General features: G+C 59.9%; 52 protein-coding genes and 1 pseudogene (1 of these 53 cut by a window edge). 31 read left to right on the top strand and 22 right to left on the bottom strand.

Annotated features, from left to right (window positions below):
* Positions 1–24 precede the first annotated feature (24 nt).
* A complete protein-coding gene (gene ytfE / locus JUI81_RS23020) occupies positions 25–699 on the top strand; it encodes an iron-sulfur cluster repair protein YtfE (RefSeq protein ID WP_204125101.1) in 675 nt (224 codons plus the stop codon).
* Between the two features lie 75 nt (positions 700–774).
* Here the strand turns inward: ytfE and JUI81_RS23025 are convergent, their stop codons facing one another.
* Both JUI81_RS23025 and JUI81_RS23030 read right to left on the bottom strand, forming a co-directional pair.
* On the bottom strand, positions 775–1,212 hold the full coding sequence (locus JUI81_RS23025) for a membrane protein (RefSeq protein ID WP_028940884.1): 438 nt from the start codon (positions 1,210–1,212) through the stop codon (positions 775–777).
* A 28-nt stretch (positions 1,213–1,240) separates the two neighbouring features.
* Positions 1,241–2,431, bottom strand: a complete 1,191-nt coding sequence (locus tag JUI81_RS23030) for an NnrS family protein (protein WP_204125102.1) — start codon at positions 2,429–2,431, stop codon at positions 1,241–1,243.
* A gap of 596 nt (positions 2,432–3,027) precedes the next feature.
* On the opposite strand from JUI81_RS23030, the gene JUI81_RS23035 reads away from it, so the two are divergent.
* Both JUI81_RS23035 and JUI81_RS23040 read left to right on the top strand, forming a co-directional pair.
* Positions 3,028–3,711 (top strand): Crp/Fnr family transcriptional regulator, encoded by a 684-nt coding sequence (locus JUI81_RS23035; protein ID WP_018927791.1) that lies wholly within the window; start codon positions 3,028–3,030, stop codon positions 3,709–3,711.
* Positions 3,708–3,908 carry a protein DnrP gene (locus JUI81_RS23040; protein WP_204125103.1) on the top strand — a complete coding sequence of 67 codons (201 nt, stop codon included), beginning with the start codon at positions 3,708–3,710 and terminating at the stop codon, positions 3,906–3,908. Before JUI81_RS23035 ends, JUI81_RS23040 begins: the two co-directional genes overlap by 4 nt.
* Before the next feature lie 23 nt (positions 3,909–3,931).
* Here JUI81_RS23040 and JUI81_RS23045 read toward each other — a convergent pair whose 3' ends face one another.
* The 6 genes from JUI81_RS23045 to JUI81_RS23070 all read right to left on the bottom strand — a co-directional run bounded on the left by JUI81_RS23045 (position 3,932) and on the right by JUI81_RS23070 (position 9,479).
* Complete coding sequence (locus JUI81_RS23045) at positions 3,932–5,773, bottom strand: nitric oxide reductase activation protein NorD (RefSeq protein WP_204125104.1); 1,842 nt, start codon at positions 5,771–5,773, stop codon at positions 3,932–3,934.
* Positions 5,774–5,834: 61 nt separating this feature from the next.
* On the bottom strand, positions 5,835–7,253 hold the full coding sequence (locus tag JUI81_RS23050; protein ID WP_204125105.1) for a cbb3-type cytochrome c oxidase subunit I: 1,419 nt from the start codon (positions 7,251–7,253) through the stop codon (positions 5,835–5,837).
* A gap of 3 nt (positions 7,254–7,256) precedes the next feature.
* Positions 7,257–7,697 (bottom strand): cytochrome c, encoded by a 441-nt coding sequence (locus JUI81_RS23055; RefSeq protein ID WP_018927787.1) that lies wholly within the window; start codon positions 7,695–7,697, stop codon positions 7,257–7,259.
* A gap of 159 nt (positions 7,698–7,856) precedes the next feature.
* Positions 7,857–8,114: a cytochrome C oxidase subunit IV family protein gene (locus JUI81_RS23060; protein ID WP_028940889.1), complete on the bottom strand. Its 258-nt coding sequence runs from the start codon at positions 8,112–8,114 to the stop codon at positions 7,857–7,859.
* Between the two features lie 11 nt (positions 8,115–8,125).
* Positions 8,126–8,713 (bottom strand): cytochrome c oxidase subunit 3, encoded by a 588-nt coding sequence (locus JUI81_RS23065; RefSeq protein ID WP_204125106.1) that lies wholly within the window; start codon positions 8,711–8,713, stop codon positions 8,126–8,128.
* Positions 8,697–9,479, bottom strand: a complete 783-nt coding sequence (locus JUI81_RS23070) for a CbbQ/NirQ/NorQ/GpvN family protein (RefSeq protein WP_371929206.1) — start codon at positions 9,477–9,479, stop codon at positions 8,697–8,699. Before JUI81_RS23070 ends, JUI81_RS23065 begins: the two co-directional genes overlap by 17 nt.
* A gap of 208 nt (positions 9,480–9,687) precedes the next feature.
* On the opposite strand from JUI81_RS23070, the gene JUI81_RS23075 reads away from it, so the two are divergent.
* The 11 genes from JUI81_RS23075 to JUI81_RS23125 all read left to right on the top strand — a co-directional run bounded on the left by JUI81_RS23075 (position 9,688) and on the right by JUI81_RS23125 (position 18,734).
* Entirely contained in the window at positions 9,688–11,376 is a 1,689-nt protein-coding gene (locus JUI81_RS23075) for a nitrite reductase (protein ID WP_204125107.1), read from the top strand.
* A gap of 24 nt (positions 11,377–11,400) precedes the next feature.
* Complete coding sequence (locus JUI81_RS23080; RefSeq protein ID WP_019649087.1) at positions 11,401–11,715, top strand: c-type cytochrome; 315 nt, start codon at positions 11,401–11,403, stop codon at positions 11,713–11,715.
* 15 nt (positions 11,716–11,730) lie between these two features.
* Positions 11,731–12,057, top strand: coding sequence for a cytochrome c (locus tag JUI81_RS23085; protein WP_018927781.1), 327 nt, complete (start codon positions 11,731–11,733; stop codon positions 12,055–12,057).
* A complete protein-coding gene (locus tag JUI81_RS23090) occupies positions 12,054–13,232 on the top strand; it encodes a cytochrome D1 domain-containing protein (protein ID WP_204125108.1) in 1,179 nt (392 codons plus the stop codon). Before JUI81_RS23085 ends, JUI81_RS23090 begins: the two co-directional genes overlap by 4 nt.
* A gap of 1 nt (position 13,233) precedes the next feature.
* The gene (locus JUI81_RS23095; RefSeq protein WP_028940894.1) at positions 13,234–13,692 is read left to right on the top strand and encodes an Lrp/AsnC family transcriptional regulator; all 459 of its coding nucleotides are present in this window, start codon (positions 13,234–13,236) and stop codon (positions 13,690–13,692) included.
* Complete coding sequence (locus JUI81_RS23100) at positions 13,689–14,204, top strand: AsnC family protein (protein ID WP_204125109.1); 516 nt, start codon at positions 13,689–13,691, stop codon at positions 14,202–14,204. Before JUI81_RS23095 ends, JUI81_RS23100 begins: the two co-directional genes overlap by 4 nt.
* The gene (locus JUI81_RS23105; RefSeq protein WP_019649090.1) at positions 14,197–14,640 is read left to right on the top strand and encodes an Lrp/AsnC family transcriptional regulator; all 444 of its coding nucleotides are present in this window, start codon (positions 14,197–14,199) and stop codon (positions 14,638–14,640) included. Before JUI81_RS23100 ends, JUI81_RS23105 begins: the two co-directional genes overlap by 8 nt.
* Positions 14,615–15,118, top strand: coding sequence for a nitrite reductase (locus JUI81_RS23110; RefSeq protein ID WP_204125110.1), 504 nt, complete (start codon positions 14,615–14,617; stop codon positions 15,116–15,118). The genes JUI81_RS23105 and JUI81_RS23110 overlap by 26 nt, the downstream gene beginning before the upstream one ends.
* A gap of 40 nt (positions 15,119–15,158) precedes the next feature.
* A complete protein-coding gene (gene nirJ, locus JUI81_RS23115; RefSeq protein ID WP_204125111.1) occupies positions 15,159–16,337 on the top strand; it encodes a heme d1 biosynthesis radical SAM protein NirJ in 1,179 nt (392 codons plus the stop codon).
* 70 nt (positions 16,338–16,407) lie between these two features.
* Positions 16,408–17,244 (top strand): uroporphyrinogen-III C-methyltransferase, encoded by an 837-nt coding sequence (gene cobA / locus JUI81_RS23120; RefSeq protein ID WP_028940896.1) that lies wholly within the window; start codon positions 16,408–16,410, stop codon positions 17,242–17,244.
* Positions 17,241–18,734, top strand: coding sequence for a nitrite reductase (locus JUI81_RS23125; protein ID WP_204125112.1), 1,494 nt, complete (start codon positions 17,241–17,243; stop codon positions 18,732–18,734). Before cobA ends, JUI81_RS23125 begins: the two co-directional genes overlap by 4 nt.
* 18 nt (positions 18,735–18,752) lie before the next feature.
* Here JUI81_RS23125 and JUI81_RS23130 read toward each other — a convergent pair whose 3' ends face one another.
* From JUI81_RS23130 to JUI81_RS23170, 9 genes are all read right to left on the bottom strand, one after another.
* Positions 18,753–19,496 (bottom strand): SDR family NAD(P)-dependent oxidoreductase, encoded by a 744-nt coding sequence (locus JUI81_RS23130; RefSeq protein ID WP_204125113.1) that lies wholly within the window; start codon positions 19,494–19,496, stop codon positions 18,753–18,755.
* A gap of 39 nt (positions 19,497–19,535) precedes the next feature.
* Positions 19,536–20,924: an oxygen-independent coproporphyrinogen III oxidase gene (gene hemN / locus JUI81_RS23135; RefSeq protein WP_204125114.1), complete on the bottom strand. Its 1,389-nt coding sequence runs from the start codon at positions 20,922–20,924 to the stop codon at positions 19,536–19,538.
* Positions 20,908–22,293 (bottom strand): coproporphyrinogen III oxidase, encoded by a 1,386-nt coding sequence (locus JUI81_RS23140; RefSeq protein WP_204125115.1) that lies wholly within the window; start codon positions 22,291–22,293, stop codon positions 20,908–20,910. Before JUI81_RS23140 ends, hemN begins: the two co-directional genes overlap by 17 nt.
* 119 nt (positions 22,294–22,412) lie before the next feature.
* Positions 22,413–22,856, bottom strand: a complete 444-nt coding sequence (locus tag JUI81_RS23145; protein ID WP_204125139.1) for a CopD family copper resistance protein — start codon at positions 22,854–22,856, stop codon at positions 22,413–22,415.
* A 54-nt stretch (positions 22,857–22,910) separates the two neighbouring features.
* On the bottom strand, positions 22,911–23,357 hold the full coding sequence (gene moaE / locus JUI81_RS23150) for a molybdopterin synthase catalytic subunit MoaE (RefSeq protein WP_204125116.1): 447 nt from the start codon (positions 23,355–23,357) through the stop codon (positions 22,911–22,913).
* A 4-nt stretch (positions 23,358–23,361) separates the two neighbouring features.
* On the bottom strand, positions 23,362–23,607 hold the full coding sequence (locus tag JUI81_RS23155) for a MoaD/ThiS family protein (RefSeq protein ID WP_028940903.1): 246 nt from the start codon (positions 23,605–23,607) through the stop codon (positions 23,362–23,364).
* Positions 23,604–24,077: a cyclic pyranopterin monophosphate synthase MoaC gene (gene moaC, locus JUI81_RS23160; RefSeq protein ID WP_026286545.1), complete on the bottom strand. Its 474-nt coding sequence runs from the start codon at positions 24,075–24,077 to the stop codon at positions 23,604–23,606. Before moaC ends, JUI81_RS23155 begins: the two co-directional genes overlap by 4 nt.
* A 273-nt stretch (positions 24,078–24,350) precedes the next feature.
* Positions 24,351–27,371: an EAL domain-containing protein gene (locus tag JUI81_RS23165; protein ID WP_204125117.1), complete on the bottom strand. Its 3,021-nt coding sequence runs from the start codon at positions 27,369–27,371 to the stop codon at positions 24,351–24,353.
* A complete protein-coding gene (locus tag JUI81_RS23170; protein ID WP_204125140.1) occupies positions 27,359–28,378 on the bottom strand; it encodes a substrate-binding domain-containing protein in 1,020 nt (339 codons plus the stop codon). The genes JUI81_RS23165 and JUI81_RS23170 overlap by 13 nt, the downstream gene beginning before the upstream one ends.
* A gap of 657 nt (positions 28,379–29,035) precedes the next feature.
* Here JUI81_RS23170 and JUI81_RS23175 point away from each other — a divergent pair.
* The 9 genes and pseudogenes from JUI81_RS23175 to JUI81_RS23210 all read left to right on the top strand — a co-directional run bounded on the left by JUI81_RS23175 (position 29,036) and on the right by JUI81_RS23210 (position 38,232).
* Positions 29,036–31,237 carry a type VI secretion system Vgr family protein gene (locus tag JUI81_RS23175; RefSeq protein ID WP_019578541.1) on the top strand — a complete coding sequence of 734 codons (2,202 nt, stop codon included), beginning with the start codon at positions 29,036–29,038 and terminating at the stop codon, positions 31,235–31,237.
* Between the two features lie 11 nt (positions 31,238–31,248).
* Complete coding sequence (locus JUI81_RS23180) at positions 31,249–31,695, top strand: DUF6484 domain-containing protein (RefSeq protein ID WP_204125118.1); 447 nt, start codon at positions 31,249–31,251, stop codon at positions 31,693–31,695.
* Positions 31,696–31,710: 15 nt separating this feature from the next.
* Positions 31,711–32,823: a DUF2169 domain-containing protein gene (locus JUI81_RS23185; protein ID WP_204125119.1), complete on the top strand. Its 1,113-nt coding sequence runs from the start codon at positions 31,711–31,713 to the stop codon at positions 32,821–32,823.
* Positions 32,820–33,860, top strand: a complete 1,041-nt coding sequence (locus JUI81_RS23190; RefSeq protein ID WP_204125141.1) for a hypothetical protein — start codon at positions 32,820–32,822, stop codon at positions 33,858–33,860. Before JUI81_RS23185 ends, JUI81_RS23190 begins: the two co-directional genes overlap by 4 nt.
* The gene (locus tag JUI81_RS23195) at positions 33,860–35,035 is read left to right on the top strand and encodes a PAAR-like domain-containing protein (RefSeq protein WP_019578537.1); all 1,176 of its coding nucleotides are present in this window, start codon (positions 33,860–33,862) and stop codon (positions 35,033–35,035) included. Before JUI81_RS23190 ends, JUI81_RS23195 begins: the two co-directional genes overlap by 1 nt.
* A gap of 29 nt (positions 35,036–35,064) precedes the next feature.
* Positions 35,065–35,973, top strand: coding sequence for a hypothetical protein (locus tag JUI81_RS23200; RefSeq protein WP_204125120.1), 909 nt, complete (start codon positions 35,065–35,067; stop codon positions 35,971–35,973).
* A gap of 22 nt (positions 35,974–35,995) precedes the next feature.
* Complete coding sequence (locus tag JUI81_RS23205) at positions 35,996–37,258, top strand: TIGR02270 family protein (RefSeq protein WP_204125121.1); 1,263 nt, start codon at positions 35,996–35,998, stop codon at positions 37,256–37,258.
* A 61-nt stretch (positions 37,259–37,319) separates the two neighbouring features.
* A pseudogene (locus JUI81_RS31875) lies at positions 37,320–37,570 on the top strand (LysE family translocator); the annotation flags it as partial.
* A 161-nt stretch (positions 37,571–37,731) separates the two neighbouring features.
* Complete coding sequence (locus JUI81_RS23210) at positions 37,732–38,232, top strand: helix-turn-helix transcriptional regulator (protein ID WP_018927751.1); 501 nt, start codon at positions 37,732–37,734, stop codon at positions 38,230–38,232.
* Positions 38,233–38,289: 57 nt separating this feature from the next.
* On the opposite strand, the gene JUI81_RS23215 is transcribed toward JUI81_RS23210, so the two are convergent.
* A complete protein-coding gene (locus JUI81_RS23215; RefSeq protein ID WP_204125142.1) occupies positions 38,290–43,344 on the bottom strand; it encodes an ATP-binding sensor histidine kinase in 5,055 nt (1,684 codons plus the stop codon).
* A gap of 353 nt (positions 43,345–43,697) precedes the next feature.
* On the opposite strand from JUI81_RS23215, the gene JUI81_RS23220 reads away from it, so the two are divergent.
* Together JUI81_RS23220 and JUI81_RS23225 are read left to right on the top strand one after the other, a co-directional pair.
* Complete coding sequence (locus JUI81_RS23220; RefSeq protein ID WP_018927749.1) at positions 43,698–44,690, top strand: response regulator; 993 nt, start codon at positions 43,698–43,700, stop codon at positions 44,688–44,690.
* 41 nt (positions 44,691–44,731) lie between these two features.
* On the top strand, positions 44,732–45,097 hold the full coding sequence (locus JUI81_RS23225; protein WP_019578533.1) for a response regulator transcription factor: 366 nt from the start codon (positions 44,732–44,734) through the stop codon (positions 45,095–45,097).
* 4 nt (positions 45,098–45,101) lie between these two features.
* Here JUI81_RS23225 and JUI81_RS23230 read toward each other — a convergent pair whose 3' ends face one another.
* Positions 45,102–46,034, bottom strand: a complete 933-nt coding sequence (locus JUI81_RS23230; RefSeq protein ID WP_204125122.1) for an AraC family transcriptional regulator — start codon at positions 46,032–46,034, stop codon at positions 45,102–45,104.
* A gap of 584 nt (positions 46,035–46,618) precedes the next feature.
* Between JUI81_RS23230 and JUI81_RS23235 the strand changes: the two genes are divergently transcribed.
* From JUI81_RS23235 to JUI81_RS23250, 4 genes are all read left to right on the top strand, one after another.
* Positions 46,619–47,968 (top strand): MFS transporter, encoded by a 1,350-nt coding sequence (locus tag JUI81_RS23235; protein ID WP_204125123.1) that lies wholly within the window; start codon positions 46,619–46,621, stop codon positions 47,966–47,968.
* A gap of 98 nt (positions 47,969–48,066) precedes the next feature.
* Positions 48,067–48,759 carry a fumarylacetoacetate hydrolase family protein gene (locus JUI81_RS23240; protein ID WP_204125124.1) on the top strand — a complete coding sequence of 231 codons (693 nt, stop codon included), beginning with the start codon at positions 48,067–48,069 and terminating at the stop codon, positions 48,757–48,759.
* A gap of 43 nt (positions 48,760–48,802) precedes the next feature.
* The gene (locus tag JUI81_RS23245; protein WP_138867308.1) at positions 48,803–49,561 is read left to right on the top strand and encodes an SDR family oxidoreductase; all 759 of its coding nucleotides are present in this window, start codon (positions 48,803–48,805) and stop codon (positions 49,559–49,561) included.
* Between the two features lie 33 nt (positions 49,562–49,594).
* On the top strand, positions 49,595–50,551 hold the full coding sequence (locus JUI81_RS23250) for a 2-hydroxyacid dehydrogenase (RefSeq protein ID WP_204125125.1): 957 nt from the start codon (positions 49,595–49,597) through the stop codon (positions 50,549–50,551).
* A gap of 98 nt (positions 50,552–50,649) precedes the next feature.
* On the opposite strand, the gene JUI81_RS23255 is transcribed toward JUI81_RS23250, so the two are convergent.
* Both JUI81_RS23255 and JUI81_RS23260 read right to left on the bottom strand, forming a co-directional pair.
* Positions 50,650–53,799 carry an efflux RND transporter permease subunit gene (locus tag JUI81_RS23255; RefSeq protein ID WP_204125126.1) on the bottom strand — a complete coding sequence of 1,050 codons (3,150 nt, stop codon included), beginning with the start codon at positions 53,797–53,799 and terminating at the stop codon, positions 50,650–50,652.
* Complete coding sequence (locus JUI81_RS23260) at positions 53,796–54,905, bottom strand: efflux RND transporter periplasmic adaptor subunit (protein ID WP_204125127.1); 1,110 nt, start codon at positions 54,903–54,905, stop codon at positions 53,796–53,798. The genes JUI81_RS23255 and JUI81_RS23260 overlap by 4 nt, the downstream gene beginning before the upstream one ends.
* 219 nt (positions 54,906–55,124) lie before the next feature.
* On the opposite strand from JUI81_RS23260, the gene JUI81_RS23265 reads away from it, so the two are divergent.
* Together JUI81_RS23265 and JUI81_RS23270 are read left to right on the top strand one after the other, a co-directional pair.
* Positions 55,125–56,585, top strand: a complete 1,461-nt coding sequence (locus JUI81_RS23265) for an efflux transporter outer membrane subunit (RefSeq protein WP_019578526.1) — start codon at positions 55,125–55,127, stop codon at positions 56,583–56,585.
* A 138-nt stretch (positions 56,586–56,723) separates the two neighbouring features.
* Entirely contained in the window at positions 56,724–57,509 is a 786-nt protein-coding gene (locus tag JUI81_RS23270; protein ID WP_018927739.1) for an SDR family oxidoreductase, read from the top strand.
* Positions 57,510–57,620: 111 nt separating this feature from the next.
* On the opposite strand, the gene JUI81_RS23275 is transcribed toward JUI81_RS23270, so the two are convergent.
* On the bottom strand, positions 57,621–57,671 hold the end of the coding sequence (locus JUI81_RS23275; RefSeq protein ID WP_204125128.1) for an OmpP1/FadL family transporter. It continues 1,221 nt past the right edge of the window; only the last 51 of its 1,272 coding nucleotides appear in the window; its start codon lies beyond the right edge, outside the window; the stop codon is at positions 57,621–57,623.

Here is a 57,671-nt window from a genome sequence, read left to right on the forward strand (position 1 = left end):
TTGAAACCCAAACAAGGAACCCTGATGAGCCAGCCCCTATTGGAACAAAGCCTCGGCCAACTGGCCTGCGACATTCCCGGTGCCACCCGGATCTTTCACACCTTCAAACTGGACTTCTGTTGCGGCGGGCATAAAAGCCTGCGTGAAGCGGCCCTTGGCAAAAACCTCGATCCGGTCCTCATTGCCGACGCCCTGCAGATTCTGCAAGACGCCGGCGAAACCCAGCACGACTGGCGCAACGAACCGTCGGAACTGCTGATCGCCCACCTTCTGACGCGCTACCACGCCCGCCACCGCGAGCAACTGCCGGAGCTGATCCGACTGGCTCGCCGCGTCGAGCAGGTCCATGGCGCGCGCAGCAGTTGCCCCAACGGCCTGGCCGATCTGCTGACAGACATGCAGCAGGAACTCGAAGGCCACATGCTCAAGGAAGAACAAGTGCTGTTCCCGATGCTGCAACAAGGCGTTGGCCCTCAGGCCGCACCGCCGATCCAGGTGCTGCGTTTCGAACACGATCAACATGGCGAGGCGCTGGAGAAGATGCTCGCCCTGACCAATCACATCATCCCGCCCGCCGATGCCTGTAACACCTGGCGTGCGCTCTACCGTGGGCTGCTGGAGTTCAAAGACGACCTGATTCAACACATCCACCTGGAAAACAACGTGCTGTTCATTAATGCCCTGAACCCCCGCCATTGATCGATTACCGGCCACCCCCAACCCGCGCCATCCAACCGGATGACGCGGGTTTTGTTTATGAGGGACGTATTGCGATCAGCCGTGCCAATAGAACATGGCCTTGGCCAGGATCACGATCAACACCATGTGCCCGAGAATGCTGCGGCGAATCCAGCTTGCGCGGGTCGCGGTCAGGCGCCCGTGGGTCAGCCAATAGGCCAGCAGCAAGTAATGACCAATGATGCTCAAGGCCAACAGGATTTTCAGGCTCAGCAACGTACCAAAACTGCTGGCCAGCGGCTGACTCAATGCGCCCCGGTACTGCCACGCCAAACCGATGCCGGCGCCATACAACAGCAACACCACACCATGCAGAACCTTACGCGAACGCAGGGCAATCGCCTGATCCGCCGTCACTTGCGCAATCTCCGTCAACGGCTGGCGGGCGCGATGCCAGATGACCACCTCGAAAAACAGCGTGCCAATGAAGGCGATTGCCGCCAGCAGGTGTGCGACCAGAAAAAACGGATACATTAGCGGCAGCCTCTGTCAGTGTGCGTCCTCATCCCGGATGACCGTCAACCCGGGCCCGCAGCAGCATCGGCCCATAGCGCCAGGCATACAGCGCAAACGCCAGCGCCCAGCACAGACCGGCCAGCCACAATGCGGCCAACGGCAAGAACAGGATCAACACCACCCGGCTCAGACACGCCAGGTTGAGCAAAATGAACGCCAGGGTCATACCCGAGGGCGGTTCCAGGGGGCGACCGGTGTGGCCGAGGCTGACCCGCGCGATCATCGCCAGCACCAGGCCAGCCATGGCCCCTATGGTCAGGCAATGCACCGCCAGACTCGGGTTAACCGGCACACCGAAATGCCACAGCGCCATCACGAGACACGCCACCGCCAGCCAGCCATAGGCCAGATGCAGCGACCACAACAACGGCACGCGCCAGAGTGCCCGGTCATGCCAGCGCACCAGGCGCACCAGATGCCCTGCCGCCAGCACCGCGAACAGCAGGCCCACCCAGACATTGGGGGCGAGCGCAGGTCCTGCGGCATACAACAACGCCACCAGCGGCGAACCGACCAACAGCAGGCGATCCAGCCAGGGCCAGGCGGCAACGCCTTCAACCCGACCAAGGCCGCGCTGGGTGAAGAACGGAATGACCCGCCCGCCGATCAACCCCATCATCGCCGCCACCAGCCAGAGGCCGCTCAGTACGCCCTGGCGCTGCCAGCCTTCATGCCCCTCGACCAGGCCGTACAGAGACAACCCGTCAGCCAAGGCCAATAACATCAAGACCACCACAATCGGGTAGTTACGTTTCTGCCGCACTTTCCACAAGGTGAAGCCCATGAGTACCGCCACCGCCAACGGGAACGCCAGTTCCAGCACGGCGAGCAACGGCCATGGCGCATTGGCCAGCCAGGCCACCCGCGCCAACAACCACAGCAACGCCAGCGCGGCCAACGGTTTGCCGCTGAGGCCGGGGCGACCGGTCCAGGTCTGCACCGCCGTCAACAGAAAGCCCGCGATAATCGCCAACCCGAACCCGAACAGCAATTCATGCCGATGCCAGCCCAGCCAACCGCCCGCCGGCTGCCAGTTGGAAATCGAACCACTGAAGGCCGCCAGCCAGAGTGGAATGACCAGCACTGCCAAAAGGCAACCGGCGAGGAAAAATGGCCGAAAGGCCAGCCGAAACAGCGGCGTGATTGCCATCGCTTTACGGCGGTCAAGCACTTGCATAAAACCACTCCTCTACCTTGTTGCTGACCTGACACCAACCCGCAGGCGCCGAGGTAAATCCAGGGGCAATCATCGGGTATTACCGATCCATTGCCGTTGTCGCAGATCAAGTGTGCAAGGGGCGTGCCTCGATACTCATTCGAACCCCGGTGGCGAGGGGGCTTGCCCCCGTTGGAGTGCGAAGCGCTCCTGAAACCAGCATCCGCGACGCGTCATATAGAACCCATCAGCCAGTTTTACGACTGCTGCGCAGCCGAACGGGGGCGAGCCCCCTCGCCACGGGGTGATCGGCTCAGGGTAGAAATGACCCTTTAATGGTTATTTACACCCCAGGCAGCATAGTCTTTTTTACCCTCACACCTGAGAACCCCACTAAACAAAGGCCTCCGGGCCTGGCCCGCGTCTTGCTCAGCATGGGCAACCTTACAGAAACCCTGGATCCCTCTCGATTACCCGGAGTCGTCATGAAAAAAGTCATCCAGCCACTGGCCTGGTTCGTGGTGTTGACCTCAATCCTGGCCGTAGCCAGCGGCGTTTCCCTGGGCCTCGTCTGACTTGATCGCCAGCCCCCTTCTCAATCTTCAGGATGAATTCTCATGGTGCTTCACCGCGTCCATCACCAGATTCTGCGCAGTCATCATCTGTTCGAGCCGTTGAACGAAGAACAGCTGGACGAATTGATGAGTACCAGCCAATTGCTGAGCATCGACAAAGGCGAGCCGTTGTTCCGTCAGGGCGAGCCGGCCGATGCGTTCTACTTCGTGATTGCCGGCGCGGTAAAAATCTACCGGCTGACACCGGATGGGCAGGAGAAAGTGTTCGAGGTCATCAGCGAGCGGCAAACCTTCGCCGAGGCGATGATGCTGATGGACACCCCAAACTATGTGGCCTCGGCCGAAGCGATCTGCCCCACCCAGCTCTATCGTTTATCCAACAGCACCTACATGCGCCTGCTGCAGAGCAATAGTCGGTTGACCTTCGCACTACTGGGCAAGCTCTGCGTTCGCTTACATCAACGGGTCAACGAAATCGAAACCCTGTCGCTGAAAAACGCCACCCACCGGGTCGTGCGTTATCTGCTGACGCAACTGGTGCGCCAGCAAACCGTTGACTGCCAATTCGAACTGCCGATGGCCAAGCAACTGATTGCCGGGCATCTGTCGATCCAGCCAGAAACCTTTTCGCGAATCATCCGCCGCTTGATCGATGAAAACATCATCACTCAGGACGGCCGTCAGATCGCCATTCTTGATCGTCTGCGCCTGGAACAGTTCGAGTGAGTGCCATGCCCGTCTGCCTGTATTGCCAACATGCCAACCTTTCACAAGAAACCGAGTGCCACCAATGCGGCATGCCCCTGCCAGCACTGGCCGAATACGCCGGGGAACGTCGGCAGCGCCGATTCATGTGGTTCTGCGTTGGCCTGACGGTCTTTTGCGTGGTGATGTTTTTCTGGCTGCCGCGCAGCATCAGCTGATGCTGCGTTGATCAAACCGGGGTTCAAGGCTGGGTCAGCTGGCGGTACAACTGCGGCAAGCGCAGGGGCAGTTGTTCGGGCTGGCGGATCAAGGTGTAGCCATTGGCGCCGAACATGTACGGCAGGTAATCCCCGGCCTCGCGATCGATCGTGATACAGAACGGCGTCAGCCCCTGACGCCGTGCCTCCAGCACCGCTTCGCGGGTGTCCTCGACACCGTAGCGCCCCTCATACAGATCCAGATCATTCGGTTTGCCATCCGTCAGCAGCAACAACAGTTTGCTGCGCCGCTTGCTCGTGCCCAACAGTTGCGTGGCCTGGCGAATGGCGGCGCCCATGCGTGTGTAATAACCCGGTTTGAGCCCTTGAATGCGACCTCGGGTGGTGTCGTCATACCGCTGGGTGAACGACTTGAGTTCCTGCATGCGCACTTGCTGACGACGCAACGAGGAAAACCCGTACAGGGCGAAATCATCACCCAGCACCGACAAGGTTTCGCCGAACAGCAGCAGGCTGTCGCGGATGACGTCGATAGCACGATGCTCATCGTTCAGATGGGCGTCGGTGGACATCGATACGTCGGCCAGCAACAGGCACGCCAGGTCGCGGCGAGTCTGCCGCTGCTCCATGAACAAACCGCGTTCGGCGCACTGGCCATGCTCGCGCTCAACGTGAAAATCCAGCCAGGCCTGCATGTCCAGCTCTGCCCCCTGAGGTTGTTGGCGTAACCATTGACGATCATTGCGCAGGTGCTCGAACTGACGCCGCAAACGGTGCGCCGAGGCCTTCAGGCGTAGCGGCAGCGGCTGCGCCTCACAGTCGCGGGGCACCAGCATTTGCAGGTTGACGAAGCTGTCCTGCATCCGTTGTTTGCGATAGTCCCACTCCGGCAACTTGATGCCCTCACCCAAGGGAATGTCGTCGATATCGGCCGGCGGTAAATCCAGGTGCAGTTTGAGACCGCCACCCTTGCGTAGACGGGTGCGCGACAGGGTCAATTCATCCAGGTCATCGGCGACTCGAGCGGCGTCCGGGTCTTCGCTGTCGTCCGACCAGCGATCCAGGTCCACGTGCTCGGTCCAGCTGAACAGGTTTTCCAGGCGCACCACCAACAGCCCGCCATCGCGGGTGCTTTCGTCGATCCGCGTCGCGCGTTTACGCCCGCCTTTCTGTTCGCCGGGTGGCGTGGTCAGCGACTCTTCGGACTCATCGCCCAGATCGGCAGCCTGGGGGCTGGCGAGGTTTTGTGGCGGGTACAACCACAGCGGCAGCGGCCACGCCGCCCGTTCGCTACGGGGAAAATGCTCGACACTGCCGGGCTCGCGCAACGCCTGGCATAACGCCCGTTCCAGTGCCGCTTCGCTGGTGTTCAACGAGGCCGGATCGGGGCGCAATTGCAGATGGGCATCGACCAGTCGTTGGTAACGAGCACGCAGCGCGGGATAGCGTCGCAGCAGCTGTTGCGTCCAGCGTTGATTGTCCCGGCCCCAGTGGCGCATCGGCCCGGCCTGTGCCGCCAGCAACGCGAGCCAGCGATAGAGTTCCTCGTTCAACGCCACTTCAGGAAACACCGCCAGGCTCGACGGCAGCCGCAAATTGCTCGCGTCGCACCACGCCAACGGCACTTGTTTGCAGGTGCCGGCGATCTGCTGCAACACGTTGCGGCGCAGCAGCAGGTCGCGGTCGCTGGCGGCTTCCACACCGACGCCATTGGCACCGCCCATGGCGCGGAACAACAGCGCCAGCGGGCGTTGCTGGCTGGCCAGTTCAACCCGTGCTTCGGGGAAATCAGGGCTGGCGCGCCGGGTGATGAAACGATGCCAGACACTGCCAACCCACTCTTCCAGTTCGACGGTAAACGCCATGATGCTTGCCCTTGCTGGAAACCAAAAAAACGGCCCGCTGTATCAGCCGGGCCGACCTTTTCTAGCTATTGCACTCGTTCATGAAGGCTGCGCGGCCACGTTGCTTGAAGCTGAACAGGTAACAGAGCAGCCCGGCGAAGAAGCCGATACCGGCACCCAGACGCGCCCAGAACAGCACTTGCAGATGTTCGACCGTGGCCATGAATGGCAATGCGATCCCATCGGCCTGCCAGCGTTGCAGGTAAACCTGTACGACACCGGCCGCGGTGAGGAACAGCGTGATCATCACCATCGACAGGGTCATTAACCAGAAGCCCCAGACTTCGAGGGTCTGTGAACGCTCGTCACCCGCTTCACCCAGCCCGCGCAGGCGTGGCATGGCGTAGCTGATCAAGGTCATCACGATCATCGCGTAAGCACCGTAGAAAGCCAGGTGACCGTGCGCTGCCGTCAATTGCGAACCGTGGGTGTAGAAGTTGACCGGCGCCAGGGTATGCAGAAAGCCCCAGACACCCGCACCGAAGAACGCCGTGACTGTGGTGCCCTTGGCCCACAGCGTGGCGGCACGGTTCGGGTGTTGCCGACGACGGTTCTTCACCATGCTGAAGGCAAAGATCACCATGGCCAGGAACGGCAGCGGTTCGAATGCGGAGAAGATCGAGCCGACCCACAGCCAGACCTCGGGCGCACCGATCCAGAAGAAGTGGTGACCGGTGCCGATGATCCCGGTAATCAGCGCCATGGCGATGATCACGTAGAGCCATTTCTCCACGACTTCCCGGTCGACACCGGTGATCTTGATCAGCACGAAGGCGAGCATCGAGCCCATGATCAGTTCCCACACGCCTTCCACCCAAAGATGCACCACCCACCACCAGTAGAACTTGTCGCGGGCCAGATTACCGGGGTTGTAGAAGGAGAACAGGAAGAACACCGCAAGGCCGATCAACCCGGTCATCATCACCATGCTGACGGTGGTCTTGCGACCTTTGAGCAAGGTCATGCCGATGTTGTAGAGAAAGCCCAGGCACACCACCACAATGCCCATCTTGGTGATGGTCGGCTGCTCCAGGAACTCCCGGCCCATGGTCGGCAGCAGCTCGTTATGCGTCAATTTGGCCAGGCCCGCATAAGGCACCAGCAGATAGCCGAGAATCGTCAGCACACCAGCAGCGGCGAATACCCAGAACAGAATGATCGCCAGCTTCGGGCTGTGCAGTTCGCGGTCGGCCTCTTCCGGAATCAGGTAATAGGCGGCGCCCATGAAGCCGAACAGCAACCAGACGATCAGCAGATTGGTGTGCACCATCCGCGCCACGTTGAAGGGAATGATCGGGAACAGAAAGTCTCCGATCACGTATTGCACCCCCATGATCAAACCGAACAGCACCTGACCGAGAAACAGCATCAGGGCAAACACGAAGTACGGTTTGGCCACGGCTTGCGAGGCGAATTTCAGATGCGGATTAGCGATGCTCATCTCTTAGCCCTCCTTGTTTGGCGGCCAGCCATTGGTGTTGATGTTCGAGCTCCATTTGAGGAACTCGGCGATGTCATCCACCTCTTGCTCGCTCAACTTGAACTGCGGCATCGCTCGTCGGCCCGGTACGCCCAGCGGCTGCATTTTCATCCAGGCATGTAGAAAAGGTTTAAAGCCCTCCTCCCCGCCGCGCCGCTGGAATACGTTGCCCAGCTCTGGCGCAAAGTAGGCGCCCTCGCCCAGCAACGTGTGGCAGCCGACGCAGTTGTTTTGCTCCCAGACCGTCTTGCCGCGAATCACTGATTCGGTTAACTGCGCTTCGTTGCTGCGCACTGGAAAGGTCTGTTCCGTGTGATAGGTCAAGGCCAGGAATATCAGGAAGAAAAAGACGCTTCCCCCGAAGTAGATATTCCTGGCCATGCCTTTGGTGAAGGTCTCTGACATGGTCGCTTCCTCTTTGCTTGGCGTGCCCATGATAGAAAGCGAGGGGGTAAAACCTGCTTGATGGCGATCAAGAAAGGCAGATGGTTTTGGTCGGGTAATACGCTTAAGTCGTACTCGGTCCATGTAGCAGCAGGCTTCGCCAGCTGCTACATGGATTGGTTAGCCGATCGACAGCAGCGTCAGCCCCACAACGGCCGCCAACACCAGCGCCCAGCTCACCATCAACCGGCGCCACAATCGCGGCGCATGGCGCATCTCCATGAAGCCATCGGTGATCAGCCAGGCCTTGCCAACCGCCACCAGCAAAATGGCAATGGACAACAGCCACGTCGCGCCGACTTGTGACAACACAACGGTGCACACGCTTAATGTGGCCAACGCTGCCCAGCAGACGAGCAACAACCTGGAAGCCGACATCAGAACCTCCGTCAATTCAGCACGTACACCAGCGGAAACAGCACGACCCAGATCAGATCGACCATGTGCCAATACAGCACGCCCGATTCAAACCCGCTGCGGTTGGCGGCGTTGTACAGGCCTCGACGGCAGCGCTCGGCCAGCCATCCGAGAATGACCATGCCGAGCAATACATGGAGAAAATGAAAACCGGTGAGGATCCAGTAGAGGGTGAAAAACGTGTTGTGCTCCATGCCCAGCCCCGAGGCCAGCAAGTGCCGGTATTCGGTAAGTTTCAACACCACGTAGACGCTGCCGGCAAGCAACGCGGCCAGCAGAAGTACGGCGCCGTGGCGGGACCGGGAACGCCTGACTTGCTCCTGAGCCAGCGCGGCGAACAGCCCGGCGGTGAGCAGGCTCAGGGTCATCGCCAGGCCGGTAGAGGTGTTGAGCAATTGACGGCTTTCACCAAACAACTGCGGCTTGAGTGCCTGGGTCACGGCGAACGCCAGAATCAGGATGGCGAACACCGACAACTCGGCCAAAATGAAAAACCACATCGCCAGATCGCCCGGCAGGTGGCCACGCGCAACGCCGCTGGACTCAGCCGAAGTGGACATCAACCACGCCCATCAGCGCCGCAACCGTCAGCGGATCATCGCTCAGCGGCTCGGCCAGGCAAGCCATGCACGCTTCACGCGGGCTCATGCCGGAGCGGATCATTCGCGCGGTAAAAATCAACAGCCGCGTCGAGGCGACTTCCTCAAGATCATGTTGATCCAGCCTTCGCAGGGCCTGCCCCAGCCTGACCACTTGCGCCGCCAACGCGCTGTCCACCTGAGCCTCCCTGGCGACGATGCGCTCTTCATCCGCCACCGGTGGATAGCCGAAACGCATCGCCACGAAACGTTGTCGGGTGCTGGGTTTCATGCCTTTGAGCAGGTTCTGGTAGCCGGGGTTGTACGACACGACCAGCATGAATGAGGACGGCGCCTGCAACACTTCGCCGATGCGTTCCAGGAACAACTCGCGACGATCATCGGCCAGTGGGTGCAGTACGACCACAGTGTCCTGCCGCGCCTCGACCACTTCGTCCAGATAACAAATGCCGCCTTCACGCACCGCGCGGGTCAGCGGCCCGTCCTGCCACCAGGTGCCTTGGGCGCCAATCAGATGACGGCCAATCAGGTCGGCGGCACTCAGGTCGTCATGGCAAGCCACGGTGTACAGCGGCAGCTTCAGCCGATGGGCCATGTGCTGGACGAAACGGGTCTTGCCACACCCCGTCGGGCCTTTGATCAGCACCGGCATGCCGTGTCGCCAGGCCTGCTCGAACAGCGCCTCCTCATTATTGAGCGGTTGATAGAAGGGTTCGCAAGACTGGATTCGGTCCATGGGCTGTCTGTTCCAAAAGCGGATTCAAGCCACACGCTACGGGCGCCTGCGACAACCTGGCAAGTGACATGGCCGGCAAACTTGATCGCGGTCAAGCAAGCATTGGCCTGCTCGGGCATAGCCTTGCACGGCACTAAGAACCTGCGTTCTGCGCTGCCGTTCCAGCACATCGCAAAGGTCTTGCCTGAGGAGAAATGGAATGCTGATCAGCAATAGAAAAACGTTTGCTCTGACTGTCGCCACACTGTGTTCGGCGCTGGCCCTTGCGGTGACTCATGCGGCCCGGGCCGACGAGCCCGCTGCTGCTGCCAGCCCGCTGATGGTCAAAACCGCCGGAGCGCCCGACATGAGTCAGGCCGAGTTCGACGCGTCCAAGGAAATCTACTTCCAGCGCTGCGCCGGCTGCCACGGCGTGCTGCGCAAAGGCGCCACGGGTAAACCACTGACGCCGGACATCACCCAGTCTCGCGGCCAACCGTATCTGGAGGCGTTGATTACCTTCGGTTCACCAGCGGGCATGCCGAACTGGGGAACATCGAATGCACTGACCAAGGATCAGATCACGGCCATGGCCAAGTTCATTCAGCACACACCGCCCACACCACCGGAATGGGGCATGGCCGAGACGCTGAAAACCTGGAAAGTGCTGGTCAAGCCCGAGGATCGTCCGAAGAAGCAACTGAGCAAACTCAATCTGCCGAACCTGTTTTCGGTGACGTTGCGCGATGACGGCAAGATTGCCCTGATCGACGGTGACAGCAAGAAAATCGTCAAGCTGATTGAGACCGGTTACGCGGTGCACATCTCGCGCATTTCTGCCTCCGGTCGCTACCTGCTGGTGATTGGTCGAGACGCCCGGATCGACATGATCGACCTGTGGCCGGTGGAGCCGACCAAGGTCGCCGAGGTCAAAGTGGGCATCGAGGCGCGCTCGGTGGAGACCTCCAAGTTCAAGGGTTACGAAGACAAATACACGGTCGCCGGCTCCTATTGGCCACCACAATTCACCATCATGGATGGCGAAACCCTGGAGCCCAAACAGATCGTCTCGACCCGCGGCATGACTGTCGACAAGCAGGAATATCACCCGGAACCCCGGGTCGCGGCGATCATCGCCTCCCACGAATGGCCGGAGTTCATCGTCAACGTCAAGGAAACCGGCAAGGTCATGCTGGTCAATTACCAGGACATCAAAAACCTCACCATCACCTACATCGATGCTGCCCCCTTCCTGCATGACGGCGGTTGGGACAGCACCCATCGCTATTTCATGACCGCCGCCAACAACTCCAACAAAGTCGCCGTGATCGACTCCAAGGATCGCAGGTTGGCCGCCCTGGTGGACGTCGGCAAAACCCCTCACCCGGGTCGTGGCGCCAACTTTGATCATCCTGTCTACGGCCCGGTCTGGGCCACCAGCCACCTGGGAGACGACGGTATCTCGCTGATCGGTACCGACCCGGCCAAACACCCGCAATACGCCTGGAAACAGGTCGCCTCGCTCAAGGGCCAGGGCGGCGGTTCGTTGTTCATCAAAACCCACCCCAACTCGCGCCACCTGTATGTCGACACCACCCTCAACCCGGACGCCAAGCTGAGCCAGTCGGTGGCGGTGTTCAACCTCGACAAACTCGACGCCGGCTACACCGTGCTGCCCATCGCCGAGTATGCCGGCATCAAGCAAGGCGCCATGCGGGTCGTGCAACCGGAATACAACAAGGCCGGCGATGAGGTCTGGTTCTCCGTGTGGAGCGGTCAATCAGAGGAGTCGGCACTGGTGGTGATCGACGACAAAACGCTGAAGCTCAAATCGGTGATCAAGGACAAACGCCTGATTACCCCCACCGGGAAATTCAATGTCTACAACACCCAACACGACATTTATTGAGCTCCATCAATGCAAGGAACGACCATGAAAAATACTCTGCTTTCACTGTTCGCCCTGACCGCTGCGCTGAGCGTGCAGCCGGTTGTGGCCCAAGATGCGCAGGAACTGTTCAAGAGCAAACCCTGCGCCGCCTGCCATTCCATCGACACCAAGCTTGTCGGCCCGGCGCTCAAGGATGTCGCGGCCAAGAACGCTGGCGTACCCGAGGCCGTCGACACCCTGGCCAACCACATCAAGAACGGTACGCAAGGCAACTGGGGCCCGATACCAATGCCGGCCAACCCGGTGACGGATGATGAAGCGAAGACACTTGCAACTTGGGTCCTGAGTCTCAAATAGCCAACGGAGGGCGCCATGATGGTTCATCGACACGCAGTGGTTCTGGCGGCCCTCCTCCTTTTTTGCGCGACCTCGGTTGCGGCGCCGAACGCCAAGCGTCAGGCACAACTCGAGCACCTGCTGGCCCAGGATTGCGGCGCCTGCCATGGACTGCACATGACCGGCGGGCTGGGTCCCGACCTGACGCGCGCAACGCTGGCAGGCAAGTCCCGCGACAGCCTGATCGCCACCGTCACCCAAGGTCGCCCCGGCACCGCGATGCCCGGTTGGGCCCCGTTGCTCAGCCCGGACGACATCCGTTGGCTGGTCGATCTTCTTCTCCAGGGATATCCCGCACCATGATCCGTTCAACCCTGCTTTTAGCGGCGACCGGGCTGTTGTTGTCCGCCTGCGCTCAGTCACCTTTGCGTGGTACCGGCGATCTGGGCGTGGTGGTGGAGCGCGCCACCGGCAGCGTGCAAATCATCGAAAGCGCTACCCACACCGCGCTGGCCCGCCTCGAGGGCTTCGGCGATCTGTCCCATGCCTCGGTGGTGTTTTCCCGCGACCAGCGTTATGCCTATGTGTTCGGCCGCGACGGCGGGTTGAGCAAAATTGACCTGCTGACCCAACGCATCGACCATCGCGTCATCCAGGGCGGCAACAGCATCGGCGGCGCCATCAGTCAGGACGGCAAGTTGATCGCAGTCTCCAACTACGTGCCCGGCGGCGTGAAGGTGTTCGATGCCGTCACTCTGCAACAGGTGGCCGATATTCCCGCGACACCGCTCGCCGATGGCAGCAAACGCTCACGGGTGGTCGGCCTGGTCGACGCGCCCGGTCAGCGTTTTGTGTTCAGCCTGTTCGATACCGGCGAGATCTGGAGCGCGGATTTCAGTCAAGGCAACACGCCGCAGATCAGCCGCTTCACCGGCATCGGCCAGCAACCCTATGACGCGCTGATTACCCCCGATGGTCGCTATTACATGGCTGGGCTGTTCGGCGAAGACGGCATGGCGCAACTCGACCTCTGGCACCCCGAGCGCGGGGTGCAGCGAGTGCTCGGTGATTACGGACGCGGCCAGGCGAAGTTGCCCGTCTACAAGATGCCGCATCTAGAGGGTTGGGCCGTTGCCGACAACCAGGCCTTCGTACCCGCCGTCGGCCGTCATCAGGTGCTGGTGATGGATTCCCGCTCGTGGCAGCAGACCGCTGTCATCCCGGTGGCCGGCCAACCGGTGTTCGTCACGTCGCGGCCGGACGGTCGGCAACTGTGGGTCAATTTCGCCTACCCGGACAACGATCGGGTCCAGGTCATCGACACCGAAACCCGTGCCGTAGTCGCCGATCTGCGACCGGGGCCGGCGGTGCTGCACATGGAATTCACCGCGCGCGGCGACCAGTTGTGGCTGTCGTTACGCGATGGCGATCAGGTTCAGGTCTGGGATCCGTACAGCCTGAAGCAGCTGAGCACCCTTCCCGCCACCGCGCCGAGCGGCATCTTCTTTAGCAGTCGCGCGCAGAAAATGGGCTATTGAAATGAACCTCGACCTGCTCAGCCGCCAACTGATCGACCGCTTCCAGCACGGCATGCCGTTGTGCCCGGAACCTTACAAGGAGATGGCCCGGATTCTCGGTTGTCGCGAGGCCCAGGTGATGGCTTGTCTGGACGCCATGGATCAGGCCGGCGCCCTCTCACGGATCGGCCCGGTGTTCGAACACCGCCGCGCCGGGGCCAGCACCCTCGCCGCCTTCGCCGTGCCCGCCGAACGTCTGCAACAGGTCGCCGAGTGCGTCAGCCAGTATCACGAGGTCAATCACAACTACGCACGGGAGCATTTCTACAACCTGTGGTTTGTGCTGACCGGGCCTGATCGCCCCCACATCGAACGTGTTCTCGAAGCACTTGAGAACGAAACCGGCCTTGTTCCGCTGGATCTGCCGATGTTGACCGCTTACCGCATCGACCTCGGTTTTGCCTTGGGAGAAGGCCCATGAAGACGGGATTGAGCCCCGAACAGACACAAGCCTTACGAAGGCACCTGGAAGACGGATTACCGCGTGTTTCGCGCCCCTATCAAACCCTCGCGGAACGGATAAACGCCGACGAAAACCAGTTGCTCGCGCAGATGCACCAGTGGCACGAACAGGGGCTGTTTCGCCGGGTCGGCCTGGTGCTCAACCATCGCGCCCTGGGCTTTACCGCCAACGCCATGCTGGTGCTGGATGTTCCGGACGCGCTGATCGACGAAGTCGGCCAGCGCCTGGGGCGAGCGTCCGGTATCACCCTCTGCTATCAACGGCCACGGCGCCTGCCGCAGTGGCGCTACAACCTGTTCTGCATGGTTCACGGACGCCAACGCGCGCAGGTCGAGGCGCAGATCCAGGCGTTGCTGGAAGAACACTTGCTGAGTGACCTGCCCCATCAACTGCTGTTCAGCACCCATGCCTTCAAACAATGCGGCGGACGCTTTGCCGCCTCCTCAACGGGAACCAAGCCCCATGGATGATCTTGACCGTCGGTTGATCAACCGCTTGCAACTGGGCCTGCCACTGGTGCGTAACCCCTGGCAGGCGCTGGCCAGCGAACTGGACAGCAGCAGTACTGAATTGCTCCACCGCCTCCACGAACTGCTCTGTGAAGGAATACTCACGCGCTTCGGTCCGATGTTCGACATCGAACGCCTCGGTGGCGCCTTCACCCTCGCGGCGCTGGCCGTGCCGGAAGAACGGTTCGAAGAGGTCGCCGAGCAACTGCATGCCCTGCCTGAAGTGGCGCACAACTATCGACGCGAACACGCCTGGAACATGTGGTTCGTGCTCGGCTGCGCGACCGAACAAGACGTCACCGAAACCTTGCAATACATCGAAACCCTGACCGGTTTGCCGCTGCTCAACTTGCCTAAAGAGGAGACTTACCATGTCGGTCTGTACTTCCCGGTCTGAAGACACACTGGCACACCGGCTGATTGAACTGACCCAGGCCGGCCTGCCGCTGCTGGACGACCCGTGGGCCTGGCTCGCCGAACAGCTGGACCTGAGCATCGAATCCACCCTGGATCTGCTCAAGCGCTTGCAGGCCGAGGGCGCGATCCGGCGCATCGCCGCCGTCCCCAACCACTATCGCCTGGGCTATCGCTACAACGGCATGACCGTTTGGGATGTGCGCGACACCGACATGCCGCGCCTCGGCGCGCTGATCGGCGCACAGCCTTTTGTCAGCCACTGTTATCGACGCCCGCGACGAACCGCGTGGCGCTACAACCTGTTCGCCATGGTGCACGGTCGCAGCCGCGAGGAAATCGACAGTTACCGCGAACACCTGCGCTACTTGCTGGGCGACGCCTGTGTCGCCGACGAGATGCTGGTGAGCAGTCGCATCCTGAAAAAAACCGGATTACGGCTACCGCCAGTGCCACGCTGAACACGCGCTGGTTCAAGGAGAGTTGCATAAGGAGAGTTGCATGTTGAGGATCAGCCAATACCTGCGTGCCCTGACCGGCCAGGTGCCCGCCCCCAGAACCAGCCCACCGGGCAGCAACCGGCCGCCGGTGGTGATCTGGAACCTGCTCAGGCGCTGCAACCTGACCTGCAAACACTGCTACGCCACGTCCGCCGACAGCGTCTTTCGCGACGAACTGGATACGCCCGCCGCGCTGACGGTGATCGACGATCTGCACGATGCCGGCGTGAAGGTATTGATTCTTTCCGGCGGTGAACCCCTGCTGCGTGACGATCTGTTTGTCCTCAGCGCCTACGCCCGCGCCAAGGGTTTCTTCGTAGCGTTGTCCACCAATGGCACATTGATCGATGAGCAGAACATCGCGCAGATCCGCGCAGCGAATTTCGACTATGTCGGGATCAGCATCGATGGCCTGGAAGCCACCCATGACGCCTTCCGCCAATTGAAGGGCAGCTTCGCCAGTTCCATGCGGGCGATCCGGCTCTGTCGCGAACAGGGCATTCGGGTCGGCCTGCGCACCACCCTGACCCAGGAAAATCATGCGCAGCTGCCGCAATTACTGGCGCTGATGCGCGAGTACGACGTGCAGAAGTTTTATCTGTCGCACCTCAACTACAGCGGCCGCGGCAAACGCAGCCGCCAGCTCGACGCCCGGCAGCAGATGAGCCGCGAGGCGATGACGCTGATCTTCGAACGGGCCTGGGAAGACATTCAGCACGGTCGTGACAGCGATTTTGTCAGCGGCAACAACGATGCCGACGCGGTTCTCTTGCTGCAATGGGTGGGCCTGCATCTACCCGAACATTACCGGCGCCTGGAACATATGCTCCGCGCCTGGGGCGGCAACGCCTCGGGCAGCGGCATCGCCAACATCGACAACACTGGCGAAGTGCACCCCGACACCTATTGGTGGCAGCACTCGGTGGGCAATGTCCGGCGCACGCCGTTTCGCACGCTGTGGCTGGACCGCCCGGACGCCTTGTTGCAGCAGCTGCGCGAGCATCCTCGGGCCGTCGGTGGCCGCTGTGCTCAATGCCGCTGGCTAAGCATCTGCAACGGCAATACCCGCACCCGCGCCTGGGCCGAAGGTGATCTCTGGGGCCAGGACCCCGGATGCCACCTCAGCGATGAAGAAATCGGCATACCACCATTAACGACCATCCCTTGCGTCATGCACTGAAGCACCCGCCTGGCGAGCCATCTGACAAAGGATGGGGCCGGCCCACCTGATGAAGTACCAAGGACGTCCCATGCATCCATCGATTATTTTACCGGCGGCACTTGAGTCCCCGTTCAGACCGGGCGAAGTCGCCCTGGTCGGCGCTGGCCCCGGCGATCCACGCTTGCTGACCCTGCGCGCCTGGAGCCTGTTGATGCAAGCCGACGCCGTGGTTTACGACCGCCTGATCAGCCCCGAGCTGCTGGCATTGATCCCCCTCACCTGCGCCCGGCATTACGTCGGCAAGGCCAGCGGCTGCCACAGCCTGCCACAGGATCAGATCAACGAACTACTCGCCGACCTCGCCGATCTGGGGCAGCGTGTGGTCCGGCTCAAAGGTGGCGACCCGTTCATCTTCGGCCGTGGCGCCGAGGAGCTGGAGTATCTGCTGCAACGCAACATTGACTGCCAGGTCGTCCCCGGCATTACTGCCGCCTCCGGGTGTAGCGCTTACGCCGGCATTCCGCTGACCCATCGGGATCTGGTCAACTCTTGTCGATTCATCACCGGGCACCTGCAACACGATGGTGAGTTGCAATTACCCTGGAGCAGCCTCGTCGACAGCAGCCAGACCCTGGTGTTTTACATGGGGTTATCAAATCTCGGGATTATCGCCCAGCGCTTGATCGAAGCCGGAATGCCCGCCGAGACACCGGCGGCGCTGATCAGCAATGGCACGCGTCCCGACCAGCATGTTGCACGAGGCAGGCTGCACCAATTGCCGACCCTGGCGCGGGAATGCCCACCTGGCATTCCGACGCTTGCGGTGATCGGCAAAGTGGTCGATCTGTTCGCTGCCCAACAACAGGAATTCCCGGCGCGCTTTTACCCCGCAGCGCTGCAACGCCAGCGCAAGGTGGCGATATGAGGCGCATGGTGCTTGGCCCATTGTTATGGATCGGTGCGGCTCACGCCGGTGCAGCGATTCCGCCCACCGACGCGGCCGCCAACCTCTACCAACAGCATTGCCAGAGCTGCCATGGCGCCAACCGTCTCGGCGGTACGGGACCGGCCTTGCTGCCGGAAAGCCTGAGCCGGATCAAACCCGACGAAATCCGCAGCGTGATCCAGGACGGTCGTCCCGCGAGTCAGATGAGCGGGTATGTCAACGTGTTCAACGCCACGCAGATCGACGCACTGGTGGACTACCTCCAGCAACCACCCGCCACCCCACCCACCTGGAGTAACGATGACATTCGCGGCAGTCATTCGATTCTCGCCGATATCAACAAACTGCCCGACACGCCCCAGCATCGCGCCGATCCACTGAACCTGTTTGTGGTGGTGGAAGCCGGTGATCATCACATCGACATCCTCGACGGCGACCGCTTTGAAGTGCTGGCTCGGTTCGCTTCGCACTTTGCAGTGCATGGCGGGCCGAAGTTTTCGCCGGACGGACGCTTCGTCTACGTGGCTTCTCGCGATGGCTGGATCAGCCTGTATGACTTGCATAACCTGAAACTGATCGCCGAGGTCCGCGCCGGGCTCAACACCCGCAACCTCGCGGTGAGCAAGGACGGCCGATGGGTGCTGGTGGGCAACTACCTGCCTGGTAACCTGGTGGTGCTCGATGCCCGTGATCTGTCATTGGTCAAAACCATTCCGGCGATCGGCCAGGACGGCACCGCGTCACGGGTCAGCGCGGTTTATACCGCACCGCCACGGGACAGCTTCATCGTGGCGCTCAAGGACGTGAAGGAAGTCTGGGAGCTGCCGAGCGCAGGCACGCCGGACTTCGAACCGCGCCGGATCCACGCCGGGGATGTGCTGGACGACTTTTCCTTTTCACCGGACTACAAGCAACTGCTGGCCACGTCGCGCGCGGCCAAGGGCGGCCAGGTGATCGACCTCGACAGTGGCAAGGTGGTCACCGACATTCCACTGCCGGGCATGCCGCACCTGGGGTCCGGGACCTACTGGAAACGTAACGGTGAGTGGGTGTTCGCCACGCCGAACATCAGCAAGGGCCTGATCTCGGTCATCGACTTCAAGACCTGGAAACTGCTCAAGGAAATACCGACCCTGGGGCCGGGCTTCTTCATGCGCAGCCACGTCAACTCGCGGTATGCCTGGACCGACGTGTTCTTCGGCCCCGACAACGATGCGATCCACCTGATCGACAAACAGACCCTGGAAATCGCCCACACCCTGCGCCCGATGCCCGGAAAGACCGCCGCCCACGTCGAATTCACCCGCGACGGTCGCTACCTGCTGCTGAGTATCTGGGCCACTGACGGTGCGCTGATCGTCTACGACAGCAACACCCTCAAAGAGATCAAGCGCCTGCCGATGAACAAGCCGTCGGGCAAGTACAACGTGGGCAACAAGATCGAGTTTGCCGAGGGGACGTCGCATTAGGTCTTGTGTCTTGCTTCTTCAGCCCAGGGTGTAACCGTTATCGACTTTCCAGTCCTGACCATAAACACCCCGGGCGCCTTGAGACAGCTGAAAGACAATCACGTTGGCCACCGCTGATGCATCGAGGAAATGACCGGGCAGCAGACGTTTGCCGAGGGTGTCGGCAACGTCGTCGAGTTCCCCGTCGCTCAACCCCAGGTTGTCCCACATCGAGGTCGCGGTCGGCCCCGGCGAAACCAGATTGATGCGCACGTCATAACGCGCGAATTCCACCGCCAATGTGCGCGCCTGCGCCGCCAGCGCGGCCTTGCTGGCAATGCAGGCGGCCAGACCGGGAAAACTCGAGCCGGTCAGGAAGCTGCCGACAAACACCACCGAAGCCGGATTCGCCAACTCCCCGCGTAACGCCGCCAAGGTATTCAACGCCCCGGCGCCGTTGACCACCCACTGACGCTGGAAGGCCGGCATGTCGAGGCTATCGGCCATTTCGGCGATACCCGCGTTGGGCACCAGATAATCCACCGGCCCCAGTGTCGACGCACGTTGAGCCAGCGCCTGCAGGTCATCCTGACAGGTCACGTCACCGGCACACCATTGCAAGCGCTCGCCATAGATCTGCTGCAAGGCCGGCAACTCACCGATTTTCCGTGACATCGCCAGCACCTTGACCCCGCGCGGCAACAGCGCCGCACACAGGGCCAGGCCTATCCCGGAACTGGCACCCGTGACCACCGCCAAACGATCCTGAAACTCGGTTCTCATCATTTCCTCCTGGCATCGCGGACGCCAGCACTGGGGACTTCAAACGGTACGTGAAAACCGGCCTTTTTGATCAGCGCCCAAATAGGCATCAAACGCCATCGCCGCGCTGCGCATCATCAAATGCCCGTGGGGCAACAACACCAACGCGTCTTTGTGAATCTGCAGTAATCCATCGCGAACATGCTCCTCCAGTTGCATCAGCGCATCGGCAAAGTAATCGGTAAAGCAGATGTCATGACGCGCTTCAAGCTTGCCGAAGTCGATCCGGCCGTGGCACATCAGATCGCTGATCACTTCACGGCGCAGCCGATCATCGGCGCTCAAACGGTAACCCCGATGCACAGGCAACAAGCCTTGATCAATGCGGGCGTAGTACTGCGATAGCTCCTTGACGCTCTGGCTGTAGCTGTCGCCGACCTTGCCGATGGAAGACACCCCGAGACCGATCAAATCGCAGTCGGCGTGGGTGGAATAACCCTGGAAATTGCGCTGCAACGTGCCATTGGCCCGGGCCAGCGCCAACTCATCGTCCGGCAAGGCAAAATGGTCCATGCCGATATAGATATAACCGGCCTCAGTCAGACGACGGACAGTCAGTTCAAGCAATTCCAGTTTGCGCTCCGGTGGCGGCATGTCTGCCAAACGAATCAGCCGTTGTGCGCGCACCAGTTCCGGCAGATGGGCGTAGCTGTAGGCGGCAATCCGGTCCGGACGCAGCGCGATGATTTTGCCGAGGGTGACATCGAAACTCTTCACTGTTTGCAATGGCAGGCCGTAAATCAGATCGACACTGATCGATTTGAATCGCGCCTGGCGTGCCGCAGCGACCAGCGCATGGATTTGCTCTTCACTTTGCTGCCGATTGACCGCAGCCTGCACATCGGGATCGAAGTCCTGTACGCCAAAGCTCAAACGATTGAACCCCAACTGACGCAACAACTGGATCTGTTGCGTACTGATGGTGCGAGGGTCGACCTCGATGGAAAACTCATGGTCATCGCTGTCATCCATGTCGAACGCCTGGTGCAGGCAGTCCATAAGGTCAGCCAGTTGCTCGCCGGTCAAATAGGTCGGCGTGCCACCTCCCAGGTGCAGTTGTGTGAGTTTGCGGGTGCGGTCGAACAAGGCAGCCTGCATCACGATTTCGCGCTTGAGGTACGTCAGGTACTCGACGGCGCGGTGGGTTTTCTGGGTAATTATTTTGTTGCAGGCGCAGTAGTAACAAAGGCTCTTGCAGAACGGGATGTGGATGTACACCGACAGCGATTTTGGCGTTGTCGCCTGGTTGCTGTCCGAGGCCGCACGCTGATAGTCATCGACGGCGAATGCCTGATGAAACTGCGGCGCGGTCGGGTAAGAGGTATAGCGCGGCCCCGGGAGGTCATACTTTTCGACCAGGGCGCGATTGAAATCAAATGAAGTTGTCATGATCAATCCATTCGTAATGGGGTTCATGCCCCGCACCGTCCGAATCCTTTTCAAACAGGTTGCAGACGGCATCCACGTGCGGCCGACCGGCCGGAAGAATACTGATGAAACGGTCAGACAGCTCAATCAACCCGTCACGGCTCAATTGCTCCAGCACAGGCCAGGCGGTGAAAAAGTACTGGCGAAAAATGATTCCATGACGCGTCTCGATTGCCTGGATATCCAGCTCCAGATCACACGCCAGGCGTTCCATGACCATGTGCCTGACCTGACCCCCTTCCTCACATCGCCAGCCACGACTCGTCGGCAATTGGTTCATGTCCAGTTGCTGCTGGTACCGTTCCAGTTCGTCGGTGTTTTGCGCATACAAACCGTCGATCTGACTGATAGCGCCCAAACCGAACCCGATATGGTCGCAATGCCCGTGACGGGTAAACCCCTCACAATTGCGACGTAATCGGCCGCGCTCCTGAGCAATCGCCAAATCGTCATCGGGCCGGACAAACTGCCCCAGGCCAATGTAGTGATAACCGGCGCCGATCAACTGTTCAAAACAGATCCGGCGCATGGCGCCTTTATCTTCCTCGCTGCAAAACGCCCCGATTGTGTCTGCAGCCTTTGGCCGATAGCGTTGGGGTGGCCGGGCATAGTCAAACACCAGCAGCCGATCCGGCTCCAGTTCGATGATGGTTGTCAGTTTCAGCGCAAAACTTTCTGGCGTCTGCCAGGTATGGCCATAACCCAAATCGACATTGATGGATCGATAGCCGAAGGTACGAGCGGCATCGATAAGCGAATGGATCGGTGCCGGATTCTGGTAGCAGGCCACCGACATCGCACGGTCGGCACCGATGTCCGGAACGCCGATGCTGACATGGTTGAACCCCAGGTCACGCAGCATGCCCATGGTCGACCAATCCGTATGGTGAAGGTCCACTTCTATGCTGTAGTCACCGCACTCATGTCCAAGGAAGTTGAATCGGCCACGCAGGTGATTCATCAGCCGTCTCAGGTGGGCGATGGCGGGTGTTCCGCCCCCCAGATGGAACTGCTCGACCCGCTGCCCGGCTCCCAGATGACAACCGACGAGGTCGATCTCATGTTGCAGGCGCTGAAGATAGTGTTCGATACCACTGTGCTCGCATGAAATTTCGCGAGGGGAGCACAAGGCAGGCTTAAGGTTAGAAGGCAGTTGCACGTTCAGCGACAGCGGACGGCACTTCTGACGGCTTACGCGCAATGCACGATGCAAATCCAGAGAGCCGATGCCGCCGTGAAATTTTTCAGTGTCGACATGGCCGTTGGGGTCGAGCACGCCTTGATCGCACCGGACGTTCAGCTCTCCAGGGCTGTGAAACGAATTGAGCATAACGGGTCTCCGAGACTGGCTGCGGACCGCCAGTGTCGGAGTCTGGCGAGCAGTGCTCCTTGATTTGCATCAAGCGCGAGCAAAGTGCTTGTCGCGCAACAGACACCAGACAAGCCCAGTCACCACGTCAGGTAAAACATCCACTTGGCCAACAACACGATCACAACCATGTGGCAGAACAGGCTGCCATGGATGAAATGCAGGTATCGAGCACTGATCCGGCCACTTCTGAACAAAAACATGGCGACCAGGAAATGCAGCAGTACGCTGACGGCCGCCACGATTTTTAACATCAGCAACGTGCCAAACGATGAGGCCATTGGTGTGGCAAGGACCGGTAAATAGCGCAGCCAGACCATCCCCAACCCGGCACCGAACAACACCAGCAAGACCCATGGAATCAAGGTGCGTGCACGTCGACCGATACCCTGCTCGAGCAGCAACATGACCTTGACGGGCAGCTGTTTGCGGATACTTTCAAGGAACAGGACTTCGAAGAACACCGTGCCGATGAAAATCAGCGCGGCAAACAGATGCAACGTCAGAAACAGCGGATAGAGCATGGGATTCTCGCTCTCAATACAGCTGAACACGCTCCACTCATCGCGAGGGAAACGTCACTCCCATCGTTGCGCCGCCTCGCAATCACTGTTGCGAGCCTCGACCCAATGGGAACTCTCGGCCACCTGTTCTTTCTTCCAGAATGGCGCTCGGGTTTTCAGGTAATCCATTACAAACGCACAGGCATCAAAAGCCGCTTGACGATGACTGCTGCTGACGCCGACAAAGACAATGGGTTCTCCCGGTTGCAGCGCGCCGATTCGATGGATCAGCACCAGTCCGAGCAACGGCCAGCGCTGCCGGGCTTCGTCGGCGATCTTGCCCAGGACCTTTTCGGTCATACCGGGGTAATGCTCAAGAAACATCCCGGCGACTTCTTGTCCGACGTTGGTGTCACGTACATACCCGACAAAACTCACCACGGCACCGACATTCAGGCTCAAAGCCTGCAGGGCATTGATTTCGGTGCCGGGGTCGAAGCGCTCTGTCTGCACTCGAATCATCGAATCACCCCCCCGTTACGGTTGGGAAAAAACCCACTTCATCACCGTCTATCAACGGCTCATCGAGCCCGCACATGTCCTGATTGCGGGCACACATGAGGTTCTGTTCGGCCAGCACCTGCCAGACGCCAGAACGACGTATCAGGTGCTGACGCAACTGATCGACGGAAGTGAAATCACCTTCAATCGTTTCATCGTCAAGGCCAAGCGTTTCGCGGTACCGCGAGAAATACAAAACATTCAGCTTCATTGTTGCGGCGCCTGATACCAGCCACTTTTACCACCCTGCTTCTCCAACAGCCGCACCGATTCGATACTCATGCCCCGGTCCACGGCCTTGCACATGTCATACAGGGTCAAGGCCGCCACACTGGCGGCGGTCAGTGCCTCCATCTCGACGCCGGTCTGTCCGGACAACTTGCACCGAGAAACAATGCGTACACGTTGGTCACCTTCAAAACTCAACTCAACGTTAACACTGCTCAGAAGCAGCGGATGACAGAGCGGAATCAACTCACTCGTGCGTTTGGCCGCCTGAATGCCCGCGATCCGCGCTACCGCAAATACATCGCCTTTCGGGTGAGCACCACTGGCAATCAGTTGTCGGGTCTCGGCAAGCATATGAACCCATGCCTCAGCCACGGCTTCTCGGGACGTTACGCATTTATCCGTAACATCGACCATTCGCACGCGTCCCAGTGAGTCGAGGTGAGTCAGCATCAATTCAGTCATGAGCAATAAGCCTTGCGCTACCAACAGTCGGTTTCAGCGCAGAATACAGCGCAGGCCGACACAGGCGGTTGACGTCAATCAAGTAATGCAGACAAGGCCATTGCTCAACCGATTTCCATGGTTCGAAAGCGCAACTCCGAAGCTGCAATCAGCCCGTCTACTTGTGCTGGAGGGCGAGCTCCGATTATGACGCCCGTCACTGCCAGTTTGCGAAGTACCCAGGCGATCGGCTTCTGACACAACAGCGTTTTCACTAAGTCATTAATGCCCGGACATTGGACTGCGTGGACGTTTTACATCGCGTTTTCGCCTTACCGCGTCAGGGCTGGTAATGCGGCTCGGTTGAGATAATCGGGGCGTACGCAGTAACAGACTGATTTCCTCTGCGCTGACCGCTCTGCTGAAAAAGTGGCCCTGAATTTCATCGCAGCCGTTCTCACGCAGGAAGGTTTGCTGCTCTTCGGTTTCGACACCTTCGGCTATGACCTTGAGGTTCAGTTGGTGCCCCAACGAAATCACTGCGGTAGCGATGGCTTTGTCGTTCTCGTTGTCGGGCAGATCGTGCACGAAAGACTGGTCGATCTTGAGCCTTGCGATGGGGAAGCTTTTCAATGCGGCGAGGCTGGAGTAGCCGGTGCCGAAGTCGTCGATCGACAGACTGATCCCCATTGATTGCAGTTCCTTCATTTTGCTGATGGCTTGCTGAAGGTCTTGCATGATCAGACTTTCGGTCAGCTCCAGCTCAAGGTACATCGGGTCCAGTCCGGTCTCTTGCAAGGCATGCCTCACCCGGTCGATCAGGTCCCTTTCGATGAACTGGCGTGCTGAAATATTCACCGACATGGTGATCGGCGGCCAGCCCGCATCCTGCCAGTCCTTGTTCTGTCTGCACGCGGTATGAATCACCCAATCGCCTATGGGCACGATCAACCCGGTCTCTTCGGCCTGCGGAATGAATTTGACTGGAGACACCATGCCGAGTTCGGGATGCTGCCAGCGGATCAGTGCTTCTACGCCGATAATCTGACCTGACTGCAAATCCACCTGTGGCTGGTACAGCAGCAGGAACTCGTCATGGTTGAGTGCGTTTCGTAGCCCGTCTTGCATGGCGAGCTTGCCCTGATCCTTGTTATTCATCTCGCTCGTATAGAACTGGTAACTGTTGCGACCCAGTTCCTTGGCCCGGTACATGGCGGCGTCCGCATTGCTGAGCAACGTGTCGGTATCGCTGCCGTCAGCTGGGTAGGTGGCCAACCCCATGCTGCAGGTGACGTGGAGTGTATGCCCGCTGAGCTGAATCGGCCGCAGGATGGCTTCCTGGATCTTGTGCAGGGCTGGAGTAACGCCGTCGAGGTCGGAGGGCTGGTCGAACAGGATGATCACAAACTCGTCGCCACCCAGTCGCACGACGGTGTCGGTGCGGCGCACACACTCCTGCATGCGCTGGGCGACGGTTTTCAGCAGTACGTCTCCAGCGCTGTGCCCAAGGCTGTCATTCACCAGTTTGAATTTGTCCAGATCGAGAAACACCACCGTCACCAGCCGGCTGTAGCGCTGGGCATAAAGTATTGCCTGCTTGAGACGGTCTTCGAGCAGTGTGCGATTCGGCAGCCCGGTCAGTGCGTCATGGTCGCCCATATAGCGAATACGCTTTTCGGTCAGTTGGCGTTCTATCGCAATACCGGCAAGAGGTGTCGCCATGTCGATCAGTCGCGTCTCGGTCGAGCTAGGGCTGCGTACGGTGTTGGAATACAAGGCAAACGTACCCAATACCTTTCGTTCATGGGACAGAATCGGCGTCGACCAGCAGGCGCGAAATCCATAGGGCGCAGCGGCTGATCGGTACTCCTCCCACAGCGGGTCCAGCTCGATATCCGTGACGATGACCGGTTCTCGTCGATACACCGCGGTGCCGCAAGAGCCGACGTTTGGACCGATCGCAATCCCGTCAATGAGCTGGTTATAGGCTTTCGGCAAACTGGGGGCAGCCCCGTGCAGCAGGTGTTTGCCATCCTCATCCAGCACCAGGATGGACACCATCATCCCCTCCAGTTGGGACTCGACCAGGTGAGCCAGACTATCGAGGACTTCTGCAAGCTCGGTGCTCCTGGCGATCAGCTCCAGGACATGACCTTGTCCGGCACGGATGATGGCTTCTTGCTCTAATCGGTTGTTTTGCAGGGCGAGCCGCTCTGTGGCGATACTCAATTGGACCGTCTTTTTTTCCAGCTGAAGACGGTCTTTGAGGAATTGATTCACCGCGCGAGCCATGTTGCCGATCTCGTCTTTCCCATGTTCCACCATCATCAAATGCGTTTTGTCAGTGCGTTCCTGACGCAATTGCCGGCTTATTTCATTCAGGCGCACGAGCACATGACGGCCCATGAAGACCCGGGTCACAAACCAGGCGAATATCAGGCTGGCGCCCAACATGATCAGTACCCATCGCTGGCTACGATTTGAGGCCTCGACCAGACGTTGCACGGCTTCGCGATAGTCTTCGGTGTAAGCACTGGATTGCGCACGGGCCACCGCGACCAGCACCCCGGCCTCATTCTTCAACTCCTCATTGAAGCGCTGGATGACGTTGTGCTGATTGATGAGCCTCAGGCGCAGGGAGAAGAGATCGGGCGTTTCCACGGCAGCGTCGGGTAACTTGCCAGCGGCGCGTGACAGGCGCTCATATCGGATCCGCAGCCGTTGTACGGCATCACTGTCATTAGCCTGCGGCAGATCGAAAAGTAACACCGCCAGTTCCAGGCTGGCCCGGGTCTGGGTCGCGGTTAACCGGGCAGCGTGATCCTCCAGGGCTCGCTCGAAGGTGACCTCGGTCTGCAACAGGCTTTCTCGCAGTTGCGCAACGATGTTGGCGGTATTGCGGAACATCTGACTCGACTGATGCATGTCGAGTATCGCCTCGCCACTGTTCGCGGCAGTCAGCTCCTGCACCAGTTGATCAAGGGCTTCAAGCTGTTCGACAGTCGCCGCATAGCTTGAACGCAGGGCGTCGGGGGAGCGGGTTGTCAGAAGCTGATCGGTCTGGCGTTCGATCAGCAAGGTCCGCTGCACCATGTCTTGCCCATTTTGCATACGGACCAGTCGTTCATCCGTCAGCTGGCGGGTGGCGCTGTTTGACGTGCGCAACGCGTAGACCGCTGTGGCACCGCCCGCCAGAATCAGCAGCGCCAGCGTCAGGAACGCCAGTGTGAACTGGGCGCGCAACGATTGCGGCAATAGTCGGCGTCCGAGCCGGGAAGTAACGTCCAATGTCATGGATTCCATTGGTGGCGATAAATGTCTCGATAACCATTGTCAGGGTCGTACTGGAATTTCTTCCCGCCGTCGAAGGCGATATTGTCGGCATTGACCAGGTGAATCGGTGCTACGAAGCCGCTCACCGGCTGCCCTGCAAACAGCCGGTTCAATTCATCCATCACTTGCCAGCCATGCAGGTTGAGCGGCTCGGCCACGGTGACGGTCTGGTAGGTTTTTGCCTGTATGCGCAAGAAAGCCGAAGCGCTGCCATCACCGGCAGACAACAGACTGATGCCGTCACTGGGTATTGCGGCGTTGGTCAAAGAGGCAATCGAGTAGTCGAAATAGATATCGTTGATGGCCAGTGTGTGGGTCCAGCGCTTGCCATAGCGCTGAAGCAGCTCCTTGGTGAGCGCCGGCATCTTCTCACCACTTTCAGAGATCGCCACATCGCGCACTTCCAGCAACGTACATTCCCGACAGGCCCGAATGACGTTTTCCATGGCCTTGGCTTTCGCCATGGCGATGCTGTATTTGGAGTCGGTCAGGATGACCACGCCGGCGTGTCCGTTTGACTGTGCCACTGCCGCCATGGCCGTAAGGCGAGCCACCTCGAGCGGGTCGGTCGTGACGTTCATAGCCACCGGCGTGCCGTCAATCGGCCCGGGGCGTGCCCCGGCGTGCCAGCCAACCACCGGCACATCCCTGTCGGCGAAGAGGATCAGCGCCGCATTGTTCTCAAGGGCATCGGAGCCGCACAGAATGAGGCCGTCGGGTTTCTCTGCCAGCGCATCGGAAAAGGCCTTTGCGCGCCCGGCCGATGATCCAGCGCCATCGAATATCTTCAGCGTCCAGCCCATCGCCTTGGCTGCCTCGCGAGCGCCCTGCGCGACACCGACGATGCCTCCGTTACGCAAATCCTCTGCGACAAGGGCGATGCTCTTGCCCCGCTGGGCTTTCGGGCCGGATTCAGGGCCGCTCCAGCGAACGGCTTCAAGGGTGGCCCTGGAAACGATTTCCTGCGCTTCAATCACCGTAACCGTGGCGCTTTCGACACCCGCCGCGGTTGGCAGATTCTGGCCGTATCCGGGCGTTGCCGTGAAAAGACAGAAAACCGTAATTGAAGCCATCCAGGGTAGCCAACGCCTGAGTAACCAGGGCCCGATCAGACAGGTTCGATCACCGCATGGAATGCCGGGTGTGGAGCCGATGGCGCGATCATAGTCTGGCATGGCGTCCCTTTTTGCCAAGAGTGCAGCGTTCACTATCCGAAAGGATAGTCGGTTCTGCTGCCATCAGGTCTTCGGTGGTTAAAAGTTCGCGAACTTTAGTTTTACAGTACTCATCCTTTACGCAACTTTGAAAGATGCTCTTCATAAGCACGACTGAATTCGCGCCTGAATAAATTGCGCGGGTACTCACTTTTTAGAATAAAGCCTATAACCAAAGATACTAAATAATGACCTCCGATTACCGATCTTGAAACGCCTCAGTGTTCACCCCACTGGTCGGAGAGTTTCTTGACAAGCATTGAACAGCGCTAACACTTCCTTGAATTGTAAGGGTTAGAGATGACGCCAAAGAGGCGCTGGGCAGAAGGTTAATCCGCAGGAAACGGATTCAGTCGTACGTTGCGTTATGTATTCGAGACGGCCGACTGACGCCCAAACACGAGGCAGAGGAAGCCGTGCATGGCAATCACGCAAAACAACCGTTTGGTGCAGGTCAACTGCCCCCTCGGCGGCGATGTCCTGCTGCTGCGGAGCATGGAAGGCAACGAAGAATTGGGGCGGTTGTTCCACTATGAATTGAACCTCACCTCCGAAGACCGGGCGATCACGTTCGACCATTTGCTGGGCAAGCCGATGGGCCTGACCCTGGAGCTGCACGACGGCGGCAAACGCTACTTCCACGGCATCGCCTGCAGCTGTCGACAACTGACCGGCCATGGCCAGTTCGCCGGCTACCACGTCAGCCTGCGGCCCTGGTTCTGGCTGCTCACGCGCACCTCGGATTGCCGGATTTTCCAGAACAATACGGTGCCGGACATCATCAAGCAGGTGTTCCGCGACCTCGGTTTTTCCGATTTCGAAGACAGCCTGAGCGGCAGCTACCGCCAGTGGGAATATTGCGTGCAGTACCGCGAAACCAGCTTCGATTTCGTCAGCCGCTTGATGGAACAGGAAGGGATCTATTACTACTTCCGCCATGAGCAAGCGCGACATGTACTGGTGTTGGCCGACGCCTATGGCGCCCACTCCACGGTGGCAGATTACGACTCAGTGCCGTTCTACCCGCCCGATCGGCAAATGCGCGAGCGCGATCATTTCTACGATTGGCAACTGACGCGGGAAGTCCAACCCGGTTCGCTGGAGCTCAACGATTACGACTTCCAGCGCCCCCGTGCCAACCTTGGGGTGCGCTCCAGTGTGTCGCGCAGCCATGGCAACGGCGACTACCCGCTCTACGACTACCCCGGTGAATACGCACAGAGCAACGACGGCGAGCACTATGCGCGTACCCGCATCGAAGCCATCCACAGCCAGTTCGAGCGCGTACAACTGCGCGGCCGTGCCCGCGGGCTGGGCTCCGGCCACCTGTTCACGCTGACCGGCTACGAGCGCGAAGACCAGAACCGCGAATACCTGGTGGTCAGCGCGCGCTACCACATCCACCAGGAGCCCTATGAAAGTGGCACCCAGGATCTCTCCGAGCAGTTCGTGGGCGAACTCGCTTGCATGGATGCCAGCCAGGTTTTCCACCCCCTCCCCCTGACCCCCGTGCCGATTGTCCGAGGGCCGCAGACCGCGGTGGTGGTCGGCCCCGAGGGCGAGGAGATTTGGACCGACCAGTATGGCCGGGTCAAAGTGCACTTCTACTGGGATCGCCACGACCAATCCAACGAGAACAGCTCCTGCTGGATGCGCGTCTCCCAGGCCTGGGCCGGCAAGAACTGGGGGGCGATGCAAATCCCGCGAATCGGTCAGGAAGTGATTGTCAGTTTCCTCGAAGGCGACCCGGATCGGCCGATCATCACCGGCCGCGTCTACAACGCCGAACAGACCGTGCCCTACACGCTGCCGGCCAATGCCACCCAGAGCGGCGTGAAGAGCCGTTCAAGCAAGGGCGGCTCACCGGCCAACTTCAATGAAATCCGCATGGAAGACAAGAAAGGCGCGGAGCAACTGTTTATCCACGCCGAGAAGAACCAGGACATCGAGGTCGAGAACGACGAGACCCACTGGGTCGGCCACGACCGCAGCAAGAGCATCGACAACGACGAAACCGTGCACGTCAAACACGACCGCACCGAAACCGTCGATAACAACGAGACCATCACCATTGGCCTCAACCGTACGGAACACGTCGGCAGCAACGAGACCATCAGCATTGGCAGCAACCGCACGATCAGCGTCGGCGCCAACGAAACCGCGACCGTGACCCTGCAGCGCACCCATGCGGTAGGTATCAACGAGACGATCGCCATCGGCGCAGCGCAGGAAGTTGTCATCGGTGCCTTTCAAACGGTGAATGTCGGGGCCTACCAAAACGTCAATGTGGGCCTCTACCAGTCGACCAATGTGGGCGCCAACCGCTCGGTGGACGTGGGTGCCAATCTTTCAACCACGGTAAAGGCAAACGAATCGCGCAAGGTCGGTGCAGGACGCACGACCGATATCGACAACAACGATGCGCTGACGGTGGGCAAGGACCTTGTCATCGATGCCGGTGACTCGGTGACCATCACCACCGGCAAAGCCAGCATCGTCATGAAGAAGGACGGCACCATCAGCATCCGCGGCAAGGACATCACCATAGACGGCTCTGGTGCGATCAACATCAAGGCCAACAAGAACGTGGTGATCAAGGGACGCAAGATCCTGCAAAACTAGGAGTAACGCGTATGACGGTTCAATACCCACTACCCACCCAGGCCCGCATCGATGGCGTGGTCATCGGCGTCCTGCTCGACCTGCCGCAGGCCAGTGCGCCCCTGGTGACCTACCCCGGCTGCCCCGAGGAACAGAGCATCGCCGCCCGCAGCACCACCCTGCTCGCCCCTGAGGACATCGGCACCCAGGTGGCGCTGATGTTCGAAGATGGCGACCCTTTCCGCCCGCTAGTGATCGGCCGCCTGCTTGGCCAGGCTGCGGCGCCCGCACCGGTTGCCTGCGTGCAACTGGATGACCAGCGCCTGGAATTGAGTGCCGAACGCGAGATCGTGCTGCGTTGCGGCAAGGCCAGTATCACCCTGACCCGCGCAGGCAAAGTGATTATCCAGGGCACCTACCTGTCCAGCCGCTCCAGCGGGGTCAACCGCATCAAGGGTGGTTCGGTGCAGATCAACTAGACAGGTATTCGGCCCATGGAACTGCTCAACGCCAGCAAACTGCTTGCTGCCTATACCCAGGGCATGGAGCCCGATGGCCGCGAATCCCTGGTGGTGGTGGCCAAAGGCACTTTCAATTTACCGCTTGACGGCCACGCGGCGACCCTCGCCGACAGCCAGCAACCGCTGCTGATGGCCGATACCTTCCTCGGCGAGCCTGGTCTCAGCGCCCCGCTGCAGGAAATGGACTTCGCCCCGATCAAGCCATTCTGCGATGTGCTGGTGCGCGGCAAGGCCTATGCCCCAGGCGGGCGGCCCGTGAGGCAACTGGCTGCGGGCATTCGCGTCGGTCAGATGAGCAAAGCCTTTTCCGTCCTCGGCCCCCGGCAGTGGCAACCGGGGCTATTGGGCGTTTCTCCCGGCTTGCCGCAGCCCTTCACCGAGCAGCACATCTCTTATGCCCAGGCCTTTGGCGGCAGTCATCCGATGGCCAAAGACTCCGAAATGCGTCACTGCTACCTGGACAATCCGACCGGTTGTGGCTGGTTCCCACGCCATATGGGTAGTGCTGACATCGTTGGCATGCCGATGCCGAACACCGAGGAATTGGGCAAGGCGATCGACAGTCCCTCTGGCGACTACCGCCCGATGGCCCTCGGCCCCATCGGCCGTAGCTGGCCGCAACGCGCCCGCTTCGCCGGTACTTATGACGAGACCTGGTTGGCCGACTGCTTTCCGTTTCTGCCGGGTGATTTCGACCGCCGCTACTTTCAGGCGGCCCCTGACGATCAGCAGATCCAGTATCTGCGAGGCGGCGAGGACGTGCTGCTGCTCAACCTCACGCCCCAGGAGCGCGCGGGCTTTCGCATCCCCGAAATCGACGTGCCGGTGACCTTCTTCCTGAAAAAAGGCGGTCATGAGACTGTGCAGGCGGTAATCGATACCCTGCTGATCGACACCGATGCGCTCCAGGTGCAGCTGACCTGGCGTGTCGCCCGTCCGCTACGGCGCAACATGTTCGAGATCGCTCAGGTGCTGGTCGGCACGATGTCCACGGGCTGGTGGCGCGCCCGCGAACTGGGCAAGGATTACTACCCGTCGCTCTCCTCCCTGGTAAAAGACAAGCACGCACCCGAGGAGACGGACTGATGACCGCGCTTTGCATCATCGGCTCCGGCATGGTCAGTGCTGTCGGCCTCAGCGCACCCGCGAGCTGCGCGGCGATCCGCTGCGCCATCGACAATTTCCAGGAAACCCGCTTTATCGACCAAGGCGGCGAATGGCTGATTGCCGCCAGCGTGCCTTTGGAACAGCCCTGGCGCGGCCGCACCAAGCTGATCAAGATGGCCGCCCGCGCCATCGCCGAGGCACTGCAAAGCACCCCCAACGTCGACCCGGAGAAAACCCCGCTGCTGCTGGGGGTGGCGGAAATCGAGCGCCCCGGCCGCCTCGATGGTCTCGATAAGGGGCTGCTGCACGCCATCGAAGCCGAACTGGGCCTGCGCTTTCATCCCGGTTCCAACGTCATTGCCCGTGGTCGGGTCAGCGCTGCCGTGGCCCTGCTGAATGCACGCACGCTGATCTACCAGGGCGGCCATCGCCACGTGCTGATTGCCGGCGTCGACTCCTTCCTCAGCGGACCGACCCTGGCCGCTTTCGAAGCACGCGAACGCCTGCTCACCAGCCAGAACTCCAACGGATTTATCCCCGGCGAAGGTGCCGCCGCCGTGGTGCTGGCCGCCCCCGTTGCCAGCAAAGAGCCGCAATTGGCCTGCATCGGCCTGGGGTTCGGTATGGAGAAGGCCACGGTGGAGGCCGAAGACATTCCCCTGCGCGCCGACGGCCTGACTCAAGCCGTACGCGCCGCCCTGAGCGAAGTCGGCTGTGGGTTGGAGCAAATGGATTATCGGCTCACCGACATCTCCGGCGAGCAGTACTACTTCAAGGAAGCGTCCCTGGCCCTGAGCCGCACCCTGCGCGTGCGCAAGGAGTTCTTCCACCTCTGGCACCCCGCCGACTGCATCGGCGAAATCGGCGCCGCCATCGGCCCGGCGATGCTCATCGTGGCCCTGGCCGCCAGCCGCAAGGGCTATGGCGAAGGCCCGAATATCTTCTGCCACTTGGGCAACGACGCCGGCGAACGCGCCGCCGCGATGCTCAGTTACCAGACTGTGAGGGCTGCGTGATGGCCAACCAGGTCTTTGCCAACAATATGGAGATCTCCTGCAAGGCGGCGGATGGCAAGTCGGTGGCCTGCTTTCCGGATGTCTGCTTCACCCCGCCTCAGGCGCCCCCCACGCCAACCGGAGTGCCCATCCCCTATCCGAATACCGGCATGGCCAAGGACACGACCAAGGGCAGTCGTACGGTGAAGATCAGTGGTAAGGAAGTGATGCTCAAGAACAAGAGTTACTTCAAGACCAGCTATGGGGATGAGGCCGGTTGCGCGCCGAAGAAGGGCGTGATCACCAGCAAGATCAAAGGCAAGGTCTACTTCACTTCCTGGTCGATGGATGTGAAGTTCGAAGGCGAGAACGTAGTGCGACACATGGACCTGACAACCCACAACCACGCATCATCACCTGGTAACACGCCAACGTGGATGCATGTGGATGCGATAGCGTTCGACACCAGCGAAGGCCAGGTCTGCAAAGACGAGCAAAACGCTGCCGAGGATAAATGCAAGGATGCGAAGATACGTCCCAAGCGGGAGACCGAGAGAGGCAACAAAGTACCGGATGGAATGGATTGCGACGATGAATGCAAGAAAGCCAAGGCATGCGTGCTCAAACCGAAAAAAAAAGACAAGAGTTTTTGCTGTCACCCGGAGATCACAGGTCACCACCTGATCGAGGTACATTGTTTCTCTAAGACGGGGGAACGTGGCACTGCCTTGACTGGCTTCGAGAAGTACAAGCAAGACAACGCGCCGTGCGTGTGTGCATCCCAGTCGCGCGACGACGGTACCCATGGAATCCTCCACGCGGTCCAGGGCCAGATGGAGGCGGCCCACAACGACGGTCCGGTGTTGCAATCCTGGCCGGACTCCGGTGACAAGATCAAACCAGGCAGCGACCAGCGACTACCCGCTAATGCCAAATGGACTTACAAAAATGCCCGTGAAGCAGGTGCACTTGCCCACAGTACGGCATTCCCTCATTGCAACTCGAAGTGCATAGCCAACCAGCTGGACGACTATCACCAGAAAAAATGTGACATGGAAGACAACACGCCAGTGCGCAGCGATCCAGGCTCGGACAAGCGCTCTTCCGGCACGCTGACTGCCACGCAGCAGAACGCCGTCGACCAGGCGATCGAGGCCATCAAAGGCATCACATCCAACGCCCACTCTGCCGCTTAATTTTCAATTTCAAGAACGATAGGTTTGCTATGTCTAACGAATACTCCTTCCTTTCCGGCTTCATGCAGAGCCGCAATGTTGGTCGAGTCATCGCCCAAGTCGATGTATTGAAGGAAAGTGGCTCGACCGCCTCCAAACTGCTCAAGTGGGACAGGTCCCAGAACCGCTGGTTCTCCTTCAACCTCGAGTGGCACGCCACGCGAATCTGCGCAATTGAAGTACCGGAAATCATGGTTTTCGCTACAGGTCCAGACGGTATTGTGTCAGTCAGCACAATGGTTGGCTCAACCGAAGAAGAGATCGACGACTCGCTCGATGGCCCTGCTCGTCGCGGTCCTATTCGGGATCTGCAACTCATCAACGGTGTTCCCTACGCCACTGGCATGGGCCGCCAGGTTTACCGTCGCGAGGGACCAGCCAAATGGACGCGTCAGGACCAGGGAGTGGTTTTACCCAGAGGCGAGATTGAACTATGCGGTTTCAACTCCATCGACGGTATCAGAGAAGAAAATCTCTATGCCGTCGGATTCAATGGCGAAATTTGGCAACGCCTGGAAGGCAAATGGTTCAATCGGGAAAGTCCAACCAATCTCGTATTGCATCGGGTCAAGGTCGTTCGCGAAGATTTAGTGTTTGTATGCGGGCAGATGGGCACTTTGCTGCGTGGCGATGGTTCGCAGTGGGAAGCCGTTGGACAGGACGCAACCAGCGAAGACCTCTGGGGTATGGAGTGGTTCAACGGCGAGCTCTATTTGGCCTGTGATTCCGGTCTATTGCGCCTCGACGGCAATGACAATCTGGTTGCAGTCGACATGAATTTGCCCAGTAAGCCCAGTAGCCGCCATCTCCATGCAAATGATGGTGTTCTCTGGTCCTGCGGACCGAAGAACGTAGTCTGGACCGAGGATGGGCAGCGTTGGACCGAGGTGACCCCGTGATATCGACCCAGGCAGGCTTAGTTTGATATCCCTACCCATCATCGACCAACACGCCGAAGAAGCCGGCTTCCTAGCCGTCCTGCGCGACTATGCCCAGCGCGCGCCGCATTACGATCTGGATGACCTCAGCAAGCTCGACAGCCGCATCGACGCCCACCTCGACGGCCTTCGAATCGCCGGCCCCAACGGCCTGGAAACCCTCCTGACCCAACTCGGCCCGCACGCCATCGGCGAGATGTTCGCCAGTGTGGTGCTGGCCTTCGAGGCGGGTAACGCGCAGGTGTTGTCGCGGCTCAGCGAGCACTTGCGCAGTGCCGCGGAAACGGAGCGCGGTTATCTGATGGCCTTGGGTTGGCTCGACTGGGAGTGGATATCGCCCTGGATCGACCGCATGCTCGCCTCCCCTGAACCCCTGTTCCACCGCCTCGGCCTGGCCGCCTGCGGCATGCACCGCCACGACCCTGGCCCAGCCCTGCTTACCGGACTTTCCCACGCCGACCCAAGCGTCCTGGCTCGTGCTGCTCGTACTGCCGGCGAGTTGCGTCGTCGTGATCTGATGCCGACGATTCGTGCCCACCGTCTACACCCGGATCCAGCCACGCGCTTCTGGGCTAACTGGGCCACCGCACAAATGGGCGATGAGCACGCCCTGGAACCGCTGCGCCAGTTCGCCGAGCAACCGGGCGAGTTCCAGTACCGCGCGCTCTGCGTATTGCTGGCCTGGCAAAAGCGTGAAAACAGCATCGCCTGGATACGCCAATTGATAGAGAACCCTGAGCAACAGCGCATCGGCATCCAGGCCATCGGGCTGCTGGGCGATCCGTTCAGTGTGCCCTGGTTGATCCAGCAGATGAGCGACCTGTCTCATGCCCGCGTCGCCGGCGAAGCCTTCAGTCTGATCACTGGCGCTGACCTGGCGCTGCTCGACCTGGAATTGCAGGACCTGCCGGATTTCGATGCCGGCCCGAACGACGATCCTGAGGACGCTAATGTCGCCATGGACCCCGATGAAAACCTGCCCTGGCCCGACCCGCAGTTGATCGCCGCCTGGTGGCGGGCCCATGGAGGCGATTTCCAGACGGGCGTGGGCTATGTGCTGGGGCTACAGCAGAGTGAGAACAGTTACCGGCGCGTCCTTGTCCAGGGCCAGCAACGCCAGCGTATTGCGGCCGCCTTCGGCGTTGCTCGCTGGCGACCGAACGAAGTGCTGTTCCCCACCAGCGCACCCGCCTGGCGGCAAAAGATGTTGTTGGGGGAGCCAGCGTCGCCCGTTCGGCGCCTCTGAGGTTTTGCCAAAATAGAATGCAGCCCCTAAGCCAGACAGCTTGGAAATACTTAAATGGTTGGGCCTTTTCGTGCTGGCATTCATTCCGCAGTTTGTCGACCCGCACCGCGGCTCAGTGAGTATCCAGATGCAGGTGTACGGCGTGTGATTTGCTGTACTTACGGCAGCTGGATTCGCGCTCATGGGCGCTTTCGCCACTACACTTTCCGGTTTTCTACGCCAGCGGCCACGACTTGTGAATGGTCTGACGTGGGGGCAGGAATGACGTTTGTGGCATCGGGGGTATCGATCGCGGCGCTCAGCCAAAAATAGAGCAAGGGACTCGCCCCGCTGAGCACCCTACGCGCGCCCGCCTCGCATGGCTTTAATCACCCACGCCGATCGGTCGCGGCGTTTCATAATTCTTAAGGTTTGATTAAGGACTTTAAAGGTCGCCGGCGGACAGACTTTCCCTAACGATCAGGAGAGCCGCCATGAACCCGCAATCGGTGAATTCAGACCATCCATGTGAACTTGCGAGACCGCTGGGCGCCCTGTCCAGCTGGCAAGAGCGCCGCGCCAAGGAACTGATGCTGCGTGATATGGGCAGTTGCGTTCGCATCAGCGAGATTGCCGAACACTGCAACCTTTCGCGCAGCCATTTTTCCCGGGCGTTCAAAAAAAGTACCGGCCACTCACCCCAAGGTTGGCTGGTGAGGATGAAAATCGAAAAAGCCAAAAGCCTGCTGATCACCTCGATGCCGATCACCGACGTCGTCTATGAATGCGGTTTCGCGGACCACTCGCATTTCACCCACACCTTTAGCCGGCTGGAAGGGATGACACCCAAGGCCTGGCGGCGGGCCGTTGATCACGTGATCACAAACCGACGTCCCAACACACCAATGATTGATCGAGACATATCCGACAGGAGAATCCCCGATAGCGTGGTCGACGGCTTGCGACAACTTCGCGCGCAGGCGCTGCACGCGTGAACTGATCGAGGCCAACAGAACGAACTCCTCCCCTTTGGCCGCTCATGCGGCCTTTTTTTATCCGACGCTGGCCGCCGCGATCGGCAGATTGAAACAGATCCTGGCGCCCTGATCGCTGTCCTGGACCACCAGCGTCCCGCCGTGCGCACCGATCACTGACCTGCAGATGGCCAGCCCCATCCCCATGCCGCTGCCTTTGGTGGTGTAGAACGCATCGAAGATTTGCTCGCGCTGTGGTGCGTCAATTCCCGGCCCATTGTCCTGGAAGCAGACTTGAACATGATCGTCCTTGACCGCTGAGCCGATGATGATGCGTCCATCTGGCAACCCGGCTCCGGCAATGGCTTCCTGCGCATTGGTGATAAGGTTGAACACCACTTGCTGGATCTGCACCGCGTCGACCCAAACCGGGCATTGCGCATCAAGCCGGGTTTGCAGTTGCACGTTGCGGTTCGCCAGATCGGTGGCGGTCAGGCGCACGACCTCACCGATCAACTCGTCGATCTGCACCGGTCGCCGTTGCAACGGCGCCTGTTTGGCGAGCGCGCGAAGTGCCTGGACAATATCGGCGGCGCGGGCGCTGTCTGAGCGAATGTCTTCCAGCCCCTGAATCGCCTCTTCCAGATCGGGCTGATCGCGCTTAAGCCAGCGCAGGCTCGCCGAGGCGTTAGACAAGATGCCCAGCAGCGGCTGGCTGATTTCATGGGCAATCGAAGCAGACAGCTCGCCCATGACTTTAAGGTGCGAGCTACGCGCCAGTTCTGCCCGGGAACTGCGCAAGTCCGCTTCCATTTGCGCACGCAGTCGGGTGTCTTCGACCAGCTGCGCATACAGCCTGGCGGTATGCAGTGACACGGCGGCCTGGGAGGCGAGTATTTCCAGCATGGTCAGGCGCTCGGCGCTGAACAGCTTGGGGACCAGGCTGTTTTCGAGATAGACCAGACCGATCAATGTGCCTTGTCTGAGCAACGGCAGGCACAACATGGAACGCGTCTGGCGCTGTAGGAGGTCAGCGCTGTAGGCCTCGGGACAATCTGCCCGGGCATCGTCGAGCACCAGAGTGTTGCGGGTGCGCTTGCTGGCGTTGAGCACCGAGGCAGGCGCCATCTGTTCGAGCGGCTGCCCGGTGTCCAGCGCGACCCGCACGTTGCCGGCCTCGACAGAAGCGGTTGCCGCGAGTTGCAGCTCGGCGCCGCTGACAATCATCAGAACACCATGATCGGCACCCGCCTGAATCATCAGGTGGTTCATCAGGGTTTCGACCAGTCGTTCCAGCAATACCTCTTGCGAAAGTGCGCGCGCCGCCTCGATTCCCACTTCAAGATCAAGGCGGACCTGGGTCACAGGCCGGACAGGTTCGAACGACGACTCTGTGTTCAGAAACGGGTGCAAGGCTTCCAGCTGGCGGGCCTTGCTGTTGGCCCCCCAGAGGTTGTAACAGTCGCGCGCGACGCGCAGGTGGTGATTGGCACCCGACACCAGCCCGTTAGGTAAGCAGATATCGGCTAGCTGTTCATGCGCCAGCGCCTGCTCGTGGATGAAACCGGCCGCTGCAGCAGCGATCTGGGACTGATCAAAACAGCGGATGGCAACCAGCTCCTGACCGCGTAAACGGGCGATGACCCCTTCGATCAGCAGCAATTTACTGCGAAAGGTTGCCGGGTTGAGCTCGACCCATGACAGAAACCGCAGACGTTGCCGTTCGAGTTGTTCCAGTTTTTCGGCCACCTCCCCCGGTGCCTGCGCACTGCCCAGAGCCAGGCTGTAGAACAGGTAGTAATCGGCGAGATTGATGTGTGCCGGAATGGACCAGGTCAGCGCGGCCGCCTCTTCGAAACGCCGCAATGCGTAAGGGATATCGCCGTAGTAAAACGCGGACATGCCTGAATACAGCCACGTCCAGAACAGAGTCGGCTGTGACACGCTGGTGCGGTCGATGGGGCCGAAACGGTCATGTTCAGTGCCGTCCAGTTCGGTCAGCGGCCGGTGCTGACGCCCATCGCGCAGATCGCTGGCGTACGCCTGTTGCGCCAGCAGGATGCGTTCGATGTCGATATAGTGAAACTGACGCACCCAGGCCAGGCCATGCTCCAGTTCGCTCAACACTCGTTGTAAGGGTTCGCCCATGAACAACAGATCGGAGCCGATGTGGTTGCAGGCATAACAGGACATACCCAGGTCACCGCCGGCCTGACCGCACTCGAATGCTGCGAACGCCTTCTGTCGGGCGTACGCCATCGGTCGGGTCCACGGGCTGACTTGATCAAGCGCCACCAGCGTACCTGTGCGTCCGGCTTCGTAGCCGTGTTTGTCAGTGAGTTCAAGGGCCACTTCGGCGAAGGACTGCCCGTCCACATACTCGCCATAGCGCTCGGCAATCATCACGCCAAACCAGGCAAACCCATAACCGCTGCTCGGCGTGGTGCCATGCATCAACGTAAGTTCGACCATTTTCGCCAAATGCAGAAAACGAATGTCGTCGTTGACGAAGAACGAGGAAATCAATGTGCTGAGCAACTCCATGGCCACTTCGACAAGCGGGTCATCGGCCTTGGGCAAATGCACCAGATCGGCGATGCGGCGCGCGCCCACGAGTGCGCGTACCTGGGCAAACACGAGGCTCAGCTGATCGTGCGAGGGCTTGCGCTGCAGGGGAATATCCAGCAGGGTCAACCCGGTCAACGCCTCGGTTATCGCACCCTCGTAATCGGAGTGCAACGTGCGCAAGGTGGCCCGTAACCGATAGGTTTTCGCGCGGTCGAGGGCTGTGGTGGCGTGATTCAGGCAGTCGTCGAGGCGGTGTTGGGCGCTGGCCAGATCGGCCAGCAGCATGTCACATTCGGCAGCCAGCCATTGGGTGGCGAACGCCTGAGTGTAAAGGCTCGACCAACCGGTCTGCCCGAGCAGACGCTCGGCCGTGCGCAGATAGCCCACGGCCTGCTCGACAGCCGCGGTGTCCCTGGCACGTTCGGCAGCTTCGACCAACAGCTCGACGAACGCGGCACGGCGATGCGCCTCCAGTTTATCCACGTCAATACGCTGAACCTGGCTGGCGACTTCAAATACACGCTCATGGATCTGCTCACCCCACTGATCAAGCATGGCGACGGCGATACGGGCATGCTCGGCGGCGCGTCCCGCTGGCGCAGCAAGCTGACAGGCTGCCTCAAGTACACGGTCGTGGGGAAACACTAGTTGCTCACGCTCACGCAACAGAAAACCGGCATCGACCAGACTTTGCACTTCACGGTTGATCTGTTGCTGATCACACGGTAACAACCGGTGCAGCAGCGATTCATCACAGCGCCCGCCGACATACCCGGCCGTGCGCAACACTTCGCGTTCCATCGGTGCCAGCCGTTCGAATCGCTGCACCATCAAGTCCGCGACGTTATCGGCGTAACGGTAACCATCCACCTCCTCCTGGTTCCAGGTCCAGCGGCGACCGTGCACGTCGAAGCACACCAAACGTTCATCGATCAACGCGCGCAACACCTGGCTGATGAAAAGAGGGTTGCCAGCCGTCTTGTAGTGCACGACTGGTGCGAGCGACTCGATAGCCTCGGGGTCGGTGTCCAGTTCAGCGGCGATCAGTTCCGCGACTGCTGGCACCGATAGTGGACCCAGCATGACGCTTGTACAGGGTAACGATTGCCCATGCTCCAACACCTGCAGCAATCCACCCTCACGCTGGAGGGACTGCGATTCGGCCTCACGGTACGCCAGAATGAGCGCCAGATGCCGGGGCGGCCGGGCGATGAAGGCTTGCAAGAACGACAGCGTCGAATCGTCGGCCCACTGCACGTCATCTATGAATAGCACCAGGGGTCGTCCCGGCTGAGCGAAGACTTCCAAAACATCGAGTAGCGTTTGATTGGCGCGATCAAGCGCATGCCGGGCCGGCATGTTCGGCAGTTCAGGCGCGACACCGATGACCAGCTCGGCCTCGGGCGCCAGATCCGCCAGGAGTTTACCCCGTCCCTTGAGGCGTTCGATCAGTTGCTCGCCCAGCGTCTCCAGTTCCAGAGCCGGCTTGCCCAGCAGTTGGGTCATCAGCGACTTGAGGATCTCTGCCAATGGCGCGTAGGGAATTTCCTGCTGCAGCAGATTGCTCTTGCCGCTGGCCCAGTAGCCGGGCGCCAAGGGCCGGACACCCTGGTGGATCAGCGTCGACTTGCCGGCACCCGGCGCGCCACCGACCAGCAGGACCCGGGCGATGCCATCGCTGCGCACATGACTTATCTGCTCGATCAACTGCATGCGTTCAGCCTCGCGGCCGAACAGAACATCACCGCGGGCCGCAGAAGGCAACGCATCGAAGGCGCCCAGCCGAAACCCATCAATGCGCTCGTGTTCCAGCCACTGCTGTTGGCACCAGGCCAGATCCGCGGCCATCGACTCTGCGCGCTGATAGCGGGCACCCGGTTCCTTCGCCAAGCCTTTGAGCAGCACTTGGCAGATGCCTTCCGGCAGATCGGCAACATGGATTGCCGGTGATTGCGGTTGCACGGCGGCGTGCACGTGCAGCCATTGCGAGGGGTCGCGGGCGGTGAGCGGCAGTCGGCCGGTCAGCGCTTGATAGAGGATTACGGTCAGGGCGTAGATATCGCTGCGCGCGTCAAAACTGGCGGCATCGCGCCGTACCTGTTCGGGCGCCAGGTACGGCCATTGTTCCAGACCGGGCAATTCAGCGGTGGGCACCTCTGCGGCATGACTGTGAAAACCCAGGAGTCTGACCGAATCGGCGGTTTCCACCATCAAATGGTGGGGCAGCAGGCTGGCATGGCGCACACCCGCGTTCTGCGCGCTGGCCAGCGCGTTGGCCGCCGCCACGGCGATGGCCAACAAGCGCCTCAGCGGCAGCCCGGCGTCACCGATCAGATCCATCAGCGGCGTCCCCGATGCGGGATAGATCAACAAGGGCCCCTCGGCCGAGCGGATAAACGCGACAGGTGCAATCGCCCATGCCGGATCCAGGCGCAGATGAAAATCGCGCTCAAGCCGCTGGCACGTGGCGGGCAGCTGAATCGGCGCCCGGGCGGCAAGCCAGTGTGTGCCCGACGGTCGGTCCTGAAGCGTGAACCAGGTCAGGTCATTTTCCCGGCGCAGCATGGAGAAGGTGCAGCGTTCCAGCCAGGCTTCATCGTGGACGACCTCAAGACTGCGGGAACCGGATGATGAGAGAGGACGGCTGGACATGAACAATCACCGCTGAAGATTCGTTTCGGGCTGAGCCCTGGAGTATACGCAAGGCTCTGGCCCAACGGCTGCATGCCGGTAATCCTGTCCGTAATCGGCACCATGATGGCTGTCGTGCTGCCCCGTTGCCGATGGTTTTTGCGCACTGAAATCACGGTGTGTTATCCCTCGGGATAATTGCATTATGCGGGGCCGTCCCCTAGCGTGTACCTCTGATGAATCGATGCTCCGGCGTCACTCTCCATCCACGCAGTGCAGAAGAACGCATGATCCGACTCGGCCAAGCCACTATTTCCCTGGAGCGGCGCGAAGCCTTTCTTGATGGACGGCCGCTGCGTGTCGGGGGCCGGGCGTTCGAAATCCTCTCGGTGCTGATGCACGCCGATGGCCGGATTGTCAGCAAAGATGAATTGATCACACAGGTCTGGCCCGACACCGTCGTCGAGGAAAACAATCTGCAGGTGCAGATTTCCTCACTGCGCAAGTTGCTCGGAGAAAAAGAACTTATCCAGACGGTCCCGCGCCGAGGTTACCGATTATTGAAAAAACGTGAACCGCCCCTGCCCCTGTTCCATCCGGTGGCACCGGGCCCTTTGGCGCCAGAGGATCAGGAGACGATCGATCCTGACAGCGTGCCGGTGTTCATCGTCGACGATGAAGCGAGCGTGCGTACAGCTCTCAGCCGACTGCTGCGGGCTGAAGGCATCGCGCACCGGATATTCGCCTCGGCCGAAGAATTGCTCAACGCTGACCTCGACACCGGCCCCGCTTGCCTGTTGCTTGACGTCAGTCTGCCCGAAACGACAGGCCTGGAACTTCAATCGGCGCTCGGACAGCGCGGGCATCCGTGGCCGGTCATTTTCATGACCGGTTTCGGCACCATCTCGATGTCGGTGCAGGCCATGAAAGCAGGTGCGGTCGAATTCCTGACCAAACCATTCAACGACGACCAGTTGTTGGACACCCTGCGCGCCACCCGTCAGCGTGCAGCGACGGCGTTCGAGCAATGGCAACGCATACAAAGCGCCCGTCAAAGGGCTGCCCTGTTGACCCCCCGTGAGCGCGAAGTGCTGCCGCTGATCGTCGCAGGTCTGTCCAACAAGCACATCGCCAACCAGCTGGGCACCAGTGAAGTCACCGCCAAGGTCCATCGCAAACACATCATGGAGAAAATGCAGACACGCTCTCTGGTCAATCTGGTCAAGCTGTATGGTTTGATCAGCACGGAGCCAGCGTTTGGCATGCAGGGTTCTTCATGACTACGGAGACTGGCTGCGCCCCCGAATCATCCCGTAGCGCCATGATCATCGTCTGCATCGTGGACGACGATGCGTCCGTACGCAAAAGCCTGGCCAATCTGCTCCGGTCGGCCGGATACCGTTCTCGGGTGTTCGCCTCGGGCGAGGAATTCCTGGCCCTCGAAAACTTCGATGACGTTGCCTGCCTGCTGTTGGATCTGAAAATGAACGGCCTGTCAGGGCTGGACGTCATGCGTGCGCTGACGCTCAAGGGCCGAAAGTTTCCAGTGATTTGCATGTCGGCACACTGGGATGAAGCCACACTGGCCGAATCCAGCCGCTATGAGCCCATCGAATGCTTGCGTAAACCCTTCAACGGCGATGCCTTGCTAAGCGCCGTCGAGTTTGCGCTGCAACGTGAGCGATGAACAATCACGTGTTGGACGGTGATTGCGGCGTATCAGGATTGAGTTGCTGACGCCTGAATTGCCCTGGAGGCTGGCCGTGGATCTGGCGGAAGCGTCGCGAAAAATAAGCCTCGTCAGCGAAACCGCACAACCTCGCCACCTCCCCCACTGGTCGTGTCCCATTGAGCAAATAATTGCGTGCCGCGTGCATCCTGCGCTCGAGCACCAGCTCAGTGAAGGTCTTGCCGATTTCCTTGCGCAACCAGTGCGTCAGGTATGTCGGTGACAGGTAAGTCGCAGCAGCCACCTTGATCAGGTTGAGGTCGGGATCGGCAATGTTCTTGCGCAAGTATTCGGACATCCTGCTCAGCGCATCGCGTCGGCTGACTTCGGCGGCATTCTCTTCGGCCAACCGTTTGAGCGGCTCGGCATACAAGGCACAAACGCTCCCCACCAGTTGCAGCAACAACCCCTTGAGCATCTCGCGAGTGCCGAACTGACGGTTTTCATCGAGCACGCGCATCTGTTCGATCAGGGCACAGACTTTGCTGAAATCTTCATCGGCCAGAATGAAATCCAGATGCTCCTGAAAGCGGAACGGCGACAACTCGGGTGCCAGCAGAATCGAGACCTCCTCCAGGTCCATCGGGTCGCACTGCAAATGCGGCAACAGGAAGGTCTGGGAAAAGTTGATCACCATGAAATTGCTGTCGGCCGGATGCGGAATCACGTGCACGCGATGCGGCAGGATGAAGGCCAGCGTGTTGCGCGGAAACGGCCGCTCGACGTTGCCGATGTGCTGCACGGTATCGCCACCGAGGTTGACCTGGATCTGGAAATACTCATGGCGATGCGGGCTGGTTTCGGCGCGCCGGCCCTTTTTGTCGCGGATGTAAAAGTCCGTCAATTCGCTGCGTTGCTGCATGACATAAGTGGGTACTCGACTCGGTGACGACATCGCCTGAGGATCCTCGACAGGTACATGGACAGGTTGTCGTCGCGCCGCGACGCAGGCGGCGACCGCGGTGATTGTGAAGGCAGACACCGCTGGCTTCAACACGTCATAGGATGACAACGAAATACAGAGAATTAATTGTATCCGTGTGTGATGTGTCGTCTGTCCAAAAAACTACGAGCACGAAAAAATATTTAATCTTTTAAAAACATCAACTTATGAATCGAATAAAGCATAACGAAGGAAATGAGCTGATTTGATTTTTCTTGGACACCTGCATTGATCGCCTTTTACAGGAGAAAAAACGATCTAACGCCTCCGTTGATTTTGAGAGGTTGTACGACCACTGTAACAACCAATGCAGCCCGACCCTTCCAAAAACAATCAAAAGGTGCGCTCGTGATGAACCTGCTTTTTTCCCTCGCCAACCCTCCCCCGACCGAGCCAGTCCGAAGGCGTATCTGAGCGCCTGACAGTAGCTGTCCGCGCCCTCATTCAAGTAGCAATCGCCCTGCCCCGGCACTGGGGGCATCGGCTTCGGCTGCGCGCGAACATCTCGATTCTCCTAACAATAAGAAGGTCTACCCATGTCGAATTCGCAAACCTCCCCGTCCACCGCACCGTCGGTGAGCGCCGGCGCCCGGGACGCCCTGTTGCCTCAGCGACTACCGACGCGTCGGCGCTGGTTCATGCTGTCATTGCTGCTGATTGCGACCATCATCAACTACATCGACCGCGTAAATATCTCGATTGCCGCACCGTTCATGGCCAAGGATCTGGGCTTGGACAAGATCGAAATGGGCCTGATTTTTTCCGCGTTTGCCTGGACCTACGCACTCGCTCTGGTCCCCGCCGGGTTCATCGCCGATCGCTTCGGTTCCCGGTTCACCTACGGGGTGTCGCTGATCAGTTGGTCGACGGTCACCGTGTGCCAAGGCTTTGCCACTGGGTTCGCTTCGCTGTTCGGGCTGCGACTGGCTGTCGGTGCCATGGAGGCTCCAGCATTTCCGGCCAACAGCCGTGCGGTGACGGTATGGTTCCCGGCCCGCGAACGGGGCCTGGCCAGCAGCATTTACGTGTGCGGTCAGTATCTGGGCACGGCACTGTTTACCGGCGTGCTGTTATGGCTGGCCACGACCTATGACTGGCGCCATGTTTTCTACAGCACCGGGATACTCGGCATTGCGTTTGGTGTGATCTGGCTCTACGTGTACCGCGATCCGCTGAGCTGCAAGAACGTCAGCCAGGAAGAACTGAAGTACATCGAAGCCGGGGGCGGACTGGTCAAGAGCAGTCAGGAGCGCACCCGGTTCAACTGGCGGCAGATCGCCGAGCTGTTCAGCTATCGGCAGATCTGGGCGATTTGCATCGGCAAGTTCGCCAGCACCTCGGCGTTGTACTTCTTCCTGACCTGGTTCCCGACGTACCTGATCGAAGAACGCAAGCTGACCATGATCAAGGCCGGGGTCTTCGCCGTGCTGCCGTTCGTGGGTGCAACGGTCGGCATCTTGCTCGCCGGCATCATCTCCGATCTGCTGATTCGCCGTGGTTACTCAATGTCCTTTGCCCGCAAGTTGCCATTGGTGGTCGGCTCGATGCTGGGCATGTCGATCGTGCTGGTGAATTTCACCGACTCGAACGTGATCTGCATTGCAGTGCTGACCATGGCCTTCTTCGCCCAGGGAATCGCTTCGTCGTCGTGGGCGGCCGTATCGGAAGTCGCGCCCAAGGAATTGATCGGCCTGACTGGCGGGGTCACCAGCCTGGCCGCCAACATCGGCGGGATCGTCACCCCAATCGTGATTGGCGGCATCGTCCACGCGACAGGCTCGTTTGCCTACGCCTTCTGGTTCATTGGCGGCGTGGCGCTGATGGGGACCTTGTCCTATTCGTTGCTGCTCGGTCGCTTGTATCGCATCGAACTCAAGGCGCGCTGAGCCAAGAAACCGTTTTTCTCCAACACGAGGCGGCTTTCGTCCAACTTTGCAAAAGATTGCCGCCGTACGCTGACGCTTCAAACAGGACGACAACAAAAATGACGATGACCGAGTACGTGTTTACCCCGGATCTGCCCGTGACCTTGCCGGTTGCCGGCAGCCAGCAGCGCTTTCCCGTTGGCCGAGTTTTTTGCGTCGGCCGCAACTACCCTTGGCCAGACACCCAAGGCCAGTCCCGCCAGCCGCCGGTGTTCTTCATGAAACCGGCGAGCAACGTGGTGGATGCGACGGGCGAAGTGACTTTCCCGCCATTGACCGAAGAGTTTGTCCACGAAATCGAATTGGTCGTGGCCATCGGCGAAGGCGGCGCCAATATTCCGGAGAGCCAGGCGCTGGCCTATGTCTGGGGCTATGCCGTCGGCCTTGACCTGACCCGCAGTGATGTCCAGCGTGCGGCCAAAAGCAATGGCTTGCCGTGGGAAGGTGCCAAGGTGTTTGACGGCGCCGCGCCGATGACCGCCATCGTGCCGGTGACTCGCGCCGGACACCCGGACGGTGATTTGTGGCTGAACGTCAACGGCGAAGAGCGCCAACGCGACAGCCTCGACAGCCAGATCTGGTCGGTCAGTGAAGTCATCAGCCGCATCTCGCAATCGGTAGCGCTCCGGGCCGGTGACTTGATCATGACCGGCAGCCCGGCGGGCGTCGATGTGCTGCAACCGGGCGACATCATCAATGCCGGGATCGACGGCATCGGCCAACTGGAAATGCGCGTCGGTCAGCGACCTTGAACCCGACGTACGCTCTCGTGAATTGAAAAAAGGAGATAACAATATGTCCAGTCCTTTGAAAGTGGCCCTGGTCACCGGCGCCGGCAGCGGAATCGGCCGCGCCGTGGCGCTGGCTCTGATGGCAGACGGATTCACCCTGGTGTTGGCCGGTCGCCGAGCGGAGCCTTTGCAGGCCTTGGTCGAATTGGCGCTCAGCGAAGGACACGAAGCGTTGGCGGTGCCCACTGATGTGCGCGACCCGGCCAGTGTCGATGCGCTGTTTGCCACCATCACCGAGGTATACGGACGCCTCGACGTGGTGTTCAACAACGCCGGGGTCAACGCCCCTGCTGTGCCGCTCGATGAGCTGACGTTCGAGCAGTGGCGAAACGTGATCGACACCAACCTCAACGGCGTTTTCCTCTGCGCCCGTGGTGCCTTCGCACTGATGCGCCGGCAACAGCCACAGGGCGGACGCATCATCAATAACGGTTCGATCTCGGCGCATACCCCACGCCCCTTCAGCAGCGCCTACACCGCCAGCAAACATGCGGTGCTGGGGCTGACCAAATCCCTGGCCCTGGACGGGCGCGAATTCAACATCGCCTGCAGCCAGATCGACATCGGCAACGCCTTGACCGAAATGTCGGTGCGCATGACCAAAGGCGTGCGCCAGGCCAACGGCACCATCGCCGTGGAGCCGATGGTGGACGTCAAACATGTGGCCGATGCCGTGCGCTACATCGCCGGCCTGCCGCTGGAAGCGAACGTCCTGAACATGACCGTCATGGCCACTGCCATGCCGTTTGCCGGTCGCGGTTGAACCGGTCTTTTTATTCCGCTATGCGAGGTTTACATGAAGCCAGAAGTCTTGCAGCTCAGCCCGATCCTGATCCCTGAAATCAACGCGCGGCTCGATGAGCTGTTTACCGTCAGACGTTACTTCCAGCAGGCCGACAAGCAGGCTTATTTGCAGGAACACGGTGCGAACATTCGCGGGGTGATCACCGGCGGGCATACCGGAATCAGCCAGGCGCTGATGGCGCAACTACCGAAACTGGAAGTGGTGGCGGTCAATGGCGTCGGCACCGATGCGGTGGATCTGGCTTACGCCCGGGATCGCGGAATCCGCGTAACTGCAACCATCGGAGCGCTGACCGAAGACGTCGCCGACCTGGCCATCGGATTGTTGATTGCCGTGTGCCGGAGTCTGTGCACCAGTGATCGTTATGTGCGTTCGGGCCAATGGCCCCATAGCCCGACACCGTTGGCCCCGTTGCCGTTGGCGCGTCAGGTGTCGGGCATGCGCATCGGGATCGTCGGCATGGGCCGGGTCGGCCGTGCAGTAGCGACCCGGGCCGCAGCGTTTGGCTGCCCGATCAGTTACACCGATCTGCAGCCGATGAGCGACGTGAACCACACGTTCATCGCCGATCTGAAGCAGCTGGCCAGCAACAGTGATGCACTGATTCTCGCGGCCGCCGCCGACAAGGCTGAAGCCATCATCAATGCCGAGGTGCTGCAGGCACTGGGCAAGGACGGGTATCTGATCAACGTGGCGCGCGGCAAGCTGGTCAACGAGGTCGATCTGGTGACGGCACTGGCCGCTGGAGAGATCGCGGGTGCGGCACTGGATGTGTTTGTCGATGAACCGAACGTCCCCGAGACACTGTTTGCCAACGAGAACGTGGTGCTGCAGCCCCATCGCGCGAGTGCGACGCTGCAGACTCGCACGCGAATGGGAGAGATGGTGGTGGCAAGCCTGGTGGACAGTTTCGCCGGGAGAATACCGCAAGGGTCTGTGACTGACTGAACGTTGGCCGCCGAGGAGACGTTGCGTCCCCTCGGCGGTTCGGTGTCAGGTAAACAGCCACGTCGACGCCCACTAAAGCAGCACGCTATGGCCTACGGCTAAAGCTCTGTGGTTTGGTGAACGTCGAGAGGACGAGGTGGCGTCCTATCCACCAGGCTTGCTTGCTTATTGGCTGGTTCAGTTTTCCCCGCATGGTCAGGACGGATCTTGAACCAGATGGAGTACATCGCTGGCAGGAACACCAGCGTCATGATGGTTCCAACGAACGTGCCTCCGATCAGCGTGTAGGCCAGCGTCCCCCAGAAGACGGAGTGTGTCAGGGGAATGAATGCCAGGATTGCCGCCAGCGCTGTCAGCAGTACCGGGCGGGCACGTTGGACCGTGGCTTCGATCACCGCGTGAAACGGATCCAGCCCTTCTTGCGCGTTGTGATGGATTTGCCCAATCAGAATCAGCGTATTGCGCATCAAAATGCCTGAAAGGGCGATTAGACCTACCAGAGCGTTGATACCAAACGGCTGCTGGAAGATAAGCAGTGTCGGCACCACACCAATCAACCCCAGTGGCGAGGTGAGGAACACCATGACCATCGCCGAGATCGAACGTACCTGCAGAATAATGATCAGCAGCGTCATGGCAATCATGATCGGGAACAGCGGCAACATCGCTTTACCGGCTTTGCCCGACTCCTCGATTGCACCCGCCTGCTCGATCCGGTACCCGTCAGGCAGCTGGTCGATGACCGGCTGCAGCTCCTTCATGATCACGCTCGAGACGTCCGGTGGCTGCAGGCCTTCGGCAATGTCACCGCGCACGGTAATGGTCGGCGTGCGGTCACGACGTCGGAGGATCGGATCCTCCATACGAACATCGACCTCTCCCACCTGAGACAGCGGAATCCGCTGACCCGCCGAGCCTACCAGAGTAAAACCTTCTATCCTGGCGGGATCGAGCCGGATATCACCCGCTGCGCGACCGACCACCTGCACCGAGCGAATGTCCTCACGAACTGCGGTGATCGGTACTCCGGTCAACAGGAATTGCAGTTGCTGCGCGACTGAGTTTGACGTCAACCCCACCGCCTCCAAGCGATCCTGATCCAGAGCGAAATGCAGCGTCGGCGTCAGTGGCCCCCAGTCAGTGTTGACGGTTCTCATCATCGGGCTCGACTGCATCACGTCCTGTACCTGGCTCGCGATCTCGCGCAATTTTGACGGATCAGGCCCCATCACCCGATAGGCAACAGGGAACGGCGAATATGGACCAAATACAAGCTGAGTCACCCTGACACGCGCTTCTGGGGCAAGTCCCTCAGCAGCGGCTTCGCGGAGACGGAACTTGAGGGCCTCGCGCTCCTCCTGGCTGTCCGTCAGCACCACAATCTTCGCAAACGATGGATCAGGGAGTTCCGGCGCCATCGCCAGATAGAAACGCGGCGCGCCTTGCCCGATATAGGCCGTGACGATTTTTGCCTCACCCTGCTTTTGCAGCCAGGCCTCTATCTTGGCGGTGGTGGCGCTGGTCTGCTCAATGGAGGTTCCATAAGGCATTTGCACTTCAATCAATACCTCTGGACGGTCCGAGGTAGGGAAGAACTGTTTCTTGACCAGGCTCATGCCGAGAATCGCCACGCCAAACATTGCGATAACAGTACCGGCTACCAGCCATTTGCGAGCGATGACACGCGTCAACACCTGACGGAAGCGGTTGTAATTTCGGGTGTTGTAGATGGCCGCATGACCACCCTCCACCTTCTTGATGTTCGGCAACATCTTCACACCCAGGTACGGGGTAAAAGCTACCGCAACCACCCAGGAGGCAATCAGGGCAATGCCCACGATCCAGAACATGTTGCTGGTGTACTCGCCGGCTGTCGACTGCGCGAAACCGTTGGGCATAAAGCCGATAGCCGTCACCAGCGTACCGGAAAGCATCGGCGCGGCTGTATGACTCCAGGCATACGCGGAAGCTTTGATGCGGTCGTAGCCCTCCTCCATTTTCACCACCATCATTTCGATAGCAATGATGGCGTCGTCCACCAACAGTCCGAGCGCCAGAATCAACGAGCCAAGGGTGATACGGTCAAAGTTCTTTCCAGTGGCCGCCATCACCACAAACACCACCGCCAACGTCAACGGCACAGCCGCAGCGACCACAACGCCTACACGCCAGCCCATGCTGAGAAAGCAGACAAGCATCACCACAAGCAGCGCGACGAAAAACTTGACCATGAACTCGCCGACGGCCGAACTGATATTTACAGATTGATCGGTGACCTTGGAGAGCGTCATGCCCAACGGCATGCCTTGATTGATCTTGACCGTCTCCGCGTCCAACGCCTTGCCCAGGTCAAGACCGTTCCAACCCTCACGCATCACGATCCCCAGCAACAAGGCCTCTTCACCGTTATTACGCACGAGAAAGGTTGCCGGATCTTCATAACCACGTTCGATCGTCGCCACGTCCGAGAGCTTCAGCGTCCGCCCCTGAACCGCAATGGGTGTGTCACGAATCTTCTGCACCTTATCGAAGGCGCCATCCAGCCGAAGAAAAACCTGCGGCCCGTCGCTTTCGATCGAGCCGGCAGGCGTGAGCACGTTCTGATTATTCAGCGCGGCAAAGATGTCCTGAGGCGATACGCCCAAGGTGGCCAGCCGATCATGGGAAAAGGAAACAAAGATGCGCTCGGGTTGCTCCCCAATGATGTTGACCTTCTTCACGCCCGGCACATGCAACAGTTGTTGGCGCAACGACTCTGCATCACGCACCAACATTCGCTGCGGTTCGCCTTTGGCTTTCAGGGCGAACAGTGCAAATGTCACGTCCGAAAACTCGTCGTTGACCATTGGCCCGATGACACCCGCCGGCAGCTTCCTGGCCTCATCGTCGAGCTTTTTACGCGCCTGATAGAACTCCTCCTGCACTTGCGAGGGCGGCGTGCTATCGCGCAGTGACACCATGGTGAAGGCGAGGCCAGGACGGGTGTAGGTTTCCGTGCGGTCGTACCATTTCAGTTCTTGCAGGCGCTTTTCAAGTGGCTCTGCTACCTGATCCTGCATCTCCTGCGCCGTGGCGCCCGGCCACGCGGTAATGACCGTCAACTGCTTGACCGTAAACGGAGGATCTTCCGCACGCCCCAGCTGGAAGAACGACAGGATGCCCGCAACGGCGATCAGGAAGATCAGAAACACCGTGATGGAGCGCTCGCGAACGGCGATCGCAGAGAGATTGAAGCGCCCCTCGCTCATTGATGACTCCCTGCGACCTTGACGCCATCCGGTTGAGCCAGCCTCACCTCCTCACCATCGCGCAGCAGATGCGCGCCTAACGCTACAATCTGCTCGCCGACCTTGAGATCGCCTGCGACTCGCGCTGCGTCGTCGCTCAAGCCCAAGACTTGAACAGGTCGCCAGGCCACCTTCGCAGGTGTACCGGCAATGACCCATACGCCAGTGCCTTGGCCTGGGTCATAAACGGCGGCGATCGGCACTTGTAGCCCCTGCCCTTGCGTGGTGCCTTCAGCGATCCGAAGCGTGACGGTCGAACCTATCGGTGCATTGGCCAGCGCCCCCTCAAGCACATACCGCGCCTCGAAGGTGCGTGTCATTCGGTCGGCCGAGTCAGAAAGCAGCCTCAGCTTCGCTGTAACAGCACCCGTGGTATTGCCATAAAGCGTCGCCTGCGCGGTGGATCCTGCTGCGGGGCGTAGCGTCTCGGGCAGATGCACGATGGCTTCGCGTTGCCCCGCCCGCGCCAGTCGAACCACGGGCTGTCCCGGGCTGACGACTTGTCCGGGCTCGGCGAGCGTCTCCACCACTACGCCGTCGGAATCCGCAAACAGCACCGCATAACCAGAAGCATTGCGGGCTACATCAGCCTGCGCTTCAGCAGCGCTGAGCTGCGCCTTTGCGGTATCCGCTGCGGCTTTGATCTGGTCGTAAGCCGATGCGGAAATAGCGCCTGCGGCGACCAGGTCGCGATATCGCGCCTCGTCATCTGCAGTCTGCTTGGCTCGGGCCCGAGCGGCGATGACCGACTCTTGCTGTGCTCGCGCCTGCAACCCCAGGTCGATTGGGTCGAGACGCATGAGTGGCTGACCACGCTTAACGGTCTGACCGGTGTCAACCAGACGCTCAAGTATCTTGCCTGACACCCGGAAGCCCAGATCGCCCTGGACGCGGGCAGCCACGACACCCGTGAAAGAACGTGAGACGTCGGACGAACCCTGAACCGCAGAGGACCTCACCAGAGGGGCATGCGTACGTGGATCTTCAACGGTGGATGAGTCGCCACACGCCGTCAGGACGAGAGGCAACAAGCAAGCGGCAATGGGGACAGGTCGAAGCCGGCGCATAGGTTCCCTTACTTAAAAAATAGGACAGGCGCCTCATTCTCAGTCTAGTGACCATAACTGTCAATGGTCACGAATTATGAAGTACCGAACCCCATGATCTCAGCACTAGTATTGCCGAACACTGCTGGCCAAGCTCGAGCTCAGCCCAAAGAGCGTCGATTGACAGATAGTGACCATAACGTAATATAGTCACAAACATCCTCGATTGAAGGTACCTCAATGCCTCCCCTCCGCCCCATTGCTCTCTTGGTGAGTGCCAGCTTGATGACAGGTTGCGCGGTCGGTCCGGACTATCACCGTCCGGACGCCCCACTGTCGGACCATTACTTGGGGCAGTCTTCTGTCGAACAGAGGCCTGGGGCGACGCCGGCCAGTCTTGTCGCCTGGTGGGAAGGCTTTGGTGATCCGCTGTTAGCCGACTTCGTCTCCAAGGCACTTGAGCAGAACCTGGATCTGGCGCAGGCGTCGGCGCGAGTCACGCAGGCGCGGGCCGGACTGGGCGCCGCAAATGCCGCTTTACTGCCCTCGGGGAACATCAGCGGACAGGCCGCGCGCTCCTACCAGTCAATCGAGACTCCGCTCGGCCAGGTGTTGAACTCAACACCTGGCTATGATCGGTACGGAAGTTCCTACGAGGCCAACCTCGATGCCAGCTGGGAGGTAGATGTCTTTGGCGGATTGCGCCGCGGACGCGAGGCTGCTCTGGCCGAGTACCAGGCTTCCCAGGCGGGCGTCGCTGCCACACGATTGGCCGTCGCTGCACAGACCGCCGATATCTACATCACTATCCGCGGACTGCAGACCCGGCTGGACATTGCGAATCGGCAAGTTAAAACGCAGCAGGAGTTGCTAGAGAAAGTCCAGTTGCTCTACAGCAAGGGGCTCGCCGCCAACTATCAGGTTCGCCAGGCCGAGGGGGCGCTATCGCAGGTCCAGGCGACAGTGCCGGTCCTGCAGACCGGTCTCGATGCTGCCATGAATGCGCTGGATGTCATGCTCGGCACGCCGCCAGGCACTCACCGCACACAACTGGCCAGTGCGGGGAGCATTCCTGTAGCGCCGCAGTTAAAGACGATGGGAACGCCGGCCGATTTGCTGCGCCGCAGGCCAGACCTCATTGTGGCTGAGCGCCGTCTTGCGGCTTCAAACGCACGCATCGGGGAGGCGATTGCTGAGTACTACCCGAAATTCTCCCTCAGCGCATTGCTGGGTAGTGCTACGGCTGTATCCGCAGGTAATCTTTTCACCAGCGGTGCCAGCCAGTCGGCGGGCGTATTGGGACTGCGCTGGAGACTCTTCGACTTCGGTCGCATAAACGCCCAAATCGACCAAGCCAAGGGACAAGAAGCCGAAACCTTGGCCGCTTACCGTCAGTCCGTGCTGCGCGCCACCGAGGATGTTGAGAACGCGCTCTCCTCACTGGTGAATCGGGAAGCTCAAGCAACCACCCTCACCGGGGGAGAGGCGTCTCTGACACAGGCTCGCCAATCGTCGTTCATTGCCTATGAGAAAGGCACAGCCAGCCTGATCGATGTCCTGCACGCCGACGAGACGATGCTGCAGGCTTCCGATGCTCGGGCACAAGCTCGAACGGAATCGGCACGGGCGGCAGTCGCGGCATTCAAGGCGCTCGGTGGTGGCTGGCAGCCTCCTGAAACTCAGCCTGTTGCGACACGATGATTTAACCAGGTGACGTAGCACTTGATGCACGCACCTCCCCCCTCTTTCAGCTACTACCCAATCCGAGAGTGGGTTCGCTCACCGACTGACGCGGTCAGCAGCCAATTGCTCAATAGAAACCAACCGGAGTAAAGCGAAATGAAGTCGAACGAAAATTCCTGGGTGCTCATCACCGGCGCATCAAGCGGATTTGGCGAGGAGTTTGCCCGGCAATATGCAGCGCAGGGAAAATCGCTCGTTCTGGTAGCAAGAAGGCTGAGTAAGCTCGAAGCGCTATCGGCGCAGCTGCGCGAACGCTTCGGCGTTGATGTGATCGTCGAACAAGTAGACCTGTCCTCGATCCCGGCGATCATCGGACTGCATGAGCGACTCAGCGAACGCAATATAGTGATCGATGTGCTCATCAACAATGCGGGTCATGGATTGCAGGGGCCTTTCCTGGATCAACCTCTGGATGAGTCCCTGACCATGATTGATTTGGATATCGCCAGCCTGACAGCCCTGACACGCCTTTTCGCGGCCGACATGCGAGCCCGCAAACGTGGGCACATCCTGATGGTCGCCAGCTTGCTGTCCTTCCAGGGCGTGAAGAATTTCGCCGTTTACTCTGCCGCGAAAGCCTATGTTCTTCGCTTCTCTGATGCGCTTCATCGCGAACTGAAAAATGACGGCGTCGTCGTTACCGCACTGTGCCCAGGAATGTCGGATACCGGATTTGCAGAAAGCGCCAAGCAACGGATCACACCGGCCTTGAAAATGGTGATGATGCAGCCTCAACCCGTCGTGCGTGCAGGAATCCGTGCACTGCAAGCCGGACGCATGAGTGTGGTGCCGGGTTTTGGCAACAAGGCCATTACTGTCTTGACTTGGGCCACGCCTCGTCGGTTTCATCAGGGCCTTATGGCGCAGGTGATGGGAGTCTGAGGGGGCGACAAAGAGGCCTTTTACCTCAGGGGAAAGGCCCGAGATGTGTTCCTAAAGGTCGGGAGGCAACGCGTGCTCCCGACAGGACATTCATCGTGTAACAGCACTCAATTAGAAGCGGTAACTCACAGACGTACCGAGCCCGTTCGCACTGTTCTTAAA

Source organism: Pseudomonas sp. 008 (genome assembly GCF_016861935.1).
Lineage (GTDB): Bacteria > Pseudomonadota > Gammaproteobacteria > Pseudomonadales > Pseudomonadaceae > Aquipseudomonas.

Coding starts and splice junctions, on each gene's coding strand:
- JUI81_RS23180 (WP_204125118.1), top strand. CDS start 31,249: ATGACGGTTCAATACCCACTACCCACCCAGGCCCGCATCGATGGCGTG.
- JUI81_RS23050 (WP_204125105.1), bottom strand. CDS start 7,253: ATGAGCATCGCTAATCCGCATCTGAAATTCGCCTCGCAAGCCGTGGCC.
- moaC (WP_026286545.1), bottom strand. CDS start 24,077: ATGCTGACTCACCTCGACTCACTGGGACGCGTGCGAATGGTCGATGTT.
- JUI81_RS23045 (WP_204125104.1), bottom strand. CDS start 5,773: ATGGCGTTTACCGTCGAACTGGAAGAGTGGGTTGGCAGTGTCTGGCAT.
- JUI81_RS23030 (WP_204125102.1), bottom strand. CDS start 2,431: ATGCAAGTGCTTGACCGCCGTAAAGCGATGGCAATCACGCCGCTGTTT.
- JUI81_RS23130 (WP_204125113.1), bottom strand. CDS start 19,496: ATGAGAACCGAGTTTCAGGATCGTTTGGCGGTGGTCACGGGTGCCAGT.
- JUI81_RS23195 (WP_019578537.1), top strand. CDS start 33,860: ATGGCCAACCAGGTCTTTGCCAACAATATGGAGATCTCCTGCAAGGCG.
- nirJ (WP_204125111.1), top strand. CDS start 15,159: ATGTTGAGGATCAGCCAATACCTGCGTGCCCTGACCGGCCAGGTGCCC.
- JUI81_RS23200 (WP_204125120.1), top strand. CDS start 35,065: ATGTCTAACGAATACTCCTTCCTTTCCGGCTTCATGCAGAGCCGCAAT.
- JUI81_RS23060 (WP_028940889.1), bottom strand. CDS start 8,114: ATGTCGGCTTCCAGGTTGTTGCTCGTCTGCTGGGCAGCGTTGGCCACA.
- JUI81_RS23055 (WP_018927787.1), bottom strand. CDS start 7,697: ATGTCAGAGACCTTCACCAAAGGCATGGCCAGGAATATCTACTTCGGG.
- JUI81_RS23245 (WP_138867308.1), top strand. CDS start 48,803: ATGTCCAGTCCTTTGAAAGTGGCCCTGGTCACCGGCGCCGGCAGCGGA.
- JUI81_RS23110 (WP_204125110.1), top strand. CDS start 14,615: ATGTCGGTCTGTACTTCCCGGTCTGAAGACACACTGGCACACCGGCTG.
- JUI81_RS23025 (WP_028940884.1), bottom strand. CDS start 1,212: ATGTATCCGTTTTTTCTGGTCGCACACCTGCTGGCGGCAATCGCCTTC.
- JUI81_RS23260 (WP_204125127.1), bottom strand. CDS start 54,905: ATGCGCCGGCTTCGACCTGTCCCCATTGCCGCTTGCTTGTTGCCTCTC.
- JUI81_RS23105 (WP_019649090.1), top strand. CDS start 14,197: ATGGATGATCTTGACCGTCGGTTGATCAACCGCTTGCAACTGGGCCTG.
- JUI81_RS23255 (WP_204125126.1), bottom strand. CDS start 53,799: ATGAGCGAGGGGCGCTTCAATCTCTCTGCGATCGCCGTTCGCGAGCGC.
- ytfE (WP_204125101.1), top strand. CDS start 25: ATGAGCCAGCCCCTATTGGAACAAAGCCTCGGCCAACTGGCCTGCGAC.
- JUI81_RS23125 (WP_204125112.1), top strand. CDS start 17,241: ATGAGGCGCATGGTGCTTGGCCCATTGTTATGGATCGGTGCGGCTCAC.
- JUI81_RS23140 (WP_204125115.1), bottom strand. CDS start 22,293: ATGCTCAATTCGTTTCACAGCCCTGGAGAGCTGAACGTCCGGTGCGAT.
- JUI81_RS23085 (WP_018927781.1), top strand. CDS start 11,731: ATGATGGTTCATCGACACGCAGTGGTTCTGGCGGCCCTCCTCCTTTTT.
- JUI81_RS23175 (WP_019578541.1), top strand. CDS start 29,036: ATGGCAATCACGCAAAACAACCGTTTGGTGCAGGTCAACTGCCCCCTC.
- JUI81_RS23270 (WP_018927739.1), top strand. CDS start 56,724: ATGAAGTCGAACGAAAATTCCTGGGTGCTCATCACCGGCGCATCAAGC.
- JUI81_RS23240 (WP_204125124.1), top strand. CDS start 48,067: ATGACGATGACCGAGTACGTGTTTACCCCGGATCTGCCCGTGACCTTG.
- JUI81_RS23230 (WP_204125122.1), bottom strand. CDS start 46,034: ATGTCGTCACCGAGTCGAGTACCCACTTATGTCATGCAGCAACGCAGC.
- JUI81_RS23100 (WP_204125109.1), top strand. CDS start 13,689: ATGAAGACGGGATTGAGCCCCGAACAGACACAAGCCTTACGAAGGCAC.
- JUI81_RS23250 (WP_204125125.1), top strand. CDS start 49,595: ATGAAGCCAGAAGTCTTGCAGCTCAGCCCGATCCTGATCCCTGAAATC.
- moaE (WP_204125116.1), bottom strand. CDS start 23,357: ATGATTCGAGTGCAGACAGAGCGCTTCGACCCCGGCACCGAAATCAAT.
- JUI81_RS23080 (WP_019649087.1), top strand. CDS start 11,401: ATGAAAAATACTCTGCTTTCACTGTTCGCCCTGACCGCTGCGCTGAGC.
- JUI81_RS23235 (WP_204125123.1), top strand. CDS start 46,619: ATGTCGAATTCGCAAACCTCCCCGTCCACCGCACCGTCGGTGAGCGCC.
- JUI81_RS23220 (WP_018927749.1), top strand. CDS start 43,698: ATGATCCGACTCGGCCAAGCCACTATTTCCCTGGAGCGGCGCGAAGCC.
- JUI81_RS23035 (WP_018927791.1), top strand. CDS start 3,028: ATGGTGCTTCACCGCGTCCATCACCAGATTCTGCGCAGTCATCATCTG.
- JUI81_RS23165 (WP_204125117.1), bottom strand. CDS start 27,371: ATGGAATCCATGACATTGGACGTTACTTCCCGGCTCGGACGCCGACTA.
- cobA (WP_028940896.1), top strand. CDS start 16,408: ATGCATCCATCGATTATTTTACCGGCGGCACTTGAGTCCCCGTTCAGA.
- JUI81_RS23215 (WP_204125142.1), bottom strand. CDS start 43,344: ATGCTGCGCCGGGAAAATGACCTGACCTGGTTCACGCTTCAGGACCGA.
- JUI81_RS23095 (WP_028940894.1), top strand. CDS start 13,234: ATGAACCTCGACCTGCTCAGCCGCCAACTGATCGACCGCTTCCAGCAC.
- JUI81_RS23210 (WP_018927751.1), top strand. CDS start 37,732: ATGAACCCGCAATCGGTGAATTCAGACCATCCATGTGAACTTGCGAGA.
- JUI81_RS23185 (WP_204125119.1), top strand. CDS start 31,711: ATGGAACTGCTCAACGCCAGCAAACTGCTTGCTGCCTATACCCAGGGC.
- JUI81_RS23225 (WP_019578533.1), top strand. CDS start 44,732: ATGATCATCGTCTGCATCGTGGACGACGATGCGTCCGTACGCAAAAGC.
- JUI81_RS23065 (WP_204125106.1), bottom strand. CDS start 8,713: ATGTCCACTTCGGCTGAGTCCAGCGGCGTTGCGCGTGGCCACCTGCCG.
- JUI81_RS23145 (WP_204125139.1), bottom strand. CDS start 22,856: ATGCTCTATCCGCTGTTTCTGACGTTGCATCTGTTTGCCGCGCTGATT.
- JUI81_RS23265 (WP_019578526.1), top strand. CDS start 55,125: ATGCCTCCCCTCCGCCCCATTGCTCTCTTGGTGAGTGCCAGCTTGATG.
- JUI81_RS23075 (WP_204125107.1), top strand. CDS start 9,688: ATGCTGATCAGCAATAGAAAAACGTTTGCTCTGACTGTCGCCACACTG.
- JUI81_RS23090 (WP_204125108.1), top strand. CDS start 12,054: ATGATCCGTTCAACCCTGCTTTTAGCGGCGACCGGGCTGTTGTTGTCC.
- hemN (WP_204125114.1), bottom strand. CDS start 20,924: ATGACAACTTCATTTGATTTCAATCGCGCCCTGGTCGAAAAGTATGAC.
- JUI81_RS23155 (WP_028940903.1), bottom strand. CDS start 23,607: ATGAAGCTGAATGTTTTGTATTTCTCGCGGTACCGCGAAACGCTTGGC.